Annotated in this window: 50 protein-coding genes and 1 tRNA gene (1 of these 51 only partly in view); 22 read left to right on the forward strand and 29 right to left on the reverse strand. The window is 67.7% G+C overall.

All coding sequences use genetic code 11. The features are described 5' to 3' along the window. Both GYM46_RS05555 and prmC read left to right on the forward strand, forming a co-directional pair. On the forward strand, nt 1-891 hold the 3' portion of the coding sequence (locus GYM46_RS05555) for an IS110 family transposase (RefSeq protein WP_008258776.1). Its footprint begins 135 nt before the window's first position; the window shows 891 of its 1026 coding nt (coding positions 136-1026); its start codon lies beyond the left edge, outside the window; the stop codon is at nt 889-891. 523 nt (nt 892-1414) lie between these two features. Further along, nucleotides 1415-2329, forward strand: a complete 915-nt coding sequence (gene prmC, locus GYM46_RS05560) for a peptide chain release factor N(5)-glutamine methyltransferase (RefSeq protein ID WP_008263545.1) — start codon at nt 1415-1417, stop codon at nt 2327-2329. Between the two features lie 217 nt (nt 2330-2546). Here the strand turns inward: prmC and GYM46_RS05565 are convergent, their stop codons facing one another. The 3 genes from GYM46_RS05565 to GYM46_RS05575 all read right to left on the reverse strand — a co-directional run bounded on the left by GYM46_RS05565 (nt 2547) and on the right by GYM46_RS05575 (nt 6594). Beyond that, complete coding sequence (locus GYM46_RS05565) at nt 2547-2921, reverse strand: GIY-YIG nuclease family protein (RefSeq protein ID WP_008260262.1); 375 nt, start codon at nt 2919-2921, stop codon at nt 2547-2549. 239 nt (nt 2922-3160) lie between these two features. Continuing rightward, nucleotides 3161-5749, reverse strand: a complete 2589-nt coding sequence (clpB, locus tag GYM46_RS05570; RefSeq protein WP_008262307.1) for an ATP-dependent chaperone ClpB — start codon at nt 5747-5749, stop codon at nt 3161-3163. A gap of 200 nt (nt 5750-5949) precedes the next feature. Beyond that, entirely contained in the window at nt 5950-6594 is a 645-nt protein-coding gene (locus GYM46_RS05575) for a LysE family translocator (RefSeq protein ID WP_008259269.1), read from the reverse strand. Between the two features lie 148 nt (nt 6595-6742). On the opposite strand from GYM46_RS05575, the gene GYM46_RS05580 reads away from it, so the two are divergent. Both GYM46_RS05580 and GYM46_RS05585 read left to right on the forward strand, forming a co-directional pair. Next, on the forward strand, nt 6743-8635 hold the full coding sequence (locus tag GYM46_RS05580) for a BCCT family transporter (protein WP_232216203.1): 1893 nt from the start codon (nt 6743-6745) through the stop codon (nt 8633-8635). A 50-nt stretch (nt 8636-8685) separates the two neighbouring features. After that, nucleotides 8686-10332: a serine hydrolase gene (locus GYM46_RS05585; protein WP_008261445.1), complete on the forward strand. Its 1647-nt coding sequence runs from the start codon at nt 8686-8688 to the stop codon at nt 10330-10332. 4 nt (nt 10333-10336) lie between these two features. On the opposite strand, the gene GYM46_RS05590 is transcribed toward GYM46_RS05585, so the two are convergent. The 3 genes from GYM46_RS05590 to GYM46_RS05600 form a co-directional block, all read right to left on the reverse strand. Further along, on the reverse strand, nt 10337-11083 hold the full coding sequence (locus tag GYM46_RS05590) for a DUF4893 domain-containing protein (protein ID WP_008259447.1): 747 nt from the start codon (nt 11081-11083) through the stop codon (nt 10337-10339). 55 nt (nt 11084-11138) lie between these two features. Further along, the gene (locus GYM46_RS05595) at nt 11139-11828 is read right to left on the reverse strand and encodes a DUF4893 domain-containing protein (protein ID WP_008260147.1); all 690 of its coding nucleotides are present in this window, start codon (nt 11826-11828) and stop codon (nt 11139-11141) included. A 128-nt stretch (nt 11829-11956) separates the two neighbouring features. Then, complete coding sequence (locus GYM46_RS05600; RefSeq protein WP_164952618.1) at nt 11957-13000, reverse strand: DUF4167 domain-containing protein; 1044 nt, start codon at nt 12998-13000, stop codon at nt 11957-11959. A gap of 355 nt (nt 13001-13355) precedes the next feature. On the opposite strand from GYM46_RS05600, the gene GYM46_RS05605 reads away from it, so the two are divergent. Both GYM46_RS05605 and GYM46_RS05610 read left to right on the forward strand, forming a co-directional pair. Then, complete coding sequence (locus GYM46_RS05605; RefSeq protein ID WP_008259673.1) at nt 13356-14579, forward strand: NAD-dependent epimerase/dehydratase family protein; 1224 nt, start codon at nt 13356-13358, stop codon at nt 14577-14579. 8 nt (nt 14580-14587) lie between these two features. Continuing rightward, on the forward strand, nt 14588-15499 hold the full coding sequence (locus GYM46_RS05610; protein ID WP_008260391.1) for an epimerase: 912 nt from the start codon (nt 14588-14590) through the stop codon (nt 15497-15499). 93 nt (nt 15500-15592) lie between these two features. On the opposite strand, the gene GYM46_RS05615 is transcribed toward GYM46_RS05610, so the two are convergent. The 6 genes from GYM46_RS05615 to GYM46_RS05640 all read right to left on the reverse strand — a co-directional run bounded on the left by GYM46_RS05615 (nt 15593) and on the right by GYM46_RS05640 (nt 22202). Further along, complete coding sequence (locus tag GYM46_RS05615) at nt 15593-16201, reverse strand: DUF1134 domain-containing protein (RefSeq protein WP_008260390.1); 609 nt, start codon at nt 16199-16201, stop codon at nt 15593-15595. Nucleotides 16202-16759: 558 nt separating this feature from the next. After that, the gene (pheT, locus tag GYM46_RS05620) at nt 16760-19198 is read right to left on the reverse strand and encodes a phenylalanine--tRNA ligase subunit beta (protein WP_008263659.1); all 2439 of its coding nucleotides are present in this window, start codon (nt 19196-19198) and stop codon (nt 16760-16762) included. Nucleotides 19199-19205: 7 nt separating this feature from the next. After that, nucleotides 19206-19682 carry a hypothetical protein gene (locus GYM46_RS05625; RefSeq protein WP_156796392.1) on the reverse strand — a complete coding sequence of 159 codons (477 nt, stop codon included), beginning with the start codon at nt 19680-19682 and terminating at the stop codon, nt 19206-19208. A 4-nt stretch (nt 19683-19686) separates the two neighbouring features. Continuing rightward, nucleotides 19687-20085, reverse strand: coding sequence for a hypothetical protein (locus GYM46_RS05630; RefSeq protein WP_050771589.1), 399 nt, complete (start codon nt 20083-20085; stop codon nt 19687-19689). Next, on the reverse strand, nt 20085-21161 hold the full coding sequence (gene pheS, locus GYM46_RS05635) for a phenylalanine--tRNA ligase subunit alpha (RefSeq protein ID WP_008260286.1): 1077 nt from the start codon (nt 21159-21161) through the stop codon (nt 20085-20087). Before pheS ends, GYM46_RS05630 begins: the two co-directional genes overlap by 1 nt. 63 nt (nt 21162-21224) lie before the next feature. After that, a complete protein-coding gene (locus GYM46_RS05640; RefSeq protein WP_008260362.1) occupies nt 21225-22202 on the reverse strand; it encodes a polysaccharide deacetylase family protein in 978 nt (325 codons plus the stop codon). Between the two features lie 160 nt (nt 22203-22362). Between GYM46_RS05640 and GYM46_RS05645 the strand changes: the two genes are divergently transcribed. Continuing rightward, nucleotides 22363-23973, forward strand: a complete 1611-nt coding sequence (locus tag GYM46_RS05645) for a response regulator (protein ID WP_008262520.1) — start codon at nt 22363-22365, stop codon at nt 23971-23973. A gap of 132 nt (nt 23974-24105) precedes the next feature. Here GYM46_RS05645 and rplT read toward each other — a convergent pair whose 3' ends face one another. The 6 genes from rplT to GYM46_RS05675 all read right to left on the reverse strand — a co-directional run bounded on the left by rplT (nt 24106) and on the right by GYM46_RS05675 (nt 29989). Beyond that, nucleotides 24106-24459, reverse strand: coding sequence for a 50S ribosomal protein L20 (gene rplT, locus GYM46_RS05650; RefSeq protein ID WP_008258832.1), 354 nt, complete (start codon nt 24457-24459; stop codon nt 24106-24108). Nucleotides 24460-24513: 54 nt separating this feature from the next. Beyond that, nucleotides 24514-24711, reverse strand: coding sequence for a 50S ribosomal protein L35 (gene rpmI, locus GYM46_RS05655; protein WP_003166435.1), 198 nt, complete (start codon nt 24709-24711; stop codon nt 24514-24516). 164 nt (nt 24712-24875) lie between these two features. After that, on the reverse strand, nt 24876-26174 hold the full coding sequence (locus tag GYM46_RS05660; RefSeq protein ID WP_008260329.1) for an MFS transporter: 1299 nt from the start codon (nt 26172-26174) through the stop codon (nt 24876-24878). A gap of 65 nt (nt 26175-26239) precedes the next feature. Then, nucleotides 26240-28207, reverse strand: a complete 1968-nt coding sequence (locus GYM46_RS05665; protein ID WP_244304276.1) for a S9 family peptidase — start codon at nt 28205-28207, stop codon at nt 26240-26242. 173 nt (nt 28208-28380) lie between these two features. Continuing rightward, on the reverse strand, nt 28381-28902 hold the full coding sequence (gene infC / locus GYM46_RS05670; RefSeq protein ID WP_035309352.1) for a translation initiation factor IF-3: 522 nt from the start codon (nt 28900-28902) through the stop codon (nt 28381-28383). 124 nt (nt 28903-29026) lie between these two features. After that, nucleotides 29027-29989 (reverse strand): glycosyltransferase family 9 protein, encoded by a 963-nt coding sequence (locus GYM46_RS05675; RefSeq protein WP_040349208.1) that lies wholly within the window; start codon nt 29987-29989, stop codon nt 29027-29029. 71 nt (nt 29990-30060) lie between these two features. On the opposite strand from GYM46_RS05675, the gene GYM46_RS05680 reads away from it, so the two are divergent. Beyond that, entirely contained in the window at nt 30061-30801 is a 741-nt protein-coding gene (locus tag GYM46_RS05680) for an alpha/beta fold hydrolase (protein ID WP_035309356.1), read from the forward strand. Here the strand turns inward: GYM46_RS05680 and aguB are convergent. From aguB to GYM46_RS05705, 5 genes are all read right to left on the reverse strand, one after another. Continuing rightward, nucleotides 30798-31667 (reverse strand): N-carbamoylputrescine amidase, encoded by an 870-nt coding sequence (gene aguB, locus GYM46_RS05685; RefSeq protein ID WP_008259385.1) that lies wholly within the window; start codon nt 31665-31667, stop codon nt 30798-30800. The two genes, GYM46_RS05680 and aguB, sit on opposite strands and share 4 nt — an antisense overlap. Then, complete coding sequence (locus GYM46_RS05690) at nt 31664-32683, reverse strand: agmatine deiminase family protein (RefSeq protein WP_164952619.1); 1020 nt, start codon at nt 32681-32683, stop codon at nt 31664-31666. Before GYM46_RS05690 ends, aguB begins: the two co-directional genes overlap by 4 nt. 160 nt (nt 32684-32843) lie before the next feature. Continuing rightward, nucleotides 32844-35204 (reverse strand): TonB-dependent receptor, encoded by a 2361-nt coding sequence (locus GYM46_RS05695; protein WP_164952620.1) that lies wholly within the window; start codon nt 35202-35204, stop codon nt 32844-32846. A gap of 181 nt (nt 35205-35385) precedes the next feature. Further along, a complete protein-coding gene (locus GYM46_RS05700) occupies nt 35386-36612 on the reverse strand; it encodes a capsular biosynthesis protein (protein ID WP_164952621.1) in 1227 nt (408 codons plus the stop codon). Between the two features lie 428 nt (nt 36613-37040). Then, entirely contained in the window at nt 37041-38195 is a 1155-nt protein-coding gene (locus GYM46_RS05705; RefSeq protein ID WP_164952622.1) for an OmpA family protein, read from the reverse strand. A 286-nt stretch (nt 38196-38481) separates the two neighbouring features. Here GYM46_RS05705 and GYM46_RS05710 point away from each other — a divergent pair, with 286 nt between their 5' ends. Continuing rightward, nucleotides 38482-39684 carry an acetyl-CoA C-acyltransferase gene (locus tag GYM46_RS05710; RefSeq protein ID WP_008260066.1) on the forward strand — a complete coding sequence of 401 codons (1203 nt, stop codon included), beginning with the start codon at nt 38482-38484 and terminating at the stop codon, nt 39682-39684. 44 nt (nt 39685-39728) lie between these two features. Here the strand turns inward: GYM46_RS05710 and GYM46_RS05715 are convergent, their stop codons facing one another. From GYM46_RS05715 to GYM46_RS05725, 3 genes are read right to left on the reverse strand one after another with little or no spacing between them, the layout of a single operon-like run. Further along, nucleotides 39729-40316, reverse strand: a complete 588-nt coding sequence (locus GYM46_RS05715) for a demethoxyubiquinone hydroxylase family protein (RefSeq protein ID WP_008261282.1) — start codon at nt 40314-40316, stop codon at nt 39729-39731. A 3-nt stretch (nt 40317-40319) separates the two neighbouring features. Then, on the reverse strand, nt 40320-40862 hold the full coding sequence (locus tag GYM46_RS05720) for a disulfide bond formation protein B (RefSeq protein ID WP_008259882.1): 543 nt from the start codon (nt 40860-40862) through the stop codon (nt 40320-40322). A gap of 39 nt (nt 40863-40901) precedes the next feature. Next, entirely contained in the window at nt 40902-41477 is a 576-nt protein-coding gene (locus tag GYM46_RS05725; protein ID WP_008258849.1) for a YqaA family protein, read from the reverse strand. 108 nt (nt 41478-41585) lie between these two features. Between GYM46_RS05725 and GYM46_RS05730 the strand changes: the two genes are divergently transcribed. From GYM46_RS05730 to GYM46_RS05775, 10 genes are all read left to right on the forward strand, one after another. After that, entirely contained in the window at nt 41586-42221 is a 636-nt protein-coding gene (locus GYM46_RS05730; RefSeq protein WP_008263790.1) for an exopolysaccharide biosynthesis protein, read from the forward strand. A 96-nt stretch (nt 42222-42317) separates the two neighbouring features. Next, entirely contained in the window at nt 42318-43910 is a 1593-nt protein-coding gene (locus GYM46_RS05735; protein ID WP_008259019.1) for a peptidase M61, read from the forward strand. Between the two features lie 147 nt (nt 43911-44057). Next, nucleotides 44058-45170, forward strand: a complete 1113-nt coding sequence (hppD, locus tag GYM46_RS05740; protein ID WP_050771686.1) for a 4-hydroxyphenylpyruvate dioxygenase — start codon at nt 44058-44060, stop codon at nt 45168-45170. After that, nucleotides 45171-45356, forward strand: a complete 186-nt coding sequence (locus GYM46_RS05745) for a hypothetical protein (RefSeq protein WP_035310320.1) — start codon at nt 45171-45173, stop codon at nt 45354-45356. A gap of 158 nt (nt 45357-45514) precedes the next feature. After that, nucleotides 45515-46576 (forward strand): isoaspartyl peptidase/L-asparaginase family protein, encoded by a 1062-nt coding sequence (locus GYM46_RS05750; RefSeq protein ID WP_008263085.1) that lies wholly within the window; start codon nt 45515-45517, stop codon nt 46574-46576. Nucleotides 46577-46622: 46 nt separating this feature from the next. Continuing rightward, entirely contained in the window at nt 46623-46889 is a 267-nt protein-coding gene (locus GYM46_RS05755; protein ID WP_008263954.1) for a hypothetical protein, read from the forward strand. 57 nt (nt 46890-46946) lie between these two features. After that, nucleotides 46947-47666, forward strand: coding sequence for a hypothetical protein (locus GYM46_RS05760; protein ID WP_008260422.1), 720 nt, complete (start codon nt 46947-46949; stop codon nt 47664-47666). 46 nt (nt 47667-47712) lie between these two features. Continuing rightward, on the forward strand, nt 47713-48732 hold the full coding sequence (locus tag GYM46_RS05765) for a fumarylacetoacetate hydrolase family protein (RefSeq protein WP_008261720.1): 1020 nt from the start codon (nt 47713-47715) through the stop codon (nt 48730-48732). 49 nt (nt 48733-48781) lie between these two features. Next, entirely contained in the window at nt 48782-49318 is a 537-nt protein-coding gene (locus tag GYM46_RS05770; RefSeq protein ID WP_040349892.1) for a CcdC protein domain-containing protein, read from the forward strand. 148 nt (nt 49319-49466) lie between these two features. Next, nucleotides 49467-49551 (forward strand) — tRNA-Leu (locus GYM46_RS05775). A 202-nt stretch (nt 49552-49753) separates the two neighbouring features. Here GYM46_RS05775 and GYM46_RS05780 read toward each other — a convergent pair. Then, nucleotides 49754-50605, reverse strand: coding sequence for an alpha/beta hydrolase (locus GYM46_RS05780; protein ID WP_008259713.1), 852 nt, complete (start codon nt 50603-50605; stop codon nt 49754-49756). Nucleotides 50606-50668: 63 nt separating this feature from the next. Then, nucleotides 50669-52600, reverse strand: coding sequence for an AsmA family protein (locus tag GYM46_RS05785; RefSeq protein WP_008262459.1), 1932 nt, complete (start codon nt 52598-52600; stop codon nt 50669-50671). Nucleotides 52601-52903: 303 nt separating this feature from the next. On the opposite strand from GYM46_RS05785, the gene GYM46_RS05790 reads away from it, so the two are divergent. Next, nucleotides 52904-53218 (forward strand): hypothetical protein, encoded by a 315-nt coding sequence (locus tag GYM46_RS05790; RefSeq protein WP_008264222.1) that lies wholly within the window; start codon nt 52904-52906, stop codon nt 53216-53218. A 58-nt stretch (nt 53219-53276) separates the two neighbouring features. Here GYM46_RS05790 and GYM46_RS05795 read toward each other — a convergent pair whose 3' ends face one another. After that, nucleotides 53277-55400, reverse strand: coding sequence for an alpha/beta hydrolase family protein (locus GYM46_RS05795; RefSeq protein WP_040349205.1), 2124 nt, complete (start codon nt 55398-55400; stop codon nt 53277-53279). Nucleotides 55401-55511: 111 nt separating this feature from the next. Between GYM46_RS05795 and GYM46_RS05800 the strand changes: the two genes are divergently transcribed. Both GYM46_RS05800 and GYM46_RS05805 read left to right on the forward strand, forming a co-directional pair. Continuing rightward, the gene (locus GYM46_RS05800) at nt 55512-55757 is read left to right on the forward strand and encodes a type II toxin-antitoxin system Phd/YefM family antitoxin (RefSeq protein WP_008262555.1); all 246 of its coding nucleotides are present in this window, start codon (nt 55512-55514) and stop codon (nt 55755-55757) included. Next, entirely contained in the window at nt 55754-56140 is a 387-nt protein-coding gene (locus GYM46_RS05805; RefSeq protein WP_008260050.1) for a type II toxin-antitoxin system VapC family toxin, read from the forward strand. Before GYM46_RS05800 ends, GYM46_RS05805 begins: the two co-directional genes overlap by 4 nt. Nucleotides 56141-56168 lie beyond the last annotated feature (28 nt).

The following is a 56168-nucleotide window of genomic DNA, read 5'->3' on the forward strand; positions in this document are numbered from 1 at the left end:
TCGCCCTGCGTGGTGGCGATGGAGGCCTGCGCCGGCGCCCATTACTGGGGGCGTGAGCTGGCCCGCCAGGGTCATACGATCCGATTGATCCCGCCCATCTATGTAAAGCCGTTCGTGAAGCGTCAGAAGAACGATGCGGCCGATGCCGAAGCCATCTGTGAGGCGGCGCAGCGCCCCAGTATGAGGTTCGTGCCGCTGAAGGAGGAGGAGCAGCAGGCCAGCAGCGTGGTCTTTCGGGCCCGCGACCTTCTGGTCCGGCAGCGAACCCAGACGATCAACGCCCTGCGCGGTCACCTGGCCGAATACGGCTGGATTGTTCCCAAGGGCGTTCCGCACGTCGATAGGTTGATCGCGCGCGTCGAAGATCCGGCAGAGGCGCTTCCAACCGCCGCGCGGACGATTCTTCTCGTCCTGGTCTCGACCCTCCGATCGCTGGACCAGCAGATCGCCGTGCTCGATGCGGAGATTGCTTCCCGGGCCAAGAACGATCCGGTTGCGCGTCGACTGATGACCATTCCCGGGATCGGTCCCATCACAGCTACAGCCTTGGTCGCACTGGCCCCGTCACCCGAAGCCTTCAAGAGCGGTCGGCACTTCGCCGCCTGGCTGGGACTGACGCCGCGACAACGATCCACCGGCGGTCAGCAGAAGCTCGGCGCGATCACCAAGATGGGCGAGCGAACGCTTCGACGGCTGCTGACCATCGGGGCCAGCGCGGTGATCAAACAGGCCGTCATTCGGGGCGCGCCAGCAGGTTCCTGGCTGAGCCAGATGCTGGAGAGAAAGCCCAAGATGTTGGTCATCGTCGCCTTGGCGAACAAGAACGCCCGCATAGTCTGGGCGCTCTTGGCCAAGGGCGATGTCTACCGAGCTCCGGTCGTGTCGGCCTAGCCAGCACGACCGCGAGACGTCGAAGCGTAGGGATGAGCGAAGGAGCGTATGGCGCAACAGTCGGCGAGACGGGATCAGGAAAACCAGGGCTTTCCACTGTGCTTCGAGCACGCCGTGGGTGATTTGGACCGGATCCGCGAACTCCCATACAGGCCAGCGGTCTTTGAGCGACCGCATCAACAGGCCGGACAGATGGCAGCATCCGACTACGTGTCAGAAATTCCCGAAAATCACTCTTGCGCTGAAGGGGGCGTCCACAGATGTAGAGCAGATGGGCGGCGCCGGCGCCGGCGGCCAGGCCGCCCGCCGTCGCGGCCACGAATTTCCACAGGCGGCCCAGCCCCCCGGCGGGGCGCCCGCGCCGCCCCTGCGGCCGGGCGGCGATCAGGCGGCGAAGGGCGGCGGCGGCGGACGGCTTGGGCTTGGACATCAGGAGGCCAACGGCGAAGCTGGCGCGACGTTCCCGAGGCGCCGAAAATCGGCTGCGCTTGAAATCACGGCCGCGAAGGGCCAATCACCCGAAATGACCACCGAGCCCCTCTCCCCCAAGCCGTCCGACGGCGCCGCGACCCTGCTGACCGTGTGGAAGGCCGCCCAGGCCCGCCTGAAGGGCGGCCGCATCGACAGCCCCGCCATCGACGCCCGCCTGCTGCTGGAAGCCGCCGCCGGCGCCAGCCGCATGGACATTCTGACGGACCCCTACCGCGTCGTCACGCCCGAACAGCACACGGCCTATGAGGCCATGATCGACCGCCGCCTGAAGCGCGAGCCGGTGTCGCGCATCGTCGGCAAGAAGGGCTTCTGGAAGATCATGCTGAACGTCACCCCCGACGTCCTCAGCCCCCGCCCCGACACCGAGACCCTGATGGACGTGGCCATGCTGGCCTTCGCCAGGACCCAGGCCTTCAGCGCCATCGACCTGGGCACCGGCTCGGGCGCCATCCTGCTGGCCCTGCTGGCCGAGCGGCCGGCGGCCCACGGCGTCGGCACCGACATCTCGACCGAGGCCCTGGCCGTGGCCAAGGAGAACGCGGCCAACCTGGACCTGAACGACCGGGCGGCCTTCCTGCGCACCGAATGGGCGGCGGGCTTCGGCGACGCCAGCTTCGACCTGGTGCTGTCCAACCCGCCCTATATCCCCACCGACCATATCCCGACCCTGGACCCCGAGGTCCGCGACCACGACCCGCACCTGGCCCTGGACGGCGGCCCCGACGGGCTTCAGGCCTATCGCGACCTGGCCCCCGAGGTGAAGCGAATCCTCAAGCCCGGCGGCGTCTTCGCCGTCGAGATCGGCTGGGACCAGGGGCCCCAGGTCAAGGCCCTGTTCGAGGCCCAGGGCTTCGCCGACGTCAAGGTGGTCAAGGACCTGGGCGAACGCGACCGCGTCGTCACCAACGGCCCGGACCCGAGGACCAATCCGATCCCGCAGGAGTGAGATTTCAGACTCGCACCGAAAAAACAGTGTCTGAATAGTCTGAATAGTCTGAAATCCGCCCTCCCGCCGACGCCGCCCGCCCGATGCGGAGGCGCGGCGTCATCATCCCACGGTTTCGAACCCTGGTAGGGAAACCGGCGTGAATTTTTGTCAGAGCTTTGAAAACCAACGGGTTTGTCGGCGGAATTAGGGGCGCTGGCGCCTGTGCGGCGTCCCGTCACCCTTCGGGCTGCGAAGCGGAACCGGGGAACCCCTCATCCTCGACGGGCGGCGTCCAGTTCGGATCATGGACCGGATACCAGCCCTCAGCCAGATCGCGCCAATCGGGGTTGGCCGCCTCGATCAGTTGCAGCTTCCAATCCCGCAGCCATTTCTTGATCCGCTTCTCACGGCGAATGGCCTCCACCACCCAGGCGTGCTGTTCGAACCAGACCAGTTGGGTGCAGCCATAGGCCTTGCCGAAACCGTCGAAGGCGCCGGTCCGATGCTTCCACACCCGCGCCGTCAGGTTCGCCGTCATGCCGACATAGAGCGTCCCGTTGCGCCCGCTGGCCATGATATAGGTGGCGATGAAGGTGCGATGGGTCGGCATTCGCACAACCTACACGACGCACGACCTTTCGTCATCCACGCCTTCCTCTTTTCGTCATCCTCCGGCGAGCGCAGCGAGACCGGGGGACCCAGCGGCGCGCGAGAGCGCGAACCTGTCGCGGACGAGGTCTTCCCGCAACGTGCGGCGGAGAGATTTCGCCTGACGGCGCCGCTGGGTCCCCCGGTCTGCGCCGCGAAGAGGCGGCTTGCCGGAGGATGACGAAAGGAGGGGACGGAGGCTCAATGCACCCGCGCCTTCCCGATCTCCAACCCGCCTTCGCCGGCGGTGACCGCAATCACCCCGCCGTCCTCGATCTCGCCGGCCAGCAGCTTGCGCGCAATCGGGTCCACCAGCTCCTTCTGGATCACCCGCTTCAGCGGCCGCGCCCCATACGCCGGGTCGTAGCCGCGGTCGGCGAGCCAGGCCAAAGCGGCGTCGTCCAGCGACAGGTTCAACCGGCGGTCGGCCAGCAGTTTCTCGAACCTTGACAGCTGGATCCGCACGATGCCGCCCATCTGTTCGCGGCCCAGGCGGTGGAACAGGATGATCTCGTCGATCCGGTTCAGGAACTCGGGGCGGAAGTGGGCGCGGACGGCGTCCATGACGAAGGGGCGGACGGCTTCCACATCGTCGCCCTCGCCCTGTTCGGCCAGATACTGGCTGCCCAGGTTGGAGGTCATGATGATCAGGGTGTTGCGGAAGTCGATGGTTCTCCCTTGCCCGTCTGTCAGGCGGCCGTCGTCCAGCACTTGCAGAAGCACGTTGAAGACGTCGGGGTGGGCCTTTTCGACCTCGTCGAACAGGACGACCTGATAGGGGCGGCGGCGCACGGCCTCGGTCAGGGCGCCGCCCTCGTCATAGCCGACATAGCCGGGAGGGGCGCCGATCAGGCGGGAAACGCTGTGCTTCTCCATATATTCCGACATGTCGAGCCGGGTGATGGCGGCCTCGTCGTCGAACAGGAACTCGGCCAGGGCCTTGGTCAGTTCGGTCTTGCCCACGCCGGTCGGGCCCAGGAACAGGAAACTGCCCAGGGGACGGTTGGGGTCGTTCAGGCCGGCGCGGGCGCGGCGCACGGCGTCGGAGACGGCGGCCAGGGCCTCGTCCTGACCCACCACGCGGCCGCCCAGGGCCTCTTCCATCTTCAGCAGCTTTTCGCGCTCGCCCTCCAGCATCTTGTCGACCGGGACGCCGGTCCAGCGGCTGACGACGGCGGCGATCTGTTCGGCGTCGACGACCTCGGGAGTCAGAGGGCCCTTTCCGCTGGTCTCGTTGGCTTCGGCCTCGGCCAGTTGCTTCTCGATCTGGGGGATCTGGCCGTAGGCGATTTCGGACGCGCGGCCCAAGTCGCCGGCGCGCTGGGCGTTGGTCAGCTCCAGACGCAGGCGGTCCAGGGTTTCACGCAGCTGGGCGCCCTGGCCGACCTTGTCCTTTTCGGCCTTCCACTGGGTGGTCAGGTCGTCGGACTGGCCTTCCAGATCGGCGATCTCGTCCTCCAGCTTCTCCAGCCGGTGCTGGGACGCCGTGTCGGTCTCCTTCTTCAGGGCCTCGCGTTCGATCTTCAGCTGGACCAGGCGGCGGTCGATCTCGTCCAGGGCCTCGGGCTTGGAGTCCACGGCCATGCGCACGCGGCTGGCGGCCTCGTCGATCAGGTCGATGGCCTTGTCCGGCAGGAAGCGGTCGGTGATGTAGCGGTTCGACAGGGTCGCGGCGGCGACGATGGCGCTGTCGGAGATGCGGACCCCGTGGTGGACCTCGTACTTCTCCTTCAGGCCGCGCAGGATGGAGACCGTGTCCTCGACCGTCGGTTCGGAAACGAAGACCGGCTGGAAGCGCCGGGCCAGGGCCGCGTCCTTTTCGACGTGCTTTCTGTATTCATCCAGCGTGGTGGCGCCGACGCAGTGGAGTTCGCCGCGCGCAAGCGCCGGCTTGAGCAGGTTGGAGGCGTCCATGGCGCCGTCGCCCTTTCCGGCGCCGACCAGGGTGTGCATCTCGTCGATGAACAGGACGATGCCGCCCTCGGCCGCCGAGACCTCGGACAGGACGGCCTTCAGCCGTTCCTCGAACTCGCCGCGGTATTTGGCCCCGGCGATCAGGGAGCCCATGTCGAGGGCCATCACCGTCTTGTCGCGCAGGCTCTCGGGCACGTCGCCGTTGACGATGCGCAGGGCCAGGCCCTCGACGATGGCGGTCTTGCCGACGCCGGGCTCGCCGATCAGGACGGGGTTGTTCTTGGTGCGGCGGGCCAGGACCTGGATGGTGCGGCGGATCTCTTCGTCGCGGCCGATGACCGGGTCGATCTTGCCGTCGCGGGCGGCCAGGGTCAGGTCGCGGGCGTAGCGTTTCAGGGCGTCATAACCGTCTTCGGCGGCGGCGCTGTCGGCGGTCTTGCCCTTGCGCACCTCGGCGATGGCGGCGTCCAGCTTGTCGGCGGTGGCGCCCGAGGCTTTCAGCACCTCGGCGGCGACCCCGCCCTCGCGCGCCAGGGCGGCCAGCAGGCGTTCGGTGGTGACGAAGGCGTCGCCGGCGGTCTTGGAGGCTTCCTCGGCGGCGGCGAAGACGCGGGCGGTGTCGCCGTCCAGATAGAGCTGGCCCGAGCCGCCGGTGACCTGGGCGCGCTTCTTCAGCGCGGTCTCGGTGTCGGCCTCGGCGCGTTTGGCGTCGCCGCCGGCGGCGGTGATCAGGTTGCGGGCCAGGCCGTCGCGCTCCTCCAGCAGCACCTTCAACAGGTGTTCGGGGGCGAACTGCTGGTGACGGCGGGCCAGGGCCAGAGACTGGGCGGACTGGACGGCCTGTTTGGCGCGGTCGGAGTAGAGATCGAGATTCATCGTGTCGTGTCCCCTCGTGAGGCGGAAATGGTCCGACGCGCCCTCTGGAGAGCGACGCGGTCGTTCGCTGAAGGAAGTGGGTGTGTTGATCCGGCCACACAAGTGCCCCCAACGGTCGAGGGTTCGCCTTGACCGGAATCAATTGCGGCGGCGCCGTCTGTCGTCCCTGGCCGACGGCCGGGCCGCAGACGCGAGCCGGCCTAGAGCCGCGTCTCCCAGGCCGTCCAGGCCGCGATCAGCACCAGCCCGCCCGCCATCAGGGCGCGGCCGCCTGCGCCCTGGCTGACGGCGCCCCAACGGCTCACGCGGGCTGCGGTGACGACGATCAGTCCGTGAATCGCCACGCTGACCGCCACATGCATCCCGCCCAGGGTCAGCGCCTGGGGCAGGGCCGGGCCGTAGTCCTGACGCATGAAGCCCGGCAGCAGGGCGATATAGAACAGCGCCGCCTTCGGATTCAGCAGATTGGCGGTCAGGCCCCGCAGGAAAAGCGCACGACGACGATCACGCGTCTGGGGCGCCGGACGGGCCGGACCGCCCTCGCCCTTCCAGGCTTCCCAGGCGAGCCAGAACAGAAACCCCACGCCCGCCCACCGAATGGCCTGATACAGGGCCGGCCAGGCCAGCACGATCTCGGTCAGGCCGAAGGCGGCGGCCAGCATCCACAGGGTCAGGCCCAGGGTGATGCCCGCCACGGCCGCCAGCCCCGCCGTGCGGCCCTGCGACAGGGACACCAGCGCCAGCCAGCCCATGTTGGGACCGGGCGTCAGCTCGATCAGGACGACCGCCGCCAGAAACGGCAGTATGACCCCCGGATCGACCGGCCCGTTCGTCAGAAATTCCATTCAAGCCTCCAGTGCGATCTCTAGGCCGCCTCGGGCGCCGGGTCCAATCGCGGGGTGTTCGCCGCCGATCGCCTTCCGCGCGACGGGGCGGGGCGGGGCGGGAACCTCCAGCTTCGCCATACGCTTTCAGCCGATGCTGAGATCCAAGATGAACCCGCGCGTCTTCTGGGGCGCGAGCGCCATAGCCGGGGCCCTGCTGCTGGTCGCCCTGGTCGCGCCCGGCGCCTCGGACCTGTTCTTCGGCCGCGCCCAGGCCTGGGTGATCGACACCTTCGGTTGGTTCTATGTCGCCTCGGTCGCCGGCTTCCTGGCGGTGGCGGCCTATCTGGCCCTGGGGCCGACGGGGCGGCTGAAGCTGGGGCCCGACGACGCCGAGCCCGACTTCCCCTATGTCTCCTGGCTGGCCATGCTGTTCGCCGCCGGCATGGGCATCGGCCTGATGTATTTCGCCGTCGCCGAGCCGATCCAGCATTACGCCGCCCCGCCCGAGGCCGCGCCCGGCACCCTGGACGCCGCGCGCGAGGCCATGGTGATCACCTTCACCCACTGGGGCGTCCACGCCTGGGCCGTCTATGCCATGGTCGGGCTCAGCCTGGCCTATTTCGCGCACCGCAAGGGGCTGCCGCTGACGCTGCGGTCCGGGCTTTCGCCCCTGCTGGGCAAGCGGATCAACGGGCCGATCGGCGACGCCGTCGACATCTTCGCCATCTGCGGCACCCTGTTCGGCATCGCCACCTCGCTGGGCCTGGGCGTGTCCCAGATCAACAGCGGCCTGAACTATCTGACCGGCCTGCCCAATACGCCCTGGATGCAGGTGGGGCTGATCGCCCTGGTCATGGCGGCGGCGACCGCCTCGGTCCTGACCGGGCTGGACAAGGGGGTGCGGCGCCTGTCGGAGCTGAACCTGGTCCTGGCCGTGCTGCTGATGCTGTTCGTGCTGGTGGTCGGGCCGACGGGCTTCCTGCTGAAGGCCCTGGTGCAGAATTTCGGCCTGTATCTGGACCATTTCTTCGTCCGCACCTTCAACCTCTACGCCTATGAGCCGCGCGGCTGGATGGCCAACTGGACCCTGTTCTACTGGGCCTGGTGGATCGCCTGGTCGCCGTTCGTCGGCATGTTCATCGCCCGAATCTCGCGCGGCCGGACAGTGCGGCAGTTCATCATCGGCGTGCTGCTGGTCCCGACCGGCTTCACCTTCCTGTGGATGACGGTGTTCGGAAACACGGCCATCAGCCTGGACATGGGCCAGGCGGCGGGCGCGATTTCGCAGGCGGTGCAGACCGATCTGTCGACCGCCATCTTCCACTTCCTGGAGAACCTGCCGGGGGCGGCGATCACCTCGACCCTGGCGGTGCTGCTGGTGGCGGTCTTCTTCGTCACCTCGGCCGACAGCGGGTCGCTGGTGATCGACACCATCGCCTCGGGCGGGGCGGACGACACGCCGCGCTGGCAGCGGGTCTACTGGTGCACGCTGGAGGGACTGACGGCGGCGGCCTTGCTGCTGGCGGGGGGTCTGAGCGCGCTCCAGGCCGCCACCCTGCTGGCCGCCCTGCCCTTCACCGTCATCATCATCCTGCTGTGTCTGGCCCTGATCCGGCAGATGAACGCCGACCTGAAGGGCGAGACGGTCGAGACCGAGACCCCGCCGCTGGGCGAGCGGTTGAAGCGGATCTTCGCCCCGGCCAGCCGCCGCGACATCGCCCGCCAGATGCAGCGTCACGGCGTCCCCGCCCTGACCGAGGTGCGCGAGGCCCTGGTCGCCGAAGGCCTGGACCAGAGCCGGGTCGAGGCGGACGAACAGGCGGTCTGGCTGGTCGTGCCCCACGCCGAGGGCCGCGACTTCCTTTACCGACTGGGCGCCCGGTCGCGCCCCCTGCCCGCCATCACCCCGTTGGACGCGCCGGAGGGTCGCCGCGCCATCGAATGGCGCATGACGGCCCAGACCGGCGAGGGGACCCGGCCGCGCGACGTGACCGGCTTCACCCGCCAGCAGATCGTCGCCGACGTGCTGGACCATCTGCAGGCCTGGCGGCTGGTCTAGAGGGGAAAGGCGCGTTAGCGTCACGGCAGTCTTCGCCGGAGCCTTTCCTGATGTCCCTTCGCCTGTCGCGCCGTTCCCTGTTCGCTTCCGGAGGCGCGGTGGCGCTGGCGGCCCAAGCCGCCGGCGGTCCCGTCTGGGCGCAGGCGGCCAATGACGATGCGGGTCTGGCCGAGGCGGTGGACGCCTATGTGACCCAGGCCATGGCGGCCTGGCCCGACCAGCCGGCGTTGGGGATCGCCGTGGTCAAGGACGGAACGCCCGTCCTGACGCGCGGTTACGGCGTGAAGCTTCAGGGCAAGCCCGCCCGGGCGGACGAACACACCCTGTTCGCCATCGCGTCGAACACCAAGAACGTCACCGCCGCCGCCCTGGCCATCCTGGTCGACGAGGGCAAGGTGGCGTGGGACGCGCCCATTCGCACCTATCTGCCCGGTTTCACCCTGTCGGACCCCTATATCGGCGAACACATCACGGTGCGCGACACCCTGAGCCACCGCGCCGGGTTCGGCCTGGGCGCCGGCGACCTGCTGTTCTGGCCCAACAGCGACCGGACCCGCGCCGAGGTCCTGGCCCAGGCCGCCTTCGTGCCCATCAAGGATGGGTTCCGGGCGCGCTATCACTATTGCAACCTGATGTTCGTGGTCGCCGGGGCGGTGATCGAGGCGGTGTCGGGCCTGACCTGGGAAGACTTCATCCAGACCCGCATCCTGGACCGCGTCGGCATGAGCGAGACCGTGCCCCTGGCGCGGCTGGCCGATCCGGCCAGGTCCGCCCTGCCCCATGGCCGGGTCGGACCGCCGTTGCGCTATCAGGGGGCGATGACGCCGATCGCGGCCTCCATCGTCGAGGTTTGGAACTGGGATTCGGCGGCGGCGGCGGGCGGAATCTGCACCACCCCGACCGACTGGGCCAAGTGGATCGCCGTGCGGCTGAACGACGGCCTGCTGCCCGACGGAACCCGGCTGTTCTCGGAGGCGGCGGCGCGCGAGATGTTCAAGCCCAACATCATCGTCGGTAGTTCGCCCGGACCGACGGCGGAGCTGCCGAATCGGGCCATCGCCTCGACCTATGCGATGGGGCTGCAGGTTCAGGACTATCGCGGCGAGCGGCTGATCAGCCACGGCGGCGGCTCGCCCGGCGGGATTTCGGCCACGGTGCTGATCCCCGGCCGCAAGACCGGTTTCAGCATCTTCTCCAACGCCGAGGAAAGCTTCCTGCTGCGCGCCCTGCGCGCGGGCATCGCCGACCTGTGCATGGGCAAGGTCGATGTGGACTGGATCGCCGACTCCAAACGGCTGGAGGCCGAGGGCAATGCGAAATCCATCGCCGCCGCCGCCGAGATCGACGCCAAACAGGCGGCGGGCGCGGCGCCGTCCATGCCGCTGGACGCCTATGTCGGAACCTGGCGCGACCCCTGGTACGGCGACATCACCATTGAACGGAAGACCGAGGGGCGGGGCCGAAATCGCAAGACCGGCCTGTGGCTGAGCTTCACCCACACCCCGGCGCTGAAAGGCTGGCTGGAGCCCTATGACGGCGAAACCTTCCGCACCCGGTTCCCGGACAAGCGCGAGGAGGACGCCTTCGTCACCTTCGCCATCCAGACCGCCAAGCCGGCCACGGCGACGATGAAGGGCGTGTCGCCCGACATCGACTTCTCCTACGACTACCAGGATCTGAAGCTGACGCGGGTCTAGCCGATCAGCGCGTGATCTCGACCAGCTCCAGCTTGGCGTCCTGCCTGGGCCAGGGCAGGACCAGCCGCCAGCGGTTCTGGCCGATCCGTTCCAGCACCCCGACCTGGTCGCGTGCGGTGTCTTGGCCATAGGCGGCGGGCACGGTCTTCTGCGCCTCGCCCACTGCCTGGGCTCCGACATAGACCAGGCGACGATCCGTATCCGGATAAAGCAGGCCGCGCATCCGCTGCGGCCCGGCGGTCTTGGCCAGGATCAGATCGCCACCAGGGGTCATCTCCACCGAACAGGCGGCCCAGGGCTGTTCGACAAAGGCGGCGCCCTGGCCCTCGGCGTGGCGTCCCAGCCTGATCGTGCGGCAGCGGTAGTCGCCGGGCGCGGGCTGAAGCTGGCCCGCTTGGGCGGCGTTGGGATCGACCAGAGGCCCCAGGGCCTCGACCTGACGGGCGAAGCCGGCCGTTTCCGCCTCGGCGCGGCTCATGCGCCAGGCCTGATCGAGCCGCCCCAGCAGGCTGGCGTCCCTGGGCGTGGCGACGCTGCGCCAGTTGTCGGTCCCGCCCTGGACCCCGCCGGTCGGGGTCGCCGCCTGCTGTTCGGGCGTCGCCCGGGCGGGCGGCGCGGCGCGGGCCGGCACGCCGGCGGCGGGTTCGGACACGGCGGGGGAAATCTCAGCCGCGCTGTTCGGGCTGTTTTCACCACAGGCTGCAAGGGCGGCGGTGGCGGCGAGGGCGAAGACGAGCGGAGTGCGGCGCATGATCGAGCTTCCGTGGGATACGCCCCCCTAACGGCCGAGCCGCCGCAAGGTTCAGTCAGCCGCCGCTGGCGGGGACCAGTTCGATCAGATCCAGATTGGACTCATACTGCGGCCAGGGCAGGACCAGCCGCCAGCGCGCCTCGCCGATCCGTTCCAGCACGGCGACCATGTCGCGGTCGGGATTGCGGCCGTAGGAGTTGGCGGCCGGCTCCTGGGCCAGGGCCATGGAGCCGAGCAGCAGCATGTGGCGGTCGTTCTCGGGGAACAACAGGCCCGACGGACGCTGCGACCCTGTCAATTTGGTGAACTTCAGGCCGCGCGAGGTCTGTTCGATCCGGCAGGCGAACCAGCCGTAGATCACATAGCCCAGACCATCCTCGCCGCCCTGGGAGCCCAGTTTGACGGTGCGGCAGCGGTAGTTTCCGGGCGGCGGCGCCACGTCGGCGCGGCCGGCCCTGGGGTCGATCAGATCGCCCAGACTGTTCAGATCGCCGGATCCACGCTGGCGACCCGCCTGTTGCAGGGCCAGGGTCCAGGCGGCGTCGCGACGCTGATACCGGTCGCGGTCCGCCGCGGTGATGACGCCGCGCCAGTCCATCAGCACCGCGCCGGAGCCGCCGGGCGGCGGCGGGGGCGGTGGAGGCGGCGGGGTCGAGGCGCAGGCCGCGACGGCGACCACGGCGGTCAGGGCGAGACCCCGGACGAGGGTGCGGACGGTCGGGCGAGACTGAACGAACTGACGCATCAAAGCTTCCCTTAACGCTGGTCGGGCCCGACGCTCTGGAGGGCCGAGCCTTATGGCGAAGTCGTCCCTTTAGGCGCCGTATGGGCGGCCGCCGTCAAGGCCGCACGCCCATCGGATCAGGGCGCGGCTCAGTCTTCGCCGTCGGCGACAGCCTCGACCTTGCGGCGCGGGGCGCGGCGACGCGGCGCGGCTTCGGCGTCCGCGGCCGCCTCGGCGGCGGGCGCGGGGGCGGACGAACGGGTCAGGAAGCCCGGCAGGGCGGTCGGGGCGTCGTCATCCGAGGCTGCGGCGGCGGCGGCCGGACGACGGGTGCGGCGAGCGGGCCGCTCCTCTGCGGCCGGCCCCTCGACGTCAGGCGATTCGACCACCGGCTCGGCGCGCTCGGCCACGGGCGCGGCGTCCTGCTGGACGCCGTCGGCGGTTTCGTCCGAACCAGCATTCTCCTGGCCTTCGAAGCGACGGTTGCGTTCCTCGCGGCGACGCTCCCAGCGTTCGCGGCGGCTCTCGCGGCGACCGCCCTCGCCCTCGGCGCGGGCCTCGCCGTCTTCGCGCGGCTCGCGGGGTTCACGCGGCGGCTGAGCGTCGCGGGTCTGGTCGCGGTCGCGATCACGGTTCTGATCACGGTTTTGGGTCTGATCCCGGTCACGATCACGATCCCGGTCGCGGTTCTGGGATGGGTCGCGGTCGCGGTCGCGGTCGCGGTTGAAATCGCGATCCCGGTTTTGGTCCCGGTCGTTGCGGTCGCGGTTCTGGGTCTGGTCGCGCTCGGCGCCGTCCTGGTTCTGACGGTCGGCGGCCTGCTGGGCGGCGACGAAGGCGGCGGCCTGGGCGCCGGATTCGTCCTCGAAATCGATGTCGAAGCCCTGGTTCGACTGTTCGCGCGCGGCGATGTCGGAGAAGGACCGCTGCGGCTGAAGCGCGCGCAGGACGCGGTAATAGTGTTCGGCGTGCTGCTGATAGTTTTCGGCCAGCACCCGGTCGCCGCCGGACGAGGCGTCGCGGGCGAGCTGCTGATAGCGCTCATACACGGTCTGGGCGTTGCCCCGGACCTTGATGTTTTCGGGGCCTTGCGAGTCCCACGAACGATTCGGATTGGCGCTGTTGGCGTTTGAGGTGCCCGCCTTGTTCCGATTGCGTCCGCGCTGACGCTTCATGCCCTTGAAATCTCTCATTCGCGCTACCGTGTGCAGGGATGGAGCCCAGGCCAGCGGCCGGGTCCGTCCGTTTCGTGGTTCCGTCTCGCTCGGGGCCGATCCCCGATTGTCGAACTGTCGGAATGCCTTGTCGCCCGCATGGTGCGCCGGTCCTTTCGGGACCGACCGTCATGATCGGCTCAAGCCGCGAACAGACGGGTGTAGGCCCGGAAAGCTGCGTTTGAGTGGGAGACGAAGGAGACTTAGCCTGTGCGCCGTCCCTTTCCAAGGGGTTTTCGTCAAAGCGTCGCACCCCACGCCTAACAGCCCCGCTTTGCCGATGGCCCTCCGCTGGGCTAGGCATGACCTTTGCGACGATGACGAGGCTTTTTTCATGCGCGTTCTGGTTCTGGGCGGCGACGGTTTCTGCGGCTGGCCGACGGCCCTGCACCTGTCGGCCAAAGGTTGGGACGTGACCGTCGTCGACAACCTGAGCCGGCGCAACATCGACAACGAGCTGGAGGTCCAGTCCCTGACGCCGATCCGCACCATGGGCGAGCGGATCAAGGCCTGGAAAGAGGTGTCGGGCCGCGACATCGGCTTCGTCAACATGACGGTCGGCAAGGAGTTCGACCGGCTGGTCGCCCTGATCCGCGACCTGGCGCCCGACAGCGTGGTGCATTTCGCCGAACAGCGGGCGGCCCCCTATTCGATGAAGTCGGCGCGGCACAAGCTCTACACCGTCGACAACAACATCAACGCCACCAACCATCTGCTGGCCGCCATCGTCGAAAGCGGCCTGGACGTGCATCTGGCCCACCTGGGCACCATGGGGGTCTATGGCTACGGCACCGCCGGCCTGCGCATCCCCGAGGGCTATCTGAAGGTGACGGTGGACACCGACCACGGCCCGGCCGAGCAGGAAATCCTGTTCCCGCCCAATCCGGGCAGCATCTATCACATGACCAAGACGCAGGACGCCCTGCTGTTCCAGTTCTACGCCCGCAACGACGCCTTGCGGATCACCGACCTGCACCAGGGCATCGTCTGGGGGACGCAGACGGTCGAGACCAAGCTGGACGAGCGGCTGATCAACCGGTTCGACTATGACGGCGACTATGGCACGGTGCTGAACCGGTTCCTGATGCAGGCGGCGGTCGGCTATCCGCTGACGGTCCACGGATCGGGCGGCCAGACGCGGGCCTTCATCCATATTCAGGACACGGTGCGCTGCGTCGAACTGGCCCTGAAGAACCCGCCCAAGCGTGGCGATCGGGTCAAGATCCTGAACCAGATGACCGAAAGCCGCCGGGTCCGCGACCTGGCCGCCATGATCGCCGACAAGACCGGCGCCGTGGTCCACAACGTCGCCAATCCGCGCCAGGAGGCCGACGAGAACGACCTGGTCGTCGCCAACGACCAGTTCCGCGACCTGGGGCTGAAGCCCATCACCCTGGCCCAGGGCCTGATGGACGAGGTGACGGAGATCGCCCGCCACTACGCCGACCGTGCCGACCTGACACGGGTGCCCTGTGTCTCCGCCTGGAACCAACGCCGGGCCGAGGCGCTGGAAAATGAAGCGCGGCCGTATGCGCCGCCCCAAGTCCTGTCTGCCTGAGTAGATCGATGCCCGACGCCGCCCCCGCTCCTTCGTCCGGCCGCGAGCCGTGCCTGCTGGTCTTCGGCGGCGGCTATCTGGGCCGGGCGGCGGCGCTGGAGGCGATCCGGCGCGGCGGGCGGGCCGTCGCCACCTCGCGCGACGCCGAACGCCGCCGGTCCCTGTCGGCCGAGGGGATCACGGCGATCGACCCCGCCGATCCCGAGGCCCTGAAGACCGCGCTGGAGGCCGCCACGGCGGTTCTGGTCACGGCCGCGCCCGACGCCCACGGCTGCCCCGGTCTGCGCGCCCTGGGGCCGGTGGCGTCCCAGGCCTGGCCCGACTGGATCGGATACGTCTCCTCGACCAGCGTCTATGGCGACCGGGCCGGGGGCTGGGTGTTCGAGGACGGACCGCTGAACGCCGCCAGCCTGGAGGGCGCGCGGCGGGTGCGGGTCGAGCGCGACTGGCTGGACGGCGGTCAGGGCATGGGGCTGACGGTGCAGATCTTCCGCCTGCCGGGCTTCTATGGCCCCGGCCGCAGCGTGGTCGAACGGCTGCGCGACGGGACGGCCAGACTGGTGCGCAAACCGGGCCAGGTCTTCAACCGCATCCATGTGGACGACGTGGTCTCGGCCCTGTTCGCCTCGATGGACCGGCCCAGGCCCGGCGCCGCCTACAATCTGACCGACGACGAACCCGCCGCAGCCGATGTGGTGGTGGAATGGGCCGCCGCGAAAATGGGCCTGCCGCGCCCGCCCGAGATCGACTGGACCGACGACAGCGTCAGCGAGGCCATGCGGCGCTTCTATCTGGACTCCAAACGGGTCTCGAACGCCCTGGCCAAGGCGGAACTGGGCTGGCGTCCGAAATATCCGACCTGGCGCGAGGGGCTGGCGACGATGCTGGAGACGCCGCCGCCGTTGCGATTGGTGGGCTGATCACGCCGTCATCCTCGGGTCGAGCCCGAGGATGACGGGTGAATGCGGTCGCGCGCTCAAGCCGCGAGCGACCGCGTCGCGAGCATAGCGCGCTTAAAAGGGCAGCAGGTTGCGCTGACGGCTGTAGCTCATGGTGCCGATATTGGCGCCCAGACGCAGGCCGACGCCGGTGCGGATGGGGGCAAGGACGATGCCGTCGGCCTGCTGATAGTTCACGCCCAGGCCGGCGATCAGATAGGCCGAACCTTCGACGCCCGGATAGCGACGATAGATCATGTCGGGGTGATACAGGCCGTACACCAGGGTGAAGACCCGGCTGGCGTTGCCGCCCCAGTCCCAGCCGATCGAAGCCCCCTGCCAGAACACCTCCTGCGAGGCCGACAGGTCCTTCATGTGCAGGGCGCCGCGCCCGTAGCGCGCGCCCACGACCACGGCGCCGGACCCTTCTTCGCCGGCGATATAGGCCGTGGGGCGGTCGCCCTGGTCGGCGAAGACCCGCTCGATGGCCCCGCCCACGACCTCGGCCGCGATGCCCAGCTCCTTGGACCCGGCCGCGACCAGTTCGTCGAAGCTGTAGGCCGGCGCCGTATTGTCCGAACGGATCGGATAATTCGGGTTGGCCGGAGCCGTGGCGCAGGCCCCCACGGACGAGGCGCCGGCGGCGGTGGCCAGGCCGGAGAGGATCAGTTGTCGGCGATGCATGGGGCGCTCCTAGAGGCGGCGAGGGACAGCCAGCGGGGACGCCGGGCTTTGTAACAGAGTCCCCGACCTTTGCGGCAGCCTTGCGGCTTCAAGGTTAACGGGGGCTTACGGGGAGGGCCGCCTGCGGGAAGGTTAGGCCGGGAGACGCAACAGCTGGCCGGACAGCGTCCGCTTGGCTATCGTCGGTCTTATGACCCCCAAGACGCCACGCCGAGCAGTTTCACCGTGGATCACGGTTCCAGTCGGGATCGCCGTCATAGTCCCCCTCGCCTACTTTCTGAACCAGCCCGCAAGAACGAGGCTGGACGCCGCCCGGCGCGACCTCGCCGAGGCCGGCTACCCTGACGCCCGTGTCAATCGGGCTCAGACACCGAGCAACATGCGTCGCTGCGGCGTCGGTCAGATTCGAAACAAGGGCTATGCCTATGATTGGAAGACAGACGCCCACAGCGGTGTTTTTTGCCAGCCTGAAGACGGCCGCCCGGTGAGCGTGCTTCTCGATCAATAGGCGGGAAACGGCCTACGGCGGTTATCCGCAGGCCGCCTCAATCCGCGAAACTACGCCCGCAGCCTGCCGCCCTGCTTCTCCACCGCCGCCACGATCTTGGCGGTCAGGACTTCGATCTCGGCCTCTGCCAGGGTCGCCTCGCGCGGCTGGATCACGACTTCCAAGGCGACGGACTTGAAGCCGTCGTCCACGCCCTTGCCGCGATAGACGTCGAACACCCGGACCTCGGCGATCAGGGCCTTGTCGGCGCCGGCCGCAGCCCGGACCAGATCGCCGACCGGCTTGGCGTCCTCGACCACGAAGGCGAAGTCGCGGGTCAGGGGCATGAAGGCCGACAGGTCCGCCGATCCTCGCGCCTTGCCCGACTTGCCGCGCGGCTCGGGCACGGCGTCCAGCACGATCTCAAAGCCCAGCATCGGGCCGTCGGCGTCCAGCGCCTTCAGCACGCGCGGATGCAGTTCGCCGAACTCGACCATCACATTCTTCGGCCCCAGCTGCAGCCGGGCCGAACGGCCGGGGTGCCACCAGTCGCGGTTCTGACCCTGGGCCAGTTGCAGCGAGGCGACCGGGGCGCCGATCTCTTCCAGCAGGGTGGTCAGATCGGCCTTCAGGGCGAACAGGGCGTCCTCTCCGGCGCCGGCCCAGTGGCGGGCGGCGTGGGGGGCGACCAGGGCGGCGATGACCGTGCGCTGATCCTTGGGGCCGTCGCCCAGATAGACGGGGCCGATCTCGAACAGGGCCGCGTCGGCGAAGCCGCGCGCGGCGTTGCGCGCCGCCGCCTGGATCAGGTTCGGCAGGGCCGAGGGGCGCATACAGTCCAGATCGGCCGCGATGGGGTTCTCCAGCACCAGCCGGTCGTCTCCCCCGCCGAACAGGGCCGCGGTCGATTGCTTGGTGAAGGACCAGGTGACGGCCTCGGCATAGCCCAGGGCCGCCAGGGCCCGGCGCGCCGTGCGGACGCGGGCCTGACGCGGGCTCAGCACCCCGCCGGCGGGACGGGCGACCTCGGGCAGGGGCGTGTCGGGCAGGCTGTCGAAACCCTCGATCCGCGCGACTTCTTCGACCAGATCGGCCCGGCCCTCGACGTCGCGCCGCCACGACGGCGGGGTCACGATCCAGGGTTCGGCCTGACCGGCCGGCGCGGCCGTGATCAGGAAGCCGAGCTGGCCCAGGATGGTCCCGATCCGGTCGTCGTCCAGGTCCATGCCCGTCAGACGCTTCACATAGGCGGGGTCGAAGGCGAAGGGCGCCGGGCTGGCCGGGGGGTCGCCGACGAAGACGATCTCGGACGGCTCGCCGCCGCACAGGTCCAGGATCAGGCGGGTGGCCAGCTCCAAGCCGGGCGTGACCGAGACCGGATCGACGCCGCGCGCGAACCGGTACTGGGCGTCGGAATGGATGCCCAGCGCACGACCCGTCTGGGCGATGACCAGCGGGTCGAACCAGGCGCTTTCAATGAAGACATCGGTCGTGGTTTCGTCGCAGCCGGTGCTTTCGCCGCCCATGACCCCGCCCAGGCCGATGGGGCGCTCGCCCCCGGCGTCGGCGATGACGCAGTCGGTCGCGGCGGCCGTATAGGTCTTGCCGTCCAGGGCGATCAGATGTTCGGGCTCGCCGCCCTCGATATGAGCCGTCTCGGCCGAGACCTGGCCGCCGCGCACCACGATCTCGGTCCCGACCAGCTTGGCCACGTCATAGACGTGCAGCGGGCGGGCGCGGTCATAGGCGATCAGATTGGTCACATCGACCAGCCGGTTGATCGAACGCAGGCCGATGGCCGTCAGGCGTTTCTGCAGCCAGGCCGGCGACGGCCCGTTCTTGACGCCCCGGATCACCCGGCCGGCGAAGACCGGGCACATCTCGGGCGCGTCCAGCCGCACGGTGATCGGCGACGGGAAGGCCCCGCGCACCACGGCGATGTCGAAATGCTTCAGCTTGCCGACGCTGGCGGCGGCGAGATCCCGCGCGATACCGGCGACGCCCAGCCAGTCGGGCCGGTTCGGCGTGACTTCGAAATCGATCACGGGTTCCGCGCCGAACAGGCCGGCGACCGGCGTCCCGACCGGGATTTCCAGCGGCAGCTCCTGGATGCCGTCGCTCTCATCGGCCAGCTCCAGCTCCGAGGCCGAACACAGCATGCCGTTGGACACCACGCCGCGCACCGGCTTCTCGACCAGGGTCACGCCCAGGCCGGGCACATAGGCGCCGATGGGGGCGTAGATGGTGGTCAGGCCCGCCCGCGCGTTCGGCGCGCCGCAGACGATCTCTTTCACGCCATCGACGGTTTCGACCTGGCAGACCTGCAGCCGGTCGGCGTTCGGGTGACGCTCGGCCGACAGGATCCTGGCCACGGTGAAGGGCGCCAGTTTGGCGGCGGGGTCGAGAACCTCCTCGACCTCCAGCCCGGCCATGGTCATGGCCTCGGCGATCTGATGGACGTCAGCCTCGGTTTCGAGGTGGTCTTTCAACCAGGAGAGGGTGAATTTCATCGGGAACTCAGACGCACGGATTCATGACAGGTTCACGCGGGATCGATAGCAGGTCATCGATGTCCGAACGTAGCTTTTCGGGACCTTGATCGCGAACCGCGCGATACATGTCCACGGCATCCCTCTGGCGGCACAGCCTGCGATCAAGTTCGGCGCGTCGCTGACGCCGCGCCTCATCCAGGCCTTCGCGTGACGCGGGTTCGCGGCTGTTGGCCATGATGAAAGTTTCAATCCGGCTCACGCTGTTGCGCAGTTCAGTTTGCAGCGCCTCATCGCGATTGCGATGGCAGGTCTCCCCGATGATTGCGACGGTATCATACAGCATCCAGGCGCAAAGGACGGCGCCCTTACCGCTGACGTCCATCTGGACGGTCCAACCATCCTGTGAAAACTCTCGGGTATTCGGGTCTCGCGACGGCTCTTGTGACGAGTGTGCCATGCCGCCAAGCGTGACGACCAGACCTATGGCAAGCAGCATCCTCATCGGTTCAGGCCTTGGGCGTATTGGTCAGGGTGCTGACCTGGTCGAGGAACTCATCGGGGCCGGTGAAGCCGACGCCGTAAAATTCGCAGCCGATGAACTGGCAGTCGCGCATCGGGATCGTGCCGACGGCCTTGTCCCCCAGCGGCCGCATCAGCAGGTTCTTGATGCCGCCGCGGCTGTCGCCGAAATTGGTGTCGGTGAAGGTCACGCCGCTGGACGCCAGAATGATGGCCGGTCCCTGGAACCGACAACCGGTGAAGGCGCGGCCCTGGATCAGGCCCTGCCCCTGGCGCGACGCCGCCGCGAACAGTTCGTACAGGATGATGTCGACGTTCTCGAACGCCAGGGCGTTCAGGTCGGACGGATCGGCCAGAGGCCGATTGATCGGCAGGATTGAGTTCATCAGCTCAATCCGCTCGCCGGATTGGGGGCGGCGAAGGCCGAGAAGCCGTAGTGGGCCAGCCAGCGCGTATCGGCGTCGAACATGGGGCGCAGGTCCGGCACGCCGTATTTCAGCATGGCCAGGCGATCCACCCCCATGCCGAAGGCGAAGCCCTGATATTCATCCGGGTCGATGCCACAGTTCCGCAGCACATTGGGATGCACCATCCCGCAGCCCAGGATCTCCAGCCAGTCGTCGCCGGTGTTGAACACCAGTTTCCCGCCGGACCGGTCGCAGCGGATGTCCATCTCGGCCGAGGGTTCGGTGAAGGGGAAGTGGTGCGGACGGAACCGCGCCTGGACCTCGTCCAGCTCGAAGAAGCGGGCGATGAAGGTCTGAAGCGTGGTCTTCAGATGACCCATGTGGATGTCACGGTCGATCACCAGGCCTTCGATCTGGTGGAACATCGGCGTGTGGGTGGCGTCCGAATCCTTACGGAAGGTGCGACCCGGCGCGATGATGCGGATCGGCGGCGTCTGGCTCATCATGGTGCGGACCTGCACCGGCGAGGTGTGGGTGCGCAGCACCTTGCGCTCGCCCGTCTCGGGATCGGGCTTCAGGAAGAAGGTGTCGTGCATCTCCCGCGCCGGATGCTTGGGCGGGAAGTTCAGGGCGGTGAAATTGTGGAAGTCGTCCTCGATGTCCGGACCTTCCGCCACGGCGAAGCCCATTTCGGCGAACAGGGCGATCATCTCGTCCATCACCTGCATGGTCGGGTGGACCCCGCCCTTGCGACGCGGCCGGGCCGGCAGGGTCAGGTCGACGCGCTCGGCCTGAAGCCGCGCGTCCAGCTCGGCGGCCTCCAGCTCGGCCTTCTTGGCGGCGATGGCGGCGGACACGCGGTCGCGCAGGCCGTTGATCATCGGCCCCTGTTCGCGGCGTTCGTCGGGGCTCATGGCCCCCATCCCCTTCAGCAGCCCGGAGACGGAGCCGGACTTGCCCAGGGCGGCGACGCGCACCTCTTCGAGGGCGGCGACGCTCTCTGCGCCGCCGATGGCGTTGATCAGTTCGAGTTCGAGTGTGGCGAGATCGGTCATTTGGCCCGTGCATTAGCGGGCCGGGGCGCGTTCGTCACCCTTGAAGGCGCGCGGCAGGACTGATCAGGGCGCGGAGGCGATGGCGGCAAGCTGGTCGGCCGGCGCCTTGTTCGCCGCGACGATCCAGGCTGGCGGTTCCGGCTCCCAGCGGATGGGCCTTCCCTCGGTGCTGGTCCAGCGGTGCAGCCAGGAGATCCCGTTGGCACGGACATAGCGATCTTCATGCGCATAGATCGGGTCCGACAGGGCCTGTTCCAGCGTCACGAACCGATAGCCGCGCGCCAGATACAGGGCGTGGATCTGCGGGTACCAGTCCTGGTTCAGGCTGTTGGCGTGCAGCAGCAGGATCTGGGCCGGCTCGCGCCCGCCGGTCAGTTCGGCGCTATAGGGTTCGAAGAAGTCCAGCACCGTGGTCATATGGGCCACATAGGCTTCGCCGATCCGCCGTTTCAGCGCCTCATCGCCCAGTTGCTCGGCCTTGCGATAGACGTCGCCGAACATCCAGTCGTTGTTGTCGATCGTGACGGGGGCGACCGTATAGCCGCGCTGGGCCAGGCCGGCGGCGATGGCGTCATGCTTCTCCTGGGTCTCTCCGGTGAACAGATAGGGATGACGGAACCAGCGCAGGGTCCGCCCGCGCGTCTCCAGCGCGGCGCGCGTGATCGGGGCGCCGGCGTCCACATCGGCCAGATAGGCCTCGGCCGTCGTGCGGTGGATATTGATGTGGCTGAAGCTGTGGTTGCCCAGATCCAGCCCGCCGTCCAGCCAGACGCCCAAGGCTGTCGGCAGGGTCGAGACGCGGGTCGGTTCGCACACCCTGCCCTCGTTGACGAAGGCCGTCCCCTGCGTGTCCAGCGGCTTCAACATGGCCACGAAATCCGTGGTCAGCCGCATCAGTTCGGCGGGATCGCACAGCGCCGTCTCCGACGCCTGATAGGGCAGGTCGTCGAAGGTCACGGCGATGCGGCGGTCCTGAGCCGCCGCCGGGAAGGCCAGGGCGGCGACCGCCGCAAGACCGCAGATCAGGACACGTATCGCCATGAGGCCAGACTAGTCCGGACTTCCGCGCATGGGAACCTGCGCCGTCATCGTCCGTTCACAGATCAACCGTCCGAAACGCGCCTTGAAAGGTTCATGATCGGCAAAGCGGTTGTTAAATATCACTGGTTAAGCCCGCCCTCGTGGACATAAGGGGGGCCGAATGCCGCTGATCGGTGATTTCGTTGACTTGATCGCGCCGGTGGCTCCGTCCACGCCGGGCGCCGAGGTGTTCGAACGTTTCCAGACCGAGCCGAACACCCTGGCCCTGGCCGTCGTGAACGATGACGGGCGGCCGGTCGGCATCATCGAGCGCAACGCCTTCACCCTGCGCATGGCGGCCGAGTTCGGGCGCGCCCTTTACGCCAAGAAGCCGGCCGAGAGCCTGATGGATCGCAACGCCCCCATTGCGGAGGCCGGGACCAGCGCCGAGGCCTTCTTCCAGGCCTATGGCGCGGCGGAACTGGGCGCCCTGCTGGGCGGCTTCATCGTCGTGGCCGAGGGACGTTATGTCGGCGTCGGCACGGCTCTGCAGGTCGTCCAGGCCGGCGCCGCCCTGCACCGCCAGCGCGCCGAGGAAATGGGGGCCCTGGCGCGGGACCTGGCCATAGCCGAGGCCGAAGCCGTCGCCTCCAGCCGCGCCAAGTCCGAATTCCTGGCCGTCATGAGCCATGAGATCCGCACGCCGTTGAACGGGGTTCTGGGCGTCGCCGCCCTGATGGAGCGGAAGCTCGAACAGGAAGAGCTTCGCCCCTATGTCCGCACCGTCATCGATTCCGGCCAGAGCCTGCTGCGGCTGCTGACCGACGCCCTGGACATGTCGCGCGCCTCGGCCGGCATGCTGACCCTGGAGGAAGAACCGCTGGACCTGTCCGCCGTCGCCTTCGACATCGACGCCCTGTGGCGGCCGCGCGCCGAGGAGAAGGGCCTGAACCTGACCGTCCGCACCGACCTCGAGGCCGGTCCCTGGGTCCTGGCGGACGGGATGCGGGTGAAACAGCTGCTGAACAACCTGGTCGGAAACGCCCTGAAATTCACCCAGACCGGCGGCGTGGCCGCCACCCTGGTCAGCCGCAGTTCCGACACGGGCCTGAGCGTCGAACTGACTGTGGACGACAGCGGCCCCGGCGTGCCGGAGGCGGCGGCCGCTACCATCTTCGACCCCTTCAATATCGGCAAGGCCGGACGCGAGGGCGCCGGCGCCGGACTGGGGCTGGCCATCTGCCGTCAGATCGCCGAACGGATGGGCGGCTGCATCAGCCTGGGCGTCTCGCCGATGGGCGGGGCGCGGTTCCAGGTCCGGCTGCCGCTGAGCGCCTGCGCCGCCGACGCGGGGGCCGTCGGTCCGGTCATGGCCGAGCCGACGCCGCACGAAACCCTGCATGTGCTGGTGGTCGACGACAACGCCACCAACCGCTTCGTCGCCGCCAAGCTGCTGGAGATGTTCGGCTGCACCGCCGAAATGGCCGAAAACGGCCAGGAGGCGCTGGACGCCGTCCAGGCTCGCCCGTTCGATCTCGCCCTGATGGACATCAAGATGCCGGTGATGGATGGGGTCGCCGCCACCCGCGCCATCCGCGCCCTGTCCGGCCCGGCCTCGCGCCTGCCGATCCTGGCCCTGACCGCCAACGCCGAGGAAGGGGACGAGCTGGACTATATCGCCGCCGGCATGAACGGCGTGGCCCAGAAGCCGATCCAGCCCGACGCCCTGCTGAACGCCATCCGCCTGGTGCTGGCGGCGGCTCAGACCGCCCCCGTGCCGCAAGCCGCCTGAGTCCGCCGGCTGAGTCCGCCGCCTGGCCCGTCCCCGGGCCAGCTCTGGTCCTGAAACGAAGAACGCCCGCCCCGGGAGACCGGAGCGGGCGTTGATCTCTATCGAACGCGGACGGGCCTTGGCCCGGCGCCCTTAGGCCAGGGCGGCGCGGACCTTGTCGGCGACGGCCTTGAAGCCCGCACCGTCGGCGGCGATCGAGGCCAGGACCTTGCGGTCCAGTTCGATGCCGGCCTTGTTCAGGCCGTTGATGAACTGGCTGTAGGTGAAGCCTTCGATACGCGCAGCGGCGTTGATGCGCTGGATCCACAGGGCGCGGAAGTTGCGCTTCTTGGCGCGACGGTCGCGATAGGCGTATTGCCCGGCGCGGTCGACGGCGGCCTTGGCCGTGCGGATCGTATTCTTGCGGCGGCCGGAGAAGCCCTTGGCCTGCTCCAGAACCTTCTTGTGCTTGGCGTGCGAAGTTACGCCACGTTTAACGCGAGCCATGTCGCTATTCCTTCAAATTCTTTGGGTTGAGATCTGTCGTACAGCGCGCGCCGATCAGGCGTACGGCATGTAGGACTTGATCTTCTTGGCGTCGGCGTCGGCCATGACCGAGGTGCCGCGGTTCTGGCGGATGTATTTCGAGTTGTGGCTGATCAAGCGGTGACGCTTGCCCGCAACCCCGGCCTTGACCTTGCCAGTGGCCGTGAATTTGAAGCGCTTCTTGGCGCCCGACTTCGTCTTCAGTTTCGGCATTTCAGTCTCCTTGTTGGAGGGGCTACCGTCCTTCGGACTACTTGAGCCCGTTGGATGAGGTGTCTCTCCAGAGTTATGAACCGCCTAGGCATGCCTGTTCGCCCGGCGGTTCGGTACGCGAAGGCGCGGCTTGTAAGCGAAGACGCCGGCCGACGCAAGATGAGTCAGGACAAGGACTTGGCGGGCGCTTCTGCAGCGACCTGACCCCGGCGGATCGCCCGTCCGGCGTTGATCGCCATCACCGCCGCCGGGATGGTCAGCAGGGCCCCGACCAGGAAGGGCCAGTCATGCCCCAGGCCCGAGAACAGCGCCCCGGCCACCATGGGTCCGAAGATCCGCGCCACCGAGCTGGAGGCCATGTTCAGACCCAGCATGGCGCCCTGCCGGTCGGGCGGCGAGGCGCGGCTGATCATGGCCGAGATATTGGGCATGGCCAGGGACATGCCGCAGGCGCCGACGGCCATGACCAGGGGAATGACCCAGCCCTGGACCAGGGGGATCGACAGGCCGCCCAGCTCCAGCCGGGTCGCCGGGAACCAGGCGACCGGCGCAAGCACCTGCAGCACAAGCGATGCGCCGAACAGCAGCATCCCCGTCGCCAGCACCCGCGCCTCGCCGAACCGCCGCGCCAGACGCCCGGCGAAGAAGCCCTGGTTCAGCGTGGATATCACGCCGACGATCATGAAGCTGAGCCCCACCTCGCGCGCGCCCCAGGCGTAGCGGCTCTCGGACCACAGGCCGAACACGCTCTCCATCGCCGAGAAGCCGGCCATATAGACCAGGGTCACGACCAGGACCCGCGACACCACCGGATTGGTCCGCGCGTCCTTCAGCCCCGCCAGGAAGGGCGGACGCGCCGCCGCAGGATCGGCCTTGGCCCGACTCTCGCGCAGGAAGACGATCACCCCGACCGCCGCCATGGCCGCCAGGGCCGCAGCGAGGAAGATCGGCAGTTGATAGCCCAGCCGTCCCAGCTGCGGCTGGGTCAGCAGGCCGCCCAGCCCCGGCCCGACGATGAAGCCCAGGCCGAAGGCCGCGCCGATCAGCCCCATCCGCCCCGCCCTCTGCTCCGGCGGCGTGACGTCGGCGACATAGCCCTGAACGGTCGAGATATTGCCCGCCCCCAGTCCGGTGAACAGGCGCACCGCGATGGCCAGCCAGATATTGGGCACGAAGGCCAGCATCAGATAGCCGACGGTGTTGGCCGCCAGCGTCGCCAGCAGGACGGGCTTGCGGCCGATCCGGTCCGACAGCCGCCCCCAGAAGGGTTCGGCGAAGAACTGGCCCAGCGAATAGGCCGAGAACATCAGGGTGATCTGCCAGGCCTCGGCCTTCAGGCTCTGGGCGAAGAAGGGCAACAGCGGCACCACCAGGCCGAACCCGACCAGATTGATGAACACCACCGAGAACAGGACCGCCAGGGCAGGCGCGCGAACGGCGGGAGGCGAAGGCGTCTGGATCATGTCCCACGCTTAGCGCGACGCTTGGTCCGCGAGAAGCGCCCTCGCGTCGCCGCCCACTCGACCGCTCAGTTCGGCCCGACGGGGTTGTTCGCTTCCAGAAACCGCACCGTCTCGCGCAGCATCTGCTGGCGGGTGTCGGCGCGCGACAGCCAGTGGTCCTCGCCCTGCAGTTCGATGAACTCCACCGGCTTGCCGGCCCGGCGCATGGCCTCGGCCATGACCCGGCTCTGTTCGATGGGCACCACCGTGTCGTCCTTGCCGTGAATCAGCAGCAGGGGCCGGTCGACCGTCTCGGCCAGCCGGGCCGGCGACAGGGCGTCCAGCGCCCGGTCGTTCAGTCGCGCCGCCCCCATGAACCGGTTCCAGTAGCGCACCGTCTGGCTGTCGTTGCGGCCCTCCTGCCGCGCCTCCCAGTTGACCATGCGGCGCAGGTCCGACACCCCGGCGACGGCCACGCCGCAGCGATAGACCCCGGCGTCCAGCGTCAGGCCCGCCATGGCCGCATAGCCGCCGTAGCTGGCGCCGACGATACAGACCCGTTCGGGATCGATGATCCCCTCGGCCGCCAGCCAGCGCACCCCGTCCGACAGATCGGTCTGCATCTTGCGGCCCCATTCGCCGTAGCCCGCTTCCAGGAAGGCCAGGCCATAGCCGGTGGACCCCCGGAAATTGGCCTGAAGCACCGCATAGCCCCGTGAGGCCAGGGCCTGGGCCCACCAGTCGAAGCCGGCCTCGTCCTGCGACGCCGGCCCGCCGTGCGCCAGCACGATCAAGGGCAGGCCAGACGGCGCCTCAACCCCCGGCGGCAGGGTCAGATAGCCGGGAATGTCCAGCCCGTCGGCCGCCGCATAGTGGATCGGACGCATCTCGCCGACCAGATCGGTCGGTATGGTCGGATAGGCTTCGGCCAGAACATCGGCCTTGCCACGCGTGAAGTCGACCAGTTGGTACAGCCCCGGCTCCCCGATGTCGTTGAACACGACGATCAGATTCTGCGCGTCATTCCAGGATGTCAGCACCGGTCTCTTGCCAGCGAAAGCCCGCTCGATGGCGCCCCACCGCCGCGCCGCAGCGGGATCGACGAACTCATAGTGCGTGCCGTCCTCCTCCATGCGACCGCCGCCGACCAACAGGCGCGTGCGCGGATGATGGACCAGGAAATCGGGATGATGCTCGAACGGCAACCGGCTCCATTCGCCGGTGTCCACATTGACCTCGAACAAGACGTCGGCCGTCTCCGAATCCTCGTCCTCGGCCGCCAGATCCGGCCGGTCCGCGCCGACGATGATCGTACGCGGCGTCCGCCCCATGCCCATAAGGCTGGGCGTATCAACCGGCGCGTCCACCGCCCAGGACTCGCTGAACCCATGCCCCTTGGGCAATCGCAGCGACCACCGCCCGCCGCGCTCGACATAGCGGGCCATGGCGATCACCTTGCCGTCGCCGTCCAGCACATAGTCCTCGATCTCGCGATCCATGGATTCCACCGACCGCCCGCGGCCGGTGGTCAGGTTGATCCGGTGCAGGTCGATCTGGCCGGTGGTGATATTGAACCCCCGCGCGAACAGGGTCGGCCCCTCTTCGGTCCGGCGGATCGAAGCCGGGCCGATCAGAACGGCCAGGACGTCCGGCGTACGATCCAGCACCTGAACCAGTTTCTTCTTCTCGAGGTCCAGCACCTGACCGAAGAACAACTCCCGGCGCGACACGCCCAGCAACGGGATGCCTTGCGTCTGCGAGGTCACGACCAGCACATGCCCCTCGCCGATCCAGCGCAGATCGCGAACCTTGGCGTCGCCGATGGCCGCGGCGAACAGATGCTCCCCTGTGGTCATCCGCGTCACCGCGATGGCGCGGATTTCGCCCACGACAGTGATCCGGGCGATCAGATCACCGCTCGGCGAAACCTCCATGTATTCGACCGCCGGCGTGGCGCTGTAAGCCTCCAGGGGCGGCGGCGGCGAGGGTTCAGCAGCGTCCGGCTGAATCCGCGCCGCCGCACTGCCTCCGCACAGAACCATCGCGATCGCCACGGCGACCGCCTTCCCCACCGAACTCAACACCACGCACGTCCTCCCCCGAGTCGAACCTCCTTTTCGGACGCCCCGCCCGCAAGTTGCAAGAGGTCCGCGCCCCACGCGCGAAAAAAAGAAAGCCCCGACCGGGTCCGGTCGGGGCTTTCCAGATCAGCGATGGATCGTGCCGATCAGCGCGGCGCCAGGATCATGATCATCTGGCGGCCTTCCATCTTGGGCGCGAACTCGACCTTGGCGATTTCATCGAAATCGGCCTGGACCTTGTTCAGCAGCTTCATGCCCAGTTCGGGGTGGGCCATTTCACGGCCGCGGAAGCGCAGCGTGACCTTGACCTTGTCGCCCTCGTCGAAGAAGCGGTGCATGGCCTTGGCCTTCACCTCATAGTCGTGGGTGTCGATGTTCGGACGGAGCTTGATTTCCTTGAGCTCGACGACCTTCTGGCGCTTGCGCTGCTCGGCCTTCTTCTTCTGTTCCTGGAAACGGTGCTTGCCGTAATCGAGGATCTTGGCCACCGGCGGTTCGGAGGTGGAGACGATCTCGACCAGGTCCATCCCGGCTTCTTCGGCGGCTTCGAGCGCGGAAGAGGTGGGCATGACGCCCTGTTTCTCACCGTTCTGATCAATGAGCAGAACGCGAGGGGCGCGGATATCCTGGTTCATACGCGGCCCGTCTTTCACGGGTGGCGCTTGCATGGGACGGCGAATGGGCGTCGTTTCCTTATGTGGTCAAAGAAGGCGTGTGTCGTGATGAGCGAATGCACGCGGCTGTCGCCACGTTCCCCTCATGACGGCAATATGCGCCCAGAAGCCCGGTTTTTCAAGGCTTGGCGGGCGTTTCGGCGATATAGGCGTCGTGCAGCGCCAGCACCGCTTCGAAGACATGATCGACGCTCAGAGCCTCGATGGGGGCGAACTCCCCGCGCGTCTCGTTCGAGGCCGCCGTGCGCGTCTTCGGCCCCCAGGGACCATACAGCCACCATTCCGTCGGCCCGAACAGGCCCAGCGTCGGTCGCCCCAGCGCCGCCGACACGTGCATCAGGCCGGAGTCATTGCCCACGAACAGATCGGCCCGGTCGATGGCGGCGGCCGAGGCCAGGATGTCGCCCTTGCCCACGAAGTCGATGGCCCGAGCCCCGGCAGCCTCCAGCGCCGGCGTCGCCGGCGGCCGGTCGCCCGGTCCGCCCACGGGCATGAAGCGCCAGCCATCGAAACGCGGCTCGGCCTTCAGCTTCTCGACCAGGGCGCCCCAGCGGTCTGCGGGCCAGCTCTTGCCCGGCTGGTGGGCGATGGGGGCCAGGGCGATGATGCGACCGGGACCGGCGCCGCCGGCCAGCTGCGGATCGATGACGGCGGCGGCTTCGGCCCGCGCCTGATCGTCCAGGAAGATTTCGGGATCCAGCGCCGTCTGCGATCCCATCAGACGCGACACCATCTCGACCTTGCGCAGCCCCGTCTCCCACGAGCGATTATAGACGACGCGTCGCTTGGCCGGGATCAGATAGGCCAAGGCCGAGCCCCGGATGTCGACGACCATATCCCAGCGGGTCGAACGCACCTGTTTCCACAGATCGACCCAGTGTCCGGCCCTCTTCTTCTTGTCGAGCACGAGGGTGCGCACCACGCCGGGCGCAGTGCGGAAGAAGGGCGCGGGCGGCCGGCCGCAGGCGACGGTGATCTGCGCGCCCGGAACCTGACGTGAAATCTCGCGGATCACGCCCGAGGAGATGACGCAGTCGCCGATGCGATTGGAGGTGACGAACAGGACCTGGGGTGCGGACATGGGCCTGTGTTCCGCCATCGCGCGGCGCGGTCAAGGGTGACGGCGAAGGAAAGTCCGGGCAGAACGCCCCCATGACCGACATCCAGCACCTGTCCCGCCCCGACGGCGAAACCCTGGCCTTCAAACGCATCGAGGGCGGCGGCCCGACCGTCGTCTGGGTCGGCGGCTTCCGCTCCGACATGGAGGGGACCAAGGCCCTGGCCCTGGACGCGGCGGCGCACGACCGCGGCTGGAGTTTCGTCCGCTACGACCATTTCGCCCACGGCCAGTCCTCCGGCGACTGGCGCCGGGCCACCATCGGTCGCTGGCGCGAGGATGCGGTCGCCCTGATCGACAGCCTGTCCGGCCCGATCATCCCGGTCGGCTCGTCGATGGGCGGCTGGGTCGCCCTGCTGGCGGCCCTGGCGCGGCCGGAACGGATCAAGGGCCTGGTCCTGGTCAATCCGGCCCAGGACTTCACCGAACGGCTGATGTGGCCCGGCCTGGCCGACCACGAACGTCAGGCCATTCTGCGCGAGGGCGAGACCCTGATCGTCGAGGAAGGCCTGGGCGAATACGTCCTGACCCGACGCATGTTCGAAGAGGCGCGCGACTGGCTGCTGCTGGACGGCGTCATCGAGATCGTCGCGCCAGTCCACATCCTCCAGGGCCGCGCCGACGACGTGGTCCCCTGGCGTCACCAGGTCGAACTGATCGAACGTCTGACGGGCGGCGACGTCCGCCTGGACCTGATCGAGGGCGGCGACCACCGGCTGTCCACGCCCACGGACCTTGACCGGCTAGTGGCGGCGGTGGAGGGGATGCGGGGCTAAGCCCCCCGCGCCCCCGTCAACACCCCATATAGATCCGTCCGCCGATCGCGGAAGAAGCCCCAGGCGGCGCGATACTTGTCCAGTTCATCCAGGTCGAAGCGGTGCACCAGCACCCCCTCCTCCTCGGCGCCCAGGCTCTCGACCAGATCGCCCTGCTGATCGGCGATGAAGGAATGGCCGTAGAAGGTCTGGCCGACCTCGGTCACCGTCTCATGCCCGATCCGGTTGGCCCCGACGACGGGAACCGCATTGGACACGGCGTGGCCCTGCATGGCGCGCCGCCACGGCTGGGCCGTGTGCAGGGTCGCGTCATGCGGCTCGGTGCCGATGGCGGTCGGATACATCAGCACGTCGGCGCCCATCAGCATCATCGCGCGCGCAGCTTCCGGGAACCACTGGTCCCAGCAGATGCCGACCCCGACCTTGCCGAAGCGCGTCTTCCAGACCTTGAAGCCCGTATCCCCCGGCCGGAAATAATACTTCTCCTGATAGCCAGGGCCGTCGGGGATATGGCTCTTGCGATAGACGCCCAGCGCCTCGCCGTCCGCGTCCAGCATGACCAGCGAATTGTAATACTGCGGCCCGTCCTTCTCGAAGATCGAGACGGGAATGGCCACACCCAGTTCCCTGGCCATCGGCGCCATGGCCGTGACGCACGGATGCTCGCGCCATTCATAGGCCTGGCTGAACCAGTGCTCCTCCTGCGACACGCAGAAATACGGCCCCTGGAACAGTTCCGACGGCAGGATCACCTGCGCGCCCTTGCCCGCCGCCTCGCGCACGAAGTCGATCGTCTTGGCGATGTTCGCCTGCATGTCCTCGCCATACGAGGTCTGGACGCCGGCGACGGTGATGGTGCGGGTCATGCGGGCTCCTGCTGGGAGATGCAGTGGAACGAGCCGCCGCCGGTCAGGATGGCCTTGGAGGGCAGCGGGATGATCTCGCGATCAGGGAAGGCCTCTTTCAACGCCTTGCACGCCATATCGGCTGCAGCGTCGTCGCCATAGGTGGGCACCACCACGGCGCCGTTGGCGATCAGGAAGTTCATGTGGCTGGCCGGAATCGGGCGTTCGTCCTCGTCCAGCACCAGGCCCGGAGACGGGATTCTCAGTACACGGAGCTTACGCCCCGCCGCGTCGGTCATGCCCGACAGATCGCGCGCCGTGGCGTCATAGACCTCGGCGTTGGGGTCGTTCCGCCCCCAGGCGATGGGACAGGCCACGACGCCCGGCGCGACGAAGCGGGCCAGGTTGTCCACGTGTCCGTCTGTGTGGTCGTTCAACAGGCCGTCGCCCAGCCAAAGCACCGCCTTGGCGCCAATGGCGGCCTCCAGCGCGGCGGTCGCGACCGCCTCGTCCTGGTTCCAGGCCGGGTTGCGGTTCGGGTTCAGCAGGCACTGGCGGGTGGTCAGCACCGTCCCCTCCCCGTCATGATCCAGCGACCCGCCCTCCATGACGAAATCGTTCCACGTCAGGGCCACGCCCGCATGTTCGCCGATCTGACCGGCGACCAGATCGTCGCCCGGCATGTCGTATTTCCCGCCCCAGCCGTTGAACTTGAACGCCGCCGCCGTCGTCGATCCCGCGCCGAAGATCGGCCCGGTGTCGCGCAGCCAGATGTCGCCGAACTCACCGGCCACCACCTCGACATTCTCGACGCCCTCAAAGCGCGCCCGGGCGTCCGCCAGCACCTCGGCCTTGCCGACCATCAGCTTGACCTGTTCACGCCCCGGCCCGGCCAGGGCCCGCACCAGCCCCTCGACCTCGTCCTGCGCCTGTTCCAGCGCCTCGAACCAGTATTCGGCATGGCTGGGCCAGCCCACCCACATGGCGCGGTGCGGAGCCCACTCGGCAGGAATGGCGGCGGAGATGGGAGCGGTCATCGGCGGGCAGGTCCTGTCTGGGGTCCAACGGAGCGGGCGGGCGACCCGCGAGCCGCGCCATATGGCCCCAACCGCCCCCGACTTCAACGGCGGGCTTTACGCAAAGAAAAAGGGCGGCCCGCGAACGGACCGCCCTTCGTCGTTTCAGTCTGGCTAAGCCTTAGAAGGCGGCGCGCAGGGTCACCATCGCCGTGCGCGGGGCGCCCAGCTGATAGCTGGCCGTGCCCGTGGTCGAGGTGGAGATGTCAGCCAGGTATTCCGTGTCGAACAGGTTGATCACGTTGAACTGGATGTACGAAGACCCGTTGCCGACGCTCGCCAGGTTGTAGCGGACGTCGAGATCGAAGGTCGTGTACCCGGGAGCCACTTCGGTGTTGACGTCGTTCGAGAAGCGGTCGCCGACGCGCTTGCCCTGCAGCCCCAGATCGAACGGACCGACGGTATAGGCGACCCGCATGCCATACTGCCATTCCGGCGTTTCAACCAGTTGATTGCCGGCGGTTTGGATGAAGACCGGCACGCCGTTGACGACGCCGTTGGGCAGATTGCTCTTAACTTCGCTGTCCGTGTAGGTCACCGAGCCGGTGATGTTGAACTTCTCGAACGGCGACCAGCCGAGTTGGCCGTCGAAGCCCTGAAGCGTCACATCGCCGACGTTGCGGGTCAGGAACAGGTTCGCCGCCTCATCAAAGGTGCGCACGATGCGGTTCGAATAGTCCGTCTTCCACACGGCGATCGAGCCGAGCAGGCCCGGAGCCTGGTAGCGATAGCCGATGTCGTAAGACTTGGTGCGCTCGGGCTCGGGGTTCACGTCGACCTTGTCGTACAGGTCGTCCGTCCGCGGCGCAGAGAAGCCCTCGGCGTAGCTGGCATAGACCGAGTTGTTATCGGCGAAGCGCCAAGTCACGCCGCCGTTCGGCAGGACCGCATCATAGCTCTTGCTGAACGAACGGGGCTTGCCGTAGCTGTTCGACGCGTTGCTGTTCATCGACGAAGCCGGGAAGGTGACCAGATCCGTGCCGGCGACCGGCGTGCCGACTTGGGTGGTGCAGTAGGCGTTGAAGGTGTCGCGCTGGTAGCAGTAGTTGTTCAGCTCACGGTCGAAGTAGGGCGCACGAACGCCCAGGTCCAAGCTGATCGCGTCGTTGAAGAAGTTGCCGCGATATTCGGCGGCGATCTGGTTCAGCTTGGCGTAGGACAGACGATCCCGACGACGGAGGATGGTGCCGTCGGCGAGCTTGACCGGCGTGCCGTTACGGCCGGCGAAGGGGTCTTCCGGCTTGCCGTTGGCGTCGATGTAACCGAACTGGCCCGTCTGACGGTGACGACCATTGTCGTAGGTGTAGGCGACGCGCAGACGGTTGTTGTCGTTGATGTCCCAGATCAGCGAGCTGGTCAGGGCGTAACGGTGCGTGTTGGTGATGTTCGGGCGGAACAGGGTGACGCGCGTGGCGCCGTTGATCACGCCGTCGCGGTTCAGATCAGCGCCGGCTGCGGAAGAGTTGCCGATCAGCTGCGGATCCGTCTCGCTCATCGTCTGAGTGCCGCCGCCGTGCGCCAGAACATACTGGAAGGACGGGTCGATCGTCAGGACCAGATTGTCGCGCAGCGTGAAGCGCGAGGCGCCACGGATGTTGCCCGTGTTCGACGGATTGATGTTCACCAGGGTGGACGGCAGCGAGTTGCCCGAGTTGTAAGCGACGCCGTCGTTGAACTGTCGCAGCGTCTTACGGGCGATGAAGCTGTTGCGGTTCTCGTTGTAGTTGGCGGTCAGCGACAGGAAGTCGCCGTTGTCTCCAAGCGCCTGGTAAATACGGCCGTTGTACTGGGTCTTATCGACGCCGCCGGCGCCGATGAAGTGGTCATATTGGGTTTTCGACGCCGAGAACCAGGCGGTCGTGCCCCAGGGCCCGAAAGCGCCAGTGTCCACCAGGCCGAAGAAGCGACGATAGCCGGTTTCGCCGATCGAGGGCTGCAGCATGAAGCCGAACTTCTCTTCCGGACGGCGCGTGGAATAGTTCACGGTGCCGCCCGTCGCCGAAGCAGTCGGGCTGTCAACGTCGGTCGTGCCGAGGTTGACCGTCGCGCGGCTGATCAGTTCCGGATCCAGCTGCTGGTTCGAATAGATGGCGTAGTTGCCGGTGTCGTTCAGCGGAACGCCGTCCTGGGTCAGCGAAATGCGCGCCGAGTCGAAACCGCGGATCGTCAGATCGCCGCCGGACGAACCGAAGGCGTCATTGTTGGTGAAGTTCACGCCGGGCAGCAGGTTGATCGAGTTCAGGATCGTTTGGCCGGGAGCCTGGGTCGAAATATATTCTTCGGTCACGGAGGCCCGCGACTTGGACACGGTTTCAGCCACGATAGCGCCGTCGATGTTGCGCGGGCCGCGCTGACCAGTGACGACGATATCGCCCAGTTCGGCGGCTTCCGTGCCGGTCGATTGTGCGGAGGCGGCGCCGGCGCCGGCCAGCGTGCCGACGATGGCGGTGGTCGCCCAGAAGAGGCGCTTGCGGTTGATCATTGCATCTATCCCCAGATGAAGGCCGGACAGGCCCCTAAAGGCGACAGGCGGGGTCGCCTGTCGAAATCTGGCCCCATCTACGTCGGGTGTTGCAATGTCAGGCGACAGTTATATGACAGCGATATGACAAGGCCCAGCTGTGGCCCTGTCGCAACATTCATGCCGCCCTACGGGGGATTGCTTAGAAAATCCGCTCAAACATGTCGGCCACGCCATGCGCCGTCCGCCCGATCGCCCGGGGTTCATGGAAATTGCCGTTCACCTGGCTCTGAGCGATCACATGGGCGCGGAATCGGGTGAACAGGGCCGTGTCCGGCGCCTGGGGCGCCGACCAAAAGTCGTCCAGCGCCTGCTGGTCGGTCAGTCCGTCGAAGTCGAAGAAGGCGTCGCCCAGAACCTTGACCGGCGTATGGAAGCCCAGGGCGGACAGGGCGGCGCTGGAATTGTTCACCACCATGCCCTGAGAGGCGCGACACAACTGGGCCAGATTTCCGCCGTCGATGAAATCGACCCGTCCTTGCAGACCGCGCTCTATGACCAGACGCCGCGTCACCGCCGAAAGATCGATCAGACCCGGATCCAGCGGATGGTTCTTCACCACCAGCCGCGCGTTCCGGGGCGCATGGGCCGCAAAACTGGTCATGACCTCGGCGAGGAAGGCGGTGTTGTCGGCGTATCGCGAATAGCGAAGCAGTTGCGCGTCGCCTTCACGCTGGAGACAGGCGATGAAGAATTCACCCCGCGCGGCGATGACATCGACATCGTTCTCCGACGCACGCCGCGTAGCCAGGCCCAGATAGCGCCGCACATGGCCCAGGCACTGGCTCAGGGGCGAGGCCGTGTAATGGTTGGCGTGCCGCGGAAACAGGAAGGCGCCCAACGTCTGGACCACATGGTAGGCGGTTATGTTGACCACATGGTGAGGCAGAATCCGGCCCACGGGGATGGGTTCGGGAAGGACGGGTTCCGGCGCGGGATAGCCGTCGCGAAAACGGGGAAGGCCGCTGGACGCATTGACGCCGTTCAGCTCGACCGTGACCCAATCAGGACGGAAATATCCATTTTCCAGCACCCAGACGCGGGCGTCGAGCCCTTCGGTCGCCGACAGGACCGCGCGATTATAGGGGCCGCCTTCACCAAACAGGAGAAGATCGGTGAAGTCGGCCGCCACCTCCGCCAACCGTTCGGCCCAGACCTCGGCTGCGGCCTTGAACACCAGGCCGCCGGCGCGGCGCCAATTCATGGCGTCGCCGGCGTTGAAGATCATCCGCTGAACCGTCGCGCCCCGCGCCTCCAACGTCCGCGCCAGAGCGACGCCGAATCCGCCAAACGGCGCCGACACGATCAGGAACCGCCGGCCGGACAGGCTTTGACTGTGGTGACGGACGCCGACAGGCAGGATGGTCACATCGCCGCCGTACGCAGGCGTCGGCGGCGGTGCGCGAAGCCGCGATTGGACGGTCGGGGGGCTGTCCGCCCGAAGCCGGTACCGCCGCCGCCGGCGTCCCGTGACCTGTCGATGCGACTGGCGAAGATCAACCATTTTACAGATCCCCAGTGCGCTTAAAGCGGCGCGGCGGGTCAAGGAACGACTCTTCGCCGATGCAATCGGGGCGTTTGGCGGAGACTGTGACCATTGGGTTTTATCTCGCTCGCCACAAAGGTCGGATCAACCCAAATTCCATAATGCGGCGCGATTTCGACCAACCGTTACCATCTCTCCACATAGAAAACCGCCATCCTCGAACGAAGACGGCGGTTTCTGATCCGTCCGATAGACGTACCTCAAGGTCCCGCGCCCCCGCCCCGACTTTCGCCGGGCCGGAGGCATAGGTCTTAGAAGTTGATGTCTATCGTCGCGCGACGGTTGAGCGGCTCACGCACGCCGTCAGCGGTCGGCTTGGCCAGGGCGGTTTCACCCTTGGCGTCCAGGGCGATGACGCCGCCGTTGACGCCTTGGGCGACCAGAGCGTCCGCGACGGTGCGCGAACGACGGTTCGACAGGCCGAGGTTATAGGCGGCCGAGCCCGAGGTGTCGGTGTAGCCGACGATCAGGACGCGCGTCGGGCGGCCCGACTTGGCGTATGTCGCGGCCTGGCTGACCACCGAACGGGCCTCCGTCGTCAGGTCCGAGCGATCCCAGTCGAAGTAGACGACGAACTGGCGGGCGACCGGAGCCTGGGCCACCGGAGCCGGGGGCGGCGGCGGGGGCGGAGGAGGCGGCGGCGGCGGGGGCGGAGGAGGCGGGGGCGGGGGGGCGTCTTCAGCGCCGAAGCTGTAACGCAGACCCAGGGTCACGGTGTGCGACTGGTCGTAGTCGCCGTCCCATTCGCCGAACGAGGTCGCGCCGACGCCGGTGCCGACCGTGGTCGAGGCGAACGAGGCGTCGCCCGTCAGATAGCGGTAGGTCAGGTCGATATTGGTGCGGTCGCCCACAGCCCAGGCCAGACCGGCGATCGCCTGAGCGGCGAACTCGGTCGAGCTGTCGTCAGCAGCGAAGGAAGCGCCGCGGTTGGCCCGCAGATTGCCGACAGTGTCGGTGTTGACGTGGTTCACGCCGGCGCCGAGACCGACGAAGGGACGGATGCCCCAGGCTTCATAGCCGAAATCGTAGATGACGTTGGCCATCAGGGTGGTGGACTCGATGTCGCCTTCCGGAGAGAAGCAGCCGCCGGTGGCCGGGGTCAGGTTGCACAGGCCCTGGGTGCCGGAGACGGCGCGCACGGTGCCGATGTCACCCGAGCGGTAGCCGCCTTCGAGTTCAACGCGCCAGTTGGGGTTGAAGCGATAGCCGAGACGGGCGAAAGCCGCCCAGCCGTCGTTCACTTCATAGTTCCAGTTGGCGCCCGTCGTCGACGATTCGGCGTTGATGTCGTCGATCATGTGGTAACCGGCGTCGATCGCGCCGTACCAACCGTTAGGTTCCGCCGAGGCCGCGCCAGCTGCGAACAGCCCTGCGACGGCGACGGAGGCGAGAAGTTTGAGCTTCATAGCTTCCTCAATCTGTAAAATGCCTGAAGCCGAGCTGTTGCCCGACGTTCCCGAGCCAAACGGCATCGCTGGCCGGTTGTTCCACCCGCCTGAGATGAATGTGGCGACTGTGGCGCCGTTTCAACACAATGGGCGAACGAGGGTCGGGAAACAGCGCCGCTCGTGACGTGTCCCGGCTTGCGTTGACGCCGCGTGAGGGGCCTAAGTTCGTCGCAGAGGAAACCGTTCTGGTCTCAAGTCGCGCTTAAGGCGCGACAGGCCCGCCCAACAAAGAAGGATCTCCGTCATGCGGGAAGCCGTAATCGTCTCCACCGCCCGCACTCCCATCGGCCGGGCCTATCGCGGGGCCTTCAACGACACCCAGGCCCAGCAGCTGGGCGCCCATGCGGTGAAACACGCGGTCCAGCGCGCCGGCGTCGATCCGGCCGAGATCGAGGACGTGATCATGGGCGCGGCCCTGCAGCAGGGTTCGACCGGCACCAACGTCGCCCGCCAGATCGCCCTGGCCGCCGGCCTGCCCTCTTCGGTTCCGGGCATGAGTTTGGACCGCCAGTGCGCCTCGGGCCTGATGGGCATCGCCACGGCGGCCAAACAGGTGATGTTCGACCAGCAGAAAATGGCGGTCGGCGGCGGGCTCGAGAGCATCTCCCTGGTCCAGAACCAGTACATGAACCTGTACCGGGCCAAGGACGAGGCTCTGCTGAAGCTGGCGCCCCACATGTATATGTCGATGCTGGAGACGGCCGAGGTCGTGGCCCGCCGCTACAACATCAGCCGCGACCGCCAGGACGAATACGCGCTGCAGTCCCAGCAGCGCACGGCGGCGGCCCAGGCGGCAGGCCGGCTCGACGCCGAGATCGTGCCCATGACCACCACCATGCTGGTTACGGACAAGGCGACCGGCGAGACCACCTCCCGGGAGATCACCCTGTCGAAGGACGAGGGCAACCGGCCTGAAACCACCCTGGAGGGGCTGAAGACCCTGAAGCCGGTCTTCGGCGGCGGCGAGGAGGTCCAGCAGGGCGAATATATCACCGCCGGCAACGCCTCCCAGCTGTCGGACGGCGCCTCGGCCTGCGTCATCATGGAGGCCGGCGAGGCGGTGAAGCGCAATCTCCAGCCGCTCGGCGCCTATCGCGGCATGGCGGTTGCGGGGGTCGAACCCGACGAGATGGGCATAGGCCCGGTCTACGCCGTGCCCAAACTGCTGAAACGTCACGGCCTGACGGTCGACGACATCGGCATCTGGGAGCTGAACGAGGCCTTCGCCGTCCAGGTCCTCTACTGCCGCGACACCCTGGGAATCCCGGACGAACTGCTGAACGTCTCGGGCGGCGCCATCTCCATCGGCCACCCCTACGGCATGTCCGGCGCCCGCATGACCGGCCACGTCCTGATCGAGGGCAAGCGGCGCGGCGCAAAATACGGCGTCGTCACCATGTGCATCGGCGGCGGCATGGGCGCGGCGGGGCTATTCGAGATCTTCTGAGGTTCCCGTCTCCTCCCTGTCGCGTAGCGATGGGGAGGAGGCGTCTAAACCTTCTCGCTGACCTTGATCGCCACCCGGCAGCCGGCCTTGATCACCCCGCTCAGCAGCCGATAGGCCGGGGCTTCGCGGCTGCCGTGTTCGATGGCGTGATCGTGGTGGGCCAGTTCCTCGTCGCGGAACTGTTTCAGTTCGGCGGCCAGCGCGGGATCGCGCTCGCCGATCTCGGCGATCTGTTCGGCGTAGTGTTTTTCGATCACGCTCTCGACCGCCTCGGTGCAGGCGTGGGCCGCCTTCTCGCCCATCAGGGCCGTGCCCGCGCCCAGGGCCGAGGCCGCGATCCGCCACAGCGGTGTCATCACCGTGGGCCGCACCCGGCGTTCGGTCAACAGCCGTTCGAACCGGGCCAGATGCACGGCCTCCTGATCCTGCATCTCGCCCAGGTCGCGCACCACGCCGCCGTGCGCCTTGCGGCCCTCGAACACGGCCTTCTGGGCGCGATAGATCAGGACCGCCGCATATTCGCCGGTGTGATCGACCCGCAGGATCTCATCCATCCGCGCCTTGTCGGCGCCGCGGCCTGGCCGGGGCAGAGGGGGACGAGGCCGGGAGTCGGGGGTCGCCGCGTCGGTCATGCGTCAGGCCTTTTCGATCCGGGGGGCGCGGGCGTCCTTGGGGCGTTTGGCCGCCAGCAGGCTGAACCCCGCCAACGCGAGGGAGAGGAGGGCGTTCCAGCCGGCCATGGACAGGCCCAGCCAGCTCCAGGCCACGGCGTCGCACATGGCCACCCTCTGGGCCGGCCCCGTGCCGAGCGCCAGGGCGGTCAGGCTTTCCAGATCGACGTCGCCCCCGCCCACACAGGTCGCGGGCAGGCTCCACCACTTGTACTCGCCGCCCATGTGGAAGACGGCGGTGACGGCGCCGGTGGCGAAGACGGCGGCCAGCAGGAAGGCGGCGATCCGGGGCGTGCCGCGCCGGCTGCCGCTCAGCAAGGTCCAGGCGGTGGCCACCGCCGCCACGGCGACCGCGCCCCAATAGACCTCGCGCTGTTTGAGGCAGAGGTTGCAGGGCGCCAGGCCCGCGAACCGCTCGAAGGCGTGGGCCGCGCCCAGCATGGCCAGCGACGCGGCCAGGGCGAAGGCGGTCCACCAACGGGTCATCAGGCGATAGATGTCTCTCATCGTGCAGCGGTCTTAACCCGCCAAGGCGTCGCCGTCGACTTACAGAAGCTTCAGCATCACGATCAGGGCGATCAACACCACCAGGCCGATCCCGGACCACAGCGCCAGGCGTTTCTCGACCTGGGCCAGCATGGCCGCGCCCCAGCGCTTCAGGATCCAGGCCTCGAGGAAGAACCGGCCGCCCCGGGTCACGACCGACGCCCCCATGAAGACCGGGAAACTGAAGGCCGCCAGGCCGGAGGCGATGGTCACCAGCTTGTAGGGAATGGGGGTCAACCCCTTGATCAGTATGACCCACAGCCCCCACTGGGCGAACCATTGGCGGAAATGATCCAGCCCGTCCGAATGGCCGAGAACCCGGAGGATCGCCAGGCCGAGATCGGTCAGGAAATAGCCGATGGCGTAGCCGAGAATCCCGCCCAGGACCGAGGCCAGGGTGCAGACCCCGGCGTAAAAATAAGCCTTCTCGGGCCGGGCCAGAATCATCGGCGCCAGCATCACATCGGGCGGGATGGGGAAGAAGGAACTCTCGGCGAAGGCGACCATGGCCAGGGCGGGCGTCGCGTGGCGGCCTCGCGCCAGATTGAAGACGCCGTCATAGAGCTTGCGAAGCATGGAAATCCCCTGGCAGGGGCGACGCCCTAGCAAGACCTGCGTCCGACGTCACGCGCCGCGACATCGAAGCCCTCGCCGTCCGTTCCCGACGCCTCTAAAGGAGGCGGCATGACCGTCCCCTCTCCGTCCGGCCACGCCGACGACGTCAGCCACGACATCGCTCGCCTGTTGCGTCGGCTGTCCGACGACGGGGGCGAGGCCGGCCTGACCCTGGAAGAAATTCGCGACCGCCTGGACGAGCGCGCCTATGGGCTGCTGATCCTGCTGCTGTCGATTCCCTGCCTGGTCCCCGGCCTTTACGGCGTGCCCCAGGTGGTCGGGGTGGCCGTCATCCTGCTGGCCGGCCAGATGCTGGTGGGCCGGGAAGAGCCCTGGCTGCCGCGCTGGCTGCTGAAGCTGCGCGCCAGGGGTTCGTGGCTCAAGGCCATGGCCGATTTCGCCGAGTCGAAACTGGGCTGGATCGACCGGTTCTCTCGCCCCCGCCTGCGTCGCTTCGCCGATGGACCGGGCGAGAAGCTGGCGGCGGTCTTCATGATCCTGGCCACCCTGACCATCGTCCTGCCGATGACCAACACCATCCCCTCCGTGGCCCTGGCGCTTCTGTCGGTCGGCCTGATCCAGCGCGACGGCCTGTTCGTGATCGCCGGGGCGGCGGTGACGACGGCCTGGCTGACGCTCCTGGGCGTGGTGGCGACCGGGCTGCTGCTGGGCGCCGAATGGGCGACGCGGCTTCTGCCGGGCTGAACATCTGCAAAAAAGAACGCCACACGCAGGCATCAGTTGAATCGCCTCGCGTCATCGCATCAGTATGCTCTCGCCTAGTCGCCGGAGCCTGAATCCATGAAGTCGAACCTCACCGGCGTTCTGGCCGCATTTGTCCTCGCTTTCGGTGCGGCTCCAACCCAAGCCCAGCAGGCGGCCACGATAGAGGCGCGTACGGCTCCAGGCGGCGTCGCAGTCACCTGGAAGCTGGCCCAACCGACCAACCAGGTCGCCTTCCTGGACCCCGACATCATCCGCAATCTTTGGACCGTCACGACGCCCGACCTGACCCTGGCGGACGGCGTCCTGCAATCCGAACGGCCCTTCGACACCTTCGAAATCCTAATCGCGCCCGACGCCGCCGAAGTCGATCGGGTCTATATGGGCCTGACCCGCGTCGGCGCAGGTCATGTGCTCTACGGGCCCGGCCTGGCGCTGAAGGGCATGGACGCCGAACTGACCTTCAGGCCTGTCGAGGGCGAGACGACCTTGCCCGAGGCAGAGGCGATCAAAGGCTACGCCTACGTCGGCCCCGAGGCGGCCGTGACACGCAGGGCTGGCGGCGCGGCCGTGATCGGCGCCTCGGTTCCCGCATCGCTTTCCACGCTGATGGGCGACGGCTTTCTGGCCGCACAAGGTTTCTACGGCGCCAGATTGGGCCGCGACCTGCCTTACAAACCCGTCCTGGTGGTCACGACAGACAGCCCCGGTCCGACGACGTTTCGCGGAGACGTGACAAACACCGGCGTCATCGCCTTGCGCTTTTTCGGCGCCGACTGGGACGCCCCGCCAGAGGAGGTGACCGGCCCGCTTTCCACCTTCGTCTGGCACGAGACCTTCCACCTGTGGAATGGACATGGCGTCATCACCAAGGACGGCGACACCGCGCCTTGGCTTCATGAAGGCGGGGCGGAATACGGCGCTCTGGTCGCCGCTGCATCGTCCGGCGTCATTGATGACGCCCAGGTGAAATCCTCCCTGGCCCAGCGCCTGAACGGTTGCCGATCGGCTTTAGAGGATCGCGCCTATGATCCTCGGCGTCTGCGATCCGGCTCTGCGGTCTACGATTGCGGCGTCGTGATCCAATGGATCGCGGATCTGGAAACGCGGCAGGCCTCCGATGGCGGGCGCGACATCTTCGACCTGTGGAAGACGGTGCTGGACGCCGGCCGCAACGGCGACGGCTATGGCGCGGCGGACTTCCGCGCCCTTCTCCCGCGCGATAGCGGCGTCAGCATTCTGCTTGATGGGCCTGGTGCGGACCGTTGGTCGGGCCTCGAAACCCGGCTGGCGGCCCTGGGCGTCACGCTGGAGGAGCAGCCCGGCCGGGACGACTATCGCCAGGCCGCCCTCTTCCATCTGAACGACCAGAACTGCACCGGCGGCGGTACGGGCTTTTACCGGAATCCCGAAGGCATAAGGCTGGACACCGGCGACAGGTGTGGCGTGCTGTCGGGCGCCCCCCTTCTCGCCAGCATAGAGGACCACGACCCCAATGCGGACGCCGAAGCCATGTTCTTCGCGGTCCAGGCCCGTTGCACCCAAAGCCTTTCGGTGCGCTATCGGTTCGCGGACGGTCGGACGGTCGAGGCCGTGTGCAAGGCGCCGTTGGCCACACCCAAGGCTTGGGCCGTCACCACGGCGCCGATGCTGGCGACGCGCTCGACCTGAAAACCTGGCTCCGCTCCCCTCCCCCATCACGACCCCGTGGGACCGCCTTGGCTCTGTCGTCATCCGCGACTAGGTTCCGCGCCAATCGGCGGCCCCTTTCGGTTAAGCCCGCCACAGAAGCTACGCGGGAGACGCGCCATGAACGACATGACCCCCACCTCTGATCAGGCCCCTGCCCAGACGACTGCGGAACAGATCAACCTGGAAAACCCCCTCGGCGTCGATGGATTCGAATTCGTAGAATTCACCGGCCCGGAACCGAAGGCGATGATTTCGCGCCTTGAAATGATGGGCTTCACCCAGACCCATGTGAACCCAAAGACCGACGTGGTGCGCCTGAAGCAGGGCGACATCTCCTTCCTCGTCCACCGCACGCCGAACGGTCAGGCCCAGGCCTTCGCCGCCGACCACGGCCCCTCGGCCAACGGCATGGCCTTCCGCACCAATGACGCCAAGGCCGCCTATGAGGGCGCGCTCCAACGCGGCGCCGTGGCGGCGACCGATGCGAACGGCGGGGCGCTGGGCGACTATCCCTATATCCTCCAGGGCATCGGCGGTTCGCTGCTGTACGTCATCGACCAGTACGGCGACGCCGGCTCGCTGTACGACACCTGGGACGAGATCGAGGGCTGGGAAGAGGCCGAGCGCAAGAATTCGATGGGCCTCGAGATCCTGGACCACCTGACCCACAATGTCCGTCGCGGCCAGATGCGCACCTGGTCCGGCTTCTACGGCTCGGTGTTCAACTTCGAGGAGCAGAAGTATTTCGACATCAAGGGCAAGGCGACCGGCCTGTTCTCGCAAGCCATGATCGCGCCCGACCGCGCCATCCGCATCCCCCTGAACGAAAGCCAGGACGACAACTCCCAGATCGAGGAATTCCTGCGCCGCTACAACGGCGAGGGCATCCAGCATATCGCCCTGACCACCGAGAACATCTTCGAGACGGTCGAGGCCATGCGCGCCCGCGGCGTCGATTTCCAGGACACGATCGAGACCTATTTCGAACTGATCGACAAACGCCTGCCCAACCATGGCGAGGACGTGGAGCGGATGCGCAAGAACCGCATCCTGATCGACGGTTCGGACGAGGAGGGCCTGCTGCTGCAGATCTTCACCCAGGACACCTTCGGTCCGATCTTCTTCGAGATCATCCAGCGCAAGGGCAACGAGGGTTTCGGCAACGGCAATTTCCAGGCCCTGTTCGACTCCATCGAACTGGACCAGATCCGTCGCGGCGTCATCAAGGTCGACGCCTGAATGCGGATGCGGCCGCCGACCTGGCTGCCCTGGCTCGGCCCGGCCCTCGCGGCCGGCGCCGGCGCCCTGGCGGGGGAGTTCTGGCTGGGCGGCGGGTTCTGGACGGTCCTGCTCGCCGCCCTGATCTGCGGCTTCGCTCCCATCGTCGCCTATCGGGTGTGGAAGCGGCTGCACCATCGGGAGTGATGGGCCGCGTCTGCCCCCTACTCCCGTCGCTCTCGGGCCTGTCCCCGCACAATTTCATCCACCTCGTGCTTGAAAACGCACCGATTTTCAGATTGTCGCACCCATCGACCCGACATCGCCGGGGGGCGGGCTACAATCCACCGACGGAGGGACCGACCATGATGCGATCTGGACGAATTGCACTAATTACACTCTGTTTTTCCATCGTCGCCAGCCTTGCCCACGCCCAGGACCCGGCCGCTCCCCGCTGGTCCCTGGCCATCCACGGCGGGGCGGGGGTGATCGAGCGGGCCGGCCTGACGCCGGAACAGGACGCCGCCTATCGCGCCGCCCTGCAACGGGCGCTGGACGCCGGATCGGCGGTGCTGGCGCGCGACGGCTCGGCGCTGGACGCGGTCCAGGCCGCCGTTCAGGTCATGGAGGACGATCCCCTGTTCAACGCCGGGCGGGGCGCCGTCTTCACCGCGGCCGGCCGTAACGAGCTGGACGCCGCCGTCATGAACGGGGCGGACCTGACCGCCGGCGCCGTCGCCGGGCTGACCACCACCCGCCACCCGGTCGCCGCCGCCCGCGCCGTGATGGAACAGTCGCCCCACGTCATGCTGATCGGCCCCGGCGCCGACGCCTTCGCCGCCCAGGCCGGGCTGGAACAGGTCGATCCGGCCTTCTTCTTCACCGAACGCCGCTGGCAGGGCCTGATCAAGGCACTGACCGAGGCCGGCCTGCCCCTGCCCGCCCGTCCCGCCGACGTATCGACGCCGGGAGCCCAGGCCGCCGTCGCCCCGCCGCTGAACGAGAGGAAGTTCGGCACCGTCGGCGCCGTGGCCCTGGACAGTCGGGGCCGCCTCGCCGCCGCCACCTCGACCGGCGGCATGACCGCCAAACGCTGGGGCCGGGTGGGCGACGTGCCGATCATCGGCGCCGGAACCTACGCCTCGAACGCCGACGGCTGCGCCGTCTCGGCGACCGGCTCGGGCGAGTATTTCATCCGCTCCACCGTGGCCCGCGACATCTGTCGCCGCACCGCCGACGGCGCGACCGTCCAGGCGGCGGCCGAGGCCGAGATCGCCGACGTCGGCTCCATCGGCGGCGACGGCGGGGTCATCGTCATGGGTCTGACCGGAACCCCGGCCTTCGCCATGAACACCTCGGGCATGTATCGGGGGGCGGTGTCTTCGACGGCCGCCGCGCGCGTCGCGATCTACGCCGACGAACCCTGAGCCCCGATTTCAGACGAATTAGACTCTTTTTTTCCAGACCGAGCCCATGCCTGCACCCGACGACGAACTGACCGTGATGGCCGAGGAAGAGCTGGACGCCGCCTGCGCCATGCCCTTCGTCGAGCTGAAGAAGATCACCCCCTGGGGCGACTCCTATGTCGGCTTCGCCCCGTCCGGCCGCGAGGTCGAGGTGGAGCGCCGCTATCTGTGGGCGGTCGAACCCGCAGGCGGGGTGGTCGTCGAGGTCGAGGTGCGCGACCCCGCCGCCCGCGCCGGCGCCGAGGCCAAGGCCCTGCTCACCGAACATCGTTAACCTTTCACTTGGCCCAGCTTCGCCGCTGCGGCATGATGTGGCGAGTGGGGGATGACAATGCTGCCGACACAAACCGACTTTCCCGCCGAGGTTGTTGCAACGCCCGTGATCTGGGACGGCGCGACCGCGTTCATCCTCTCGATCCTAAGCGCCGTGGCCGCCGCCGTCATTGCAAACTGGCTGGGCGTCAACGGCGAGCGCCGACGACAGGAAGTCGTCCTGGTCACGATCATCAAGCGCAAGTACGAGATCATTCTGCAAGCGTCAGAACGCGCCATTCGCGCGGTCGGCGACGGAGAGCCGGCGGCGCGAGAGCTTGTGGCGACCGTCCGGCGCGAACTGGGATTTGTTCTGACCATCTGTTCGGGTCTTCCGCTCAAGAAGCTGGATGACGCGCTGGACGGCAAGGCGGCCGACAAGCCCAAGCCGAAGCCCCCGGAACCGAGCCCGCCCCCTGTGCGACCCATCCCGATCAGCTACAAGCTGGAAGAGGCGAAGGTTCTCACGTCCGGCCTCTGCGGAACGGGCGTCGAGGACGGCTATGTCGTGACGGAGGCCGCGCCGCCCCCTCCGCCTGCGCCCCCGCCCTGCCCGTCCCCCCAGGAGCTTGTGGCGGCCCATCGCATCCAGATCCGACAAGCGGTCGAGGCGTTCCACATCTACTGGAGCGATCGCGCCAGCCGGATTTCAGAACTCTCGGCCCTCCAGCGCGCCTTCGCGACGACCCTGCCGCCCAAGGTGGAAAAGGACGACGCCCCGCCCCTCCCCCGTCACTGACCGCCCCTCTGTTCCCCCCGGCGCGAAATCGGTCTAGGCCTTGGGCATGAAACTCGCCTCGCTCAAGCACGGCCGCGACGGCCGCCTCGTGGTCGTCTCGCAGGACCTGCACTGGTTCACCGACGCCTTCCTGATCGCCCCCACCCTCCAGGCCGCGCTGGACGACTGGGACCGCTGCGGCCCCCGGCTCCACGCCCTGGCCGAGAGCCTCGAGCACGAGGCCGTGCCGCGCGGCCGTTTCCACGAACGCGACGCCGCCTCCCCCCTGCCCCGCGCCTATCAGTGGGCCGACGGCTCGGCCTATGTGAACCATGTCGAACTGGTCCGCCGGGCGCGCGGGGCCGAAATGCCCGCCAGCTTCTGGACCGATCCCCTGATGTACCAGGGCGGCTCCGACGGCTTTCTGGCGCCCCGCGATCCCATCCCCCTGGCCGACCCCGCTTGGGGCTGCGACCTTGAGGCCGAGATCGTGGTCGTGACCGGCGACGTGCCCCAGGGCGCAACGCGGGACGAGGCCCTGGCCGCGATCCGCCTGGTCGGCCTGGTCAACGACGTCTCCCTGCGCAACCTGATCCCCGCCGAACTGGCCAAGGGCTTCGGCTTCGTCCAGTCCAAGCCCGCCAGCGCCCTCTCGCCCGTCTTCGTGACGCCGGATGCGCTGGGCGACCGCTTCAGGGACGGCAAGCTGCACGGCGAACTGACCGTCCAGCTGAACGGCCAGCCCTTCGGCCGCGCCGACGCGGGCGTGGACATGACCTTCGACTTCGGGACCCTGATCGCCCATCTGGCCAAGACCCGCTCGCTGTCGGCCGGGACGATCATCGGTTCAGGCACGGTCTCCAACCGCGACGCCGACGGCGGCCCCGGCAAGCCGGTCGCCGAGGGCGGCCTGGGCTATTCCTGCATCGCCGAGGTCCGCACGGTCGAGACGATCCTGCGCGGCGCCGCCGAGACCCCCTTCCTGGCCCATGGCGACACGGTCCGGATCGAGATGATGGACGACCAGCATCGTTCGATCTTCGGGGCCATCGAGCAGACGGTGGAGCCGCTTCCGCGCGACGCCTGACCACGCCGGATTGACCGATGTCGGCCTCGGGGGAGGCCTGGAGGACGACATGCCGCCCGAGAAACTCATACCGCTGCTGGTCTTCCCGGCCGTGCTGGTCCTGGTGCTGCTGAAGAACCGGCGCAAGCGACCGTTGAAGCCGCAGTTCCTGTGGATCATGCCCGCCATCGTCGTGCCCCTGATCGGGCTCGGCATCTGGGGCTCGACCTATAGTCCTCGCGCCGTCCACGCGCCGTTCGGCCCCGGCGCCTGGGCCGTGCTGGCCATCGGCGCCGTCCTGGGCGGCCTGGCCGGCTGGTATCGCGGCAAGACCGTCACCATAGAGAAGGAGCCGGACGGTTCGCTGATGGCCCAGGCTTCGCCGCTGGGCCTGATCCTGCTGATCGTGCTGTTCGCGGGCCGCGCCGGCCTGCGCGACCTGATCGAGACCCACGCCGCCGACTGGCGTCTGAACGCCATGGCCGTCACCGACGCCTTCCTGGTCTTCGCCATGGGACTGATCGTCCTGCAGCGGGTCGAGATGTACATCCGCGCCCGACGGGTGCTGGCCGGCGGGACCGACAGCCATGTGGAGGTGGCGGCCTGATCGGGCCCCATCATTGCAGCGATCCCGAAATCCGCCTGCGGCGCTCAGGCTGCGCCCCACGCAGGACGGCCGTCCGCGTAAACTTCATGATGCGGTCAAGACCCTCTGGACCCGGCTCATGCCCTTGTGGCATGAGACCGGCTCCGCTGCGGGCGTGGTGGAATTGGTAGACGCGCTGGACTCAAAATCCAGTTCCGAAAGGAGTGCCGGTTCGACCCCGGCCGCCCGCACCATCCTTCCTGTCGGTGTGTCTTCCCGCCGCCATATGGCGCGGAAACGAAGACGGCCCGCCCCGGAGCCAGCAGGTTCGGCACGCGTGGGCGCCGGAGCCAGACAGGTTCGGAACGGGCCGTGAATGATCGGTACGAATACTAAAATCCGACCAGCCGACATATTGGCATTAAGTCGCATTCTTGAAAAGTCCCCGCTCGGCGATCAGCCCAGTTCGCGGTGGAAGAAGCCGGTCACATCGGCCAGAATCGTCGCCTTCTTGCGGAACAGGGGCGAGAAGGTCGCGATCAGGTCGGCGTGGTCCAGACCCGGATAGAGCTTCGCCTCAGACCGACCGCCGACCGCCTTCATCCTCTGGTCCAGAATGGTCGTGTCCTCGGCATGGACCACGACGTCGGCCGTGCCGTGACCCAGCCAGATCGGCGGCGCGTCGGGACGCACGAAGGTGACGGGCTGGGTCAGGGTCGGATCGGGGGCGCGGCCGAAGGCGTTCCGGGACGCCCCCACGTCGAACGGCAGGAAATCATAGGGGCCCGCCAGACCCGCCGCCGCCCTGATCAGTCCAGGGCGGTCGACCGCCTGCATATAGCGGCGGTCCAGACTGATCATCAGGGCCAGATGGGCGCCGGCCGAATGGCCCAACACCCCCACTCGTTCCGGATCGCCGCCATAGGCTGCGGCGACATCCGCCGCCTTGGCCGTGGCGACGGCGGCGTCTTCGATGAAGGCCGGAAAGACCACCTGGGGCACGACGCGGTAATCGGGCAGGGCCACGACGAACCCCTGGGCGGCCAGGGCCTGGGCCGCCCAGCCATAGAGGTCGCGCGACCCTGAATCCCAGCCGCCGCCATAGAAGAAGACGAGGACCGGATAGGTCCCCGGCGCGGTCGGGGCGTACAGGTCCAGCCTCTGGCGGGGATCATCGCCATAGGCGATGTCGCGCGCCACCCGTCGCACGCCCCCGTCCCTCGGCCCCAGACTGTTGAGCAGGCCCAGGGGTGAACAGGCGGCCGCCATCAGGCCCGCAATGGGCGCCAACAGGCCGCGCCGGGTCATGCGATACAGTCCATGGCTTCCAATACGTCGTCGCCCCTCGCTCGGCCCAGACCCTTCGCAGATTTATCGCGCCCCGGCGATCAGCCGGCCGCAGTTCGCATCCTCGGCCAGGCCCGGATCGACGAAGGCGAACAGGGCCGTGACCGGCGCCACCACCGCGCTCAGAAGACCGGCGACCCCGCCCTGGCCGACCAGGGCGCGGACATCGACGCCGACCTGGGGGGCGGTCAAGGCCCCCTTGACCGTGATGGGCGCCCAGACCCGCAGCAGGCGCGGCTTCTTGGATTCGCCATCCACACGCAGATCCAGGGTTTCGGCCCCCAGGTCGATCGTGCCTGTGCCCTGGGCCAGAACCACATCCGTATCGATGACCAGGGTCTTGACCGTCGCCGCGCCGCCCCGCACGTCGAAATCGGCGACGGCGCACCGGATCTGGGCCGTGGACTGGTCTCCGCGCAACAGTTTCAGCAGGCCGGCGCTGGCGTTGATGCCCAGCAGTTCGGCGAAGGCCGACCGCATCTGACCGTCGGGCACCACAAGGCTGAGCGAGCCCTTGGACGCCGCTGCGAAATCATGGATCGAGGCGCCGGGTCCTTCCAGCCGCGCACGGCCCAGAGCGCGCCCGGTCAGGGGCGCAGTTCCGTCGCGCGCGGGAATGATGGATTCCAGCGGATAGCCGGCCAGACGGAAATCGACGACGCTGTAGGGGATGTCGCGCGTCGCATTGATCCGGGCCGTGCCGTTCAGTTCGCCCCGATTGAAGTTGAAACTGACGGGATCGAGATCAAGGACGCCGTCCTTCAGTTCCGCGCCCAGGTTCACCGCCCGCACATCCAGGTCATTGGCCTTCACCGCGACCGCCCGATAGCTCAGGCTTCCGTCCATCGCCCGCAGGCGCTCAGTTTGCAGCGGCGCGTCGGGCAGCAGCTTGCCGCCGACGGCCACGGGCGCCTCGGTATTGGATCCCGCCGCATTCGTCACGGTCCGGACGCCCAGGACGGCGGCCAGGTCGTCGATGTCGAGGCGGCGCGACGTCAGTTCCGCATCGACCCGCAATCGTTTCGCCGCATCGACCCGCACGTCGCCGGACAGGTCCGAGGCCCCGACCCGGCCATCGAAATCACTGAAGGTCCAGATATTCTCGTTCCGCTTCAACGCGCCCTTCAGTCGATAGGGCGGGGTGTTGGGCAGGGCGACCCCCGTCAGCAGATACAGGTCCGACAGGTCGCGCCCCTGCAAGCTCAGGGTGGCGTCGAACCGGCCCAGGTCGAACGGCCGGGTCACGGCCCCCTTGGCGGTCAGGCTGGAGCCCGCGCCGCTGACGCTCGCCTCGAAGTCATAGGGTCGGTCACGACGGATATTGATGAAAGGGCCGCCCCGGACGCGGAGCGTCAGCGGCGAGCCATTGACCTCGCCCTCGCCGTCCAGCACGAAACCGGCGTCGTCACCCTGCCCCTCGCGCGCATCGACCGTCGCCTCCAGTTTCAGACCGCGTCGCCGCTCGTCGAAGACCAGGCGGCCGTCGGTGATGACCAGTTGCTGGATGACCGGCAGTTTCATCCCCTCGCCCGTGTCGGGCTTTTCGGGGTTCAGGTCCCAGCTGTTGCGGCCGTCCTTGTCGGTGATCAGCACCAGCCGGGGGCGGGTGAAGCTGAGCAACGGCATCTCGATCTGGCCGGCGAACAGTTTGCGCAGCCGCACCGAGGCGCGGATTTCGTCCACATCGGCCGTATCGCGATCCCGCGCCCACTCCGGCCCGCCGATCTTGAGACCCCGCACCACCGCCGAAGGCGTCCAGCTGAACAGATGGACGTCCAGGTCGCCCTGAAGCGCAATGTCGCGATCATACGCCGCCGAGGCCCAGCGTCCGATGGGTCCGCGCACCATGTTCCAGTCGAACAGGATCAGGGCCAGAACAACAATCCCGATCAACAACAGGCCGACGCCCCCCGCCCAGGCCTCGGCGCGACCGGGCCGTCGGACGGCGGCGTACACTGGGTCATTCCGCCGCACCCAATCGTGAAAGCTTCGCGCGCGAACCACAGCCGGATCTACGCCCCTGCGACGCAGGTCCGACCACAATTCGTTCCACTTCAGCATCTTGGCCAAACAATCGGCTCCGTGAGCCAGACAGAACGCGCAAGTCGCGGTTTGGAGCCGCCCGGTCCCCTTCGACCTCTCCTGGCCTAAAATTTCGTCAGTTATGCGCTCAGTTGTCGCAAAAACTTTACAACGCGAAAATTCGGCGCATATTTCATCAGAGCCCTGATCTTAATTCAGGCCACAGGAGGATGCCCGATGACCCGCTCAATGACCCGATTTGCATCGCCCGCGCTGGTTCTCGCCGCCATTGCGGCGACCGCGACCCCCAGCCTGGCCGAGACGTCCAAGCCGCAGCGCGCCGAATCCCAACAGATCGTCATGATCTGCGCGACCGATGCGGCCACCCGTCGCGCCTACCAGCGCGAGTTCGGCGTTCAGCCGGTCTTCGTCAGCGCGCGCGAAACCTTGAACGCCCGCTCGAACGGCGAAACCTGGTCCACGCCGCGCTGCATGACGGCGCGCGAATACGCCCGTCTGAACCAACTGGCCGAGACCCGCGCAGGTCTCTAACGAAAAAGGGCGCGGCCTTGCGGCTGCGCCCTTCCTTCGTTTCTGCGGCGCCCCGGCCCTATTGGGCGGGGGTCAGATACTTGTTCAGCCAGCCGAACACCTCATTGTGCCATTGCAGGCTGTTGGCCGGCTTCAGCACCCAGTGGTTCTCGTTCGGGAAGACGATCAGGCGGCTGTCGATTCCCCGGCGCTGCAGCGCCGTATAGGTGGACAGGCCCTGGGCCGTCGGAATGCGGAAGTCGTGGTCGCCCTGCACCACCAGCATCGGCGTCTTCCAGTTCTCGACATGGTTGGCGGGGTTGAACTTCTGATAGCCTTCCGGCTTGTCCCACGGCGTGCCGCCGTATTCCCACTCGGTGAACCACAGCTCCTCGGTCGAATAGCCCATGCCGAAGGTGTCGAAGACGCCGTCGTGGTTGACCAGGCATTTGAAGGCGTTCGACCAGTTGCCGGCGATCCAGTTGATCATATAGCCGCCGTACGAGGCACCCAGGGCGCAGGCGTTGGAACCGTCCAGGAAGCCGTACTTCTGCTGCGCGGCGGCCCAGCCCTTTTGCAGATCCTCCAGCGGGCGGTCGCCCCAGTGCTGGCTGATGGCGTCGGTGAAGGCCTGGCCGTAGCCGGTCGAGCCGTGGAAATCGATCATCACCACCGCATAGCCTGCCCCGGCGTAGGTCTCGGGGTTCCAGCGATACGACCAGCCGTCCCCGAACGAGCCCTGGGGTCCGCCGTGGATCAGGAAGGCGACGGGGTACTTCTTCCCTTCCTCATAGCCGACCGGCTTGATGACGTAGCCGTGCACCGTCTCGTTGTTCCAGCCGGGGAAGCTGAACTGCTCGTATTCGCCGAAGGCCTTGGCGTCGAAGGCCGGGTTGGCCTGGGTCAGGCGACGCGGCATTTCACGACCCAGATAGGTCTTGAAATACAGATCGCTGGGCGACTTCAGACTGTCCTGGGCGAAGACGAAGCCCGACGGCGTCTGCTGGAAGGCCGAGACATGGCCGGGGCCGGTGACCGGGGTGACGACGCCGTTGCGCGTGTCCACGGCGAACAGCCTGGTCGAACCCACGTCGCCGGCGGTCGTGTACAGGGTCTGGCCGTCGCGCGACCATTGCAGGGTGTCGGCCGAACGGTCCCAGTTCGACGCGATCTCGCGCTTCTGGCCCGATTGCACATCCATCAGCACGATCTGATAGCGATCGGCCTCGAAGCCCGGACGCGCCATGGCGCGATAGGCCAGGGTGCGGCCGTCCGGCGAAAACACCGGCCCCGCGTCCCAGGCCGGATTGTCCTGGGTCAGGTTGGTGAAGGTCCCGTCGCCGGTCAGGCCGTTGGTCTTCCACAGGTCGAAATTGGTGCTCCACGGCTCGGTCTTGCCGGCCAGGCGCGCCGAGAAGACGATGGAATCGCCGGCAGGAGTGAAGACGAAGTCGCTCTCGTCGCCGAACGGCTTGGACGGAGTGTCGCCGTCGAAGCCCTTGGTCACCCAGGCCGGAGTTCCGGTCGCCTGACCGTTGCGACCGATCGACTGGACGAACAGATGGTTCTGGGTGTGGTCGTTCCACGTGTCCCAGTGGCGCACGAACATGCGGTCGTAGACCTGGCCGGTCGTCTTCCGCTCGGCCATGGCCTTGCCCATCTCGACCGAGGCGTTCAGGTCGGCCGCGTCCGGATAGACGGCCAGGGACACGGCCACCTTGTCGCCGCTCGGGCTGATCCGATAGGCGTTCACGTCCAGCGGCAGATTGGTCACCTGCACGGGCGTGGCCGTCGGCGAGGCCACGCGCCAGACCTGGCTGGCGCCCGACTTGCCCGACAGGAAATACAGATTGCCGTCCCCGCCCCAGCGGGCGGTGTTCGCGCCCTGGTCCGAGATGGCCAGTCGGCGCGGCGCCACGTCCGGCGTGTTCAGGTCCAGCATCCACAGGCTGCCGGCGCGGCGGTTGGCCTCTACATCCGTCGTCGTCACCGAATAGACGACGTAGCGCCCGTCCGGCGACACCTGCGGATCGCCCAGCCGGTTGGCCGTGATCATATCCTTATAGGTGAAGGCGTCGGGCGTCGCAGGCGCAGTCGGAACCGGCGCGGGCGGAACCTGGGCCAGGGCCGGAGCGGCGCTCATCAGGGCGCCCGACAAGGCAATTCCCGCGCAGGCGGCGGACAAGAGAGAACGGTGGCGCATGGGGCATTCCTCGCAAAACTCGCAGCGGCGAGGCGTAGCACCACCGTTCGCCAGGCGAAAGTTGCTGACAGCTCAGAAGTTAGCTAAGTTACTTGGACCAAGGAGCGCGACATGACCACTGTCACCGTCCACCACGCCAAGACCCATCTCTCCAAACTGATCGCCGCCGCCGAACGCGGCGAAGAGGTCGTCATTGCGCGCGGCGACAAGCCCGCAGTAAGGATTGTGCCCTTCGAGCCGGCGACCAAGCCCGAGCGCAAGCCGGGTCGGCTGAAGGGCCTCGTCGCCATGGATGATCGTTTCTTCGACCCCCTGCCGGAAGACGAACTGCGTCTGTGGGAGGGCCGAGGCGAATGAGGCTGCTGCTCGACACCCACGCCCTCATCTGGTGGATGTCGGGGGAAGCGGGGCTAAGTCGGGCCGCCGAGGCCGCCATACGCGACGGCGACGTCCATGTCTTCGTCAGCGCTGTATCAGCCTATGAGATCGCCCTGAAACACGGCATGGGCAGGTTGCCCAAGGCTGGGCTGCTGGCCGAGCGGTTCGAGGCCGAGGTCGATCTCGAAGGTTTTGACATCCTGCCGATCACCGCCCGCGAGGCGTCCCACGCCGGCCGGCTGGACCATACGCACCGCGACCCGTTCGACCGGCTGCTGATCGCACAGGGCCTGATCAACAACCTGACGCTCGTCTCCAATGAACAGGTGTTCGACAGCTTCGGCGTGGCGCGCCTCTGGTAGGCTTGCTCCCTTTCGCCGAACCGGCGAC

Origin of the sequence: Brevundimonas mediterranea (assembly GCF_011064825.1) — a bacterium.
Lineage (GTDB): Bacteria > Pseudomonadota > Alphaproteobacteria > Caulobacterales > Caulobacteraceae > Brevundimonas > Brevundimonas mediterranea_A.

Bases quoted from the DNA above. Each gene is read 5' to 3' on its own strand.
- prmC (WP_008263545.1), top strand. From the start codon at position 1,415: ATGACCACCGAGCCCCTCTCCCCCAAGCCGTCCGACGGCGCCGCGACC.
- GYM46_RS05565 (WP_008260262.1), bottom strand. From the start codon at position 2,921: ATGCCGACCCATCGCACCTTCATCGCCACCTATATCATGGCCAGCGGG.
- clpB (WP_008262307.1), bottom strand. From the start codon at position 5,749: ATGAATCTCGATCTCTACTCCGACCGCGCCAAACAGGCCGTCCAGTCC.
- GYM46_RS05575 (WP_008259269.1), bottom strand. From the start codon at position 6,594: ATGGAATTTCTGACGAACGGGCCGGTCGATCCGGGGGTCATACTGCCG.
- GYM46_RS05580 (WP_232216203.1), top strand. From the start codon at position 6,743: ATGAACCCGCGCGTCTTCTGGGGCGCGAGCGCCATAGCCGGGGCCCTG.
- GYM46_RS05585 (WP_008261445.1), top strand. From the start codon at position 8,686: ATGTCCCTTCGCCTGTCGCGCCGTTCCCTGTTCGCTTCCGGAGGCGCG.
- GYM46_RS05590 (WP_008259447.1), bottom strand. From the start codon at position 11,083: ATGCGCCGCACTCCGCTCGTCTTCGCCCTCGCCGCCACCGCCGCCCTT.
- GYM46_RS05595 (WP_008260147.1), bottom strand. From the start codon at position 11,828: ATGCGTCAGTTCGTTCAGTCTCGCCCGACCGTCCGCACCCTCGTCCGG.
- GYM46_RS05600 (WP_164952618.1), bottom strand. From the start codon at position 13,000: ATGAGAGATTTCAAGGGCATGAAGCGTCAGCGCGGACGCAATCGGAAC.
- GYM46_RS05605 (WP_008259673.1), top strand. From the start codon at position 13,356: ATGCGCGTTCTGGTTCTGGGCGGCGACGGTTTCTGCGGCTGGCCGACG.
- GYM46_RS05610 (WP_008260391.1), top strand. From the start codon at position 14,588: ATGCCCGACGCCGCCCCCGCTCCTTCGTCCGGCCGCGAGCCGTGCCTG.
- GYM46_RS05615 (WP_008260390.1), bottom strand. From the start codon at position 16,201: ATGCATCGCCGACAACTGATCCTCTCCGGCCTGGCCACCGCCGCCGGC.
- pheT (WP_008263659.1), bottom strand. From the start codon at position 19,198: ATGAAATTCACCCTCTCCTGGTTGAAAGACCACCTCGAAACCGAGGCT.
- GYM46_RS05625 (WP_156796392.1), bottom strand. From the start codon at position 19,682: ATGAGGATGCTGCTTGCCATAGGTCTGGTCGTCACGCTTGGCGGCATG.
- GYM46_RS05630 (WP_050771589.1), bottom strand. From the start codon at position 20,085: ATGAACTCAATCCTGCCGATCAATCGGCCTCTGGCCGATCCGTCCGAC.
- pheS (WP_008260286.1), bottom strand. From the start codon at position 21,161: ATGACCGATCTCGCCACACTCGAACTCGAACTGATCAACGCCATCGGC.
- GYM46_RS05640 (WP_008260362.1), bottom strand. From the start codon at position 22,202: ATGGCGATACGTGTCCTGATCTGCGGTCTTGCGGCGGTCGCCGCCCTG.
- GYM46_RS05645 (WP_008262520.1), top strand. From the start codon at position 22,363: ATGCCGCTGATCGGTGATTTCGTTGACTTGATCGCGCCGGTGGCTCCG.
- rplT (WP_008258832.1), bottom strand. From the start codon at position 24,459: ATGGCTCGCGTTAAACGTGGCGTAACTTCGCACGCCAAGCACAAGAAG.
- rpmI (WP_003166435.1), bottom strand. From the start codon at position 24,711: ATGCCGAAACTGAAGACGAAGTCGGGCGCCAAGAAGCGCTTCAAATTC.
- GYM46_RS05660 (WP_008260329.1), bottom strand. From the start codon at position 26,174: ATGATCCAGACGCCTTCGCCTCCCGCCGTTCGCGCGCCTGCCCTGGCG.
- infC (WP_035309352.1), bottom strand. From the start codon at position 28,902: ATGCAAGCGCCACCCGTGAAAGACGGGCCGCGTATGAACCAGGATATC.
- GYM46_RS05675 (WP_040349208.1), bottom strand. From the start codon at position 29,989: ATGTCCGCACCCCAGGTCCTGTTCGTCACCTCCAATCGCATCGGCGAC.
- GYM46_RS05680 (WP_035309356.1), top strand. From the start codon at position 30,061: ATGACCGACATCCAGCACCTGTCCCGCCCCGACGGCGAAACCCTGGCC.
- aguB (WP_008259385.1), bottom strand. From the start codon at position 31,667: ATGACCCGCACCATCACCGTCGCCGGCGTCCAGACCTCGTATGGCGAG.
- GYM46_RS05690 (WP_164952619.1), bottom strand. From the start codon at position 32,683: ATGACCGCTCCCATCTCCGCCGCCATTCCTGCCGAGTGGGCTCCGCAC.
- GYM46_RS05695 (WP_164952620.1), bottom strand. From the start codon at position 35,204: ATGATCAACCGCAAGCGCCTCTTCTGGGCGACCACCGCCATCGTCGGC.
- GYM46_RS05705 (WP_164952622.1), bottom strand. From the start codon at position 38,195: ATGAAGCTCAAACTTCTCGCCTCCGTCGCCGTCGCAGGGCTGTTCGCA.
- GYM46_RS05710 (WP_008260066.1), top strand. From the start codon at position 38,482: ATGCGGGAAGCCGTAATCGTCTCCACCGCCCGCACTCCCATCGGCCGG.
- GYM46_RS05715 (WP_008261282.1), bottom strand. From the start codon at position 40,316: ATGACCGACGCGGCGACCCCCGACTCCCGGCCTCGTCCCCCTCTGCCC.
- GYM46_RS05720 (WP_008259882.1), bottom strand. From the start codon at position 40,862: ATGAGAGACATCTATCGCCTGATGACCCGTTGGTGGACCGCCTTCGCC.
- GYM46_RS05725 (WP_008258849.1), bottom strand. From the start codon at position 41,477: ATGCTTCGCAAGCTCTATGACGGCGTCTTCAATCTGGCGCGAGGCCGC.
- GYM46_RS05730 (WP_008263790.1), top strand. From the start codon at position 41,586: ATGACCGTCCCCTCTCCGTCCGGCCACGCCGACGACGTCAGCCACGAC.
- GYM46_RS05735 (WP_008259019.1), top strand. From the start codon at position 42,318: ATGAAGTCGAACCTCACCGGCGTTCTGGCCGCATTTGTCCTCGCTTTC.
- hppD (WP_050771686.1), top strand. From the start codon at position 44,058: ATGACCCCCACCTCTGATCAGGCCCCTGCCCAGACGACTGCGGAACAG.
- GYM46_RS05745 (WP_035310320.1), top strand. From the start codon at position 45,171: ATGCGGATGCGGCCGCCGACCTGGCTGCCCTGGCTCGGCCCGGCCCTC.
- GYM46_RS05750 (WP_008263085.1), top strand. From the start codon at position 45,515: ATGATGCGATCTGGACGAATTGCACTAATTACACTCTGTTTTTCCATC.
- GYM46_RS05755 (WP_008263954.1), top strand. From the start codon at position 46,623: ATGCCTGCACCCGACGACGAACTGACCGTGATGGCCGAGGAAGAGCTG.
- GYM46_RS05760 (WP_008260422.1), top strand. From the start codon at position 46,947: ATGCTGCCGACACAAACCGACTTTCCCGCCGAGGTTGTTGCAACGCCC.
- GYM46_RS05765 (WP_008261720.1), top strand. From the start codon at position 47,713: ATGAAACTCGCCTCGCTCAAGCACGGCCGCGACGGCCGCCTCGTGGTC.
- GYM46_RS05770 (WP_040349892.1), top strand. From the start codon at position 48,782: ATGCCGCCCGAGAAACTCATACCGCTGCTGGTCTTCCCGGCCGTGCTG.
- GYM46_RS05780 (WP_008259713.1), bottom strand. From the start codon at position 50,605: ATGACCCGGCGCGGCCTGTTGGCGCCCATTGCGGGCCTGATGGCGGCC.
- GYM46_RS05790 (WP_008264222.1), top strand. From the start codon at position 52,904: ATGACCCGCTCAATGACCCGATTTGCATCGCCCGCGCTGGTTCTCGCC.
- GYM46_RS05795 (WP_040349205.1), bottom strand. From the start codon at position 55,400: ATGCGCCACCGTTCTCTCTTGTCCGCCGCCTGCGCGGGAATTGCCTTG.
- GYM46_RS05800 (WP_008262555.1), top strand. From the start codon at position 55,512: ATGACCACTGTCACCGTCCACCACGCCAAGACCCATCTCTCCAAACTG.
- GYM46_RS05805 (WP_008260050.1), top strand. From the start codon at position 55,754: ATGAGGCTGCTGCTCGACACCCACGCCCTCATCTGGTGGATGTCGGGG.